Origin of the sequence: Bacillus sp. AR13-1 (genome assembly GCF_008042285.1) — a bacterium.
GTDB classification, from domain to species: domain Bacteria; phylum Bacillota; class Bacilli; order Bacillales; family Bacillaceae_G; genus Bacillus_A; species Bacillus_A mycoides.
The window spans coordinates 1-56,576 of sequence record NZ_QNUA01000058.1; the positions used below are offsets into that span (position 1 = coordinate 1).

At 34.2% G+C, this 56,576-nt stretch carries 70 protein-coding genes, 2 pseudogenes and 1 other annotated feature (1 of these 73 running past the window's edge); of the genes and pseudogenes, 16 read left to right on the top strand and 56 right to left on the bottom strand.

What is annotated here, in order from left to right:
- Positions 1–22 precede the first annotated feature (22 nt).
- Positions 23–937, bottom strand: a complete 915-nt coding sequence (locus tag DN408_RS29615) for an acetamidase/formamidase family protein (RefSeq protein ID WP_147740502.1) — start codon at positions 935–937, stop codon at positions 23–25.
- A 159-nt stretch (positions 938–1,096) separates the two neighbouring features.
- Between DN408_RS29615 and DN408_RS29625 the strand changes: the two genes are divergently transcribed.
- On the top strand, positions 1,097–1,525 hold the full coding sequence (locus DN408_RS29625) for a cell wall hydrolase (protein WP_078203319.1): 429 nt from the start codon (positions 1,097–1,099) through the stop codon (positions 1,523–1,525).
- Positions 1,526–1,585: 60 nt separating this feature from the next.
- Here the strand turns inward: DN408_RS29625 and lysS are convergent, their stop codons facing one another.
- Both lysS and DN408_RS29635 read right to left on the bottom strand, forming a co-directional pair.
- The gene (gene lysS / locus DN408_RS29630; RefSeq protein WP_078203320.1) at positions 1,586–3,139 is read right to left on the bottom strand and encodes a lysine--tRNA ligase; all 1,554 of its coding nucleotides are present in this window, start codon (positions 3,137–3,139) and stop codon (positions 1,586–1,588) included.
- Between the two features lie 83 nt (positions 3,140–3,222).
- Positions 3,223–3,479, bottom strand: a binding site (T-box leader).
- A gap of 71 nt (positions 3,480–3,550) precedes the next feature.
- Positions 3,551–3,721 (bottom strand): DUF2197 domain-containing protein, encoded by a 171-nt coding sequence (locus DN408_RS29635; RefSeq protein ID WP_078203372.1) that lies wholly within the window; start codon positions 3,719–3,721, stop codon positions 3,551–3,553.
- 141 nt (positions 3,722–3,862) lie between these two features.
- Here DN408_RS29635 and DN408_RS29640 point away from each other — a divergent pair, with 141 nt between their 5' ends.
- Both DN408_RS29640 and DN408_RS29645 read left to right on the top strand, forming a co-directional pair.
- On the top strand, positions 3,863–4,765 hold the full coding sequence (locus tag DN408_RS29640; protein WP_016127087.1) for an SMP-30/gluconolactonase/LRE family protein: 903 nt from the start codon (positions 3,863–3,865) through the stop codon (positions 4,763–4,765).
- Positions 4,762–5,466, top strand: coding sequence for a class I SAM-dependent methyltransferase (locus DN408_RS29645; protein ID WP_147740503.1), 705 nt, complete (start codon positions 4,762–4,764; stop codon positions 5,464–5,466). Before DN408_RS29640 ends, DN408_RS29645 begins: the two co-directional genes overlap by 4 nt.
- Positions 5,467–5,527: 61 nt before the next feature.
- Here the strand turns inward: DN408_RS29645 and DN408_RS29650 are convergent, their stop codons facing one another.
- Positions 5,528–6,454 carry an NADP-dependent oxidoreductase gene (locus tag DN408_RS29650; RefSeq protein ID WP_147740504.1) on the bottom strand — a complete coding sequence of 309 codons (927 nt, stop codon included), beginning with the start codon at positions 6,452–6,454 and terminating at the stop codon, positions 5,528–5,530.
- Between the two features lie 236 nt (positions 6,455–6,690).
- On the opposite strand from DN408_RS29650, the gene mle reads away from it, so the two are divergent.
- A complete protein-coding gene (gene mle, locus DN408_RS29655; RefSeq protein ID WP_003189913.1) occupies positions 6,691–7,548 on the top strand; it encodes a BCA family alpha/beta fold macrolide esterase in 858 nt (285 codons plus the stop codon).
- Between the two features lie 279 nt (positions 7,549–7,827).
- On the opposite strand, the gene DN408_RS29660 is transcribed toward mle, so the two are convergent.
- Positions 7,828–8,163, bottom strand: a complete 336-nt coding sequence (locus tag DN408_RS29660; protein WP_002085171.1) for a hypothetical protein — start codon at positions 8,161–8,163, stop codon at positions 7,828–7,830.
- An 11-nt stretch (positions 8,164–8,174) separates the two neighbouring features.
- Positions 8,175–9,344: a ParM/StbA family protein gene (locus tag DN408_RS29665; RefSeq protein WP_002013097.1), complete on the bottom strand. Its 1,170-nt coding sequence runs from the start codon at positions 9,342–9,344 to the stop codon at positions 8,175–8,177.
- 209 nt (positions 9,345–9,553) lie between these two features.
- Between DN408_RS29665 and DN408_RS29670 the strand changes: the two genes are divergently transcribed.
- On the top strand, positions 9,554–9,958 hold the full coding sequence (locus tag DN408_RS29670; RefSeq protein WP_147740505.1) for a hypothetical protein: 405 nt from the start codon (positions 9,554–9,556) through the stop codon (positions 9,956–9,958).
- 41 nt (positions 9,959–9,999) lie between these two features.
- On the opposite strand, the gene DN408_RS29675 is transcribed toward DN408_RS29670, so the two are convergent.
- The 6 genes from DN408_RS29675 to sleB form a co-directional block, all read right to left on the bottom strand.
- The gene (locus tag DN408_RS29675; RefSeq protein ID WP_002013095.1) at positions 10,000–10,536 is read right to left on the bottom strand and encodes a DUF1697 domain-containing protein; all 537 of its coding nucleotides are present in this window, start codon (positions 10,534–10,536) and stop codon (positions 10,000–10,002) included.
- 164 nt (positions 10,537–10,700) lie between these two features.
- Positions 10,701–11,198, bottom strand: a complete 498-nt coding sequence (locus DN408_RS29680; RefSeq protein ID WP_033729306.1) for a GNAT family N-acetyltransferase — start codon at positions 11,196–11,198, stop codon at positions 10,701–10,703.
- 27 nt (positions 11,199–11,225) lie between these two features.
- Positions 11,226–11,582: a hypothetical protein gene (locus tag DN408_RS29685; RefSeq protein WP_002127693.1), complete on the bottom strand. Its 357-nt coding sequence runs from the start codon at positions 11,580–11,582 to the stop codon at positions 11,226–11,228.
- 104 nt (positions 11,583–11,686) lie between these two features.
- On the bottom strand, positions 11,687–12,283 hold the full coding sequence (locus DN408_RS29690) for a YhcN/YlaJ family sporulation lipoprotein (protein WP_002085166.1): 597 nt from the start codon (positions 12,281–12,283) through the stop codon (positions 11,687–11,689).
- A 26-nt stretch (positions 12,284–12,309) separates the two neighbouring features.
- Positions 12,310–13,650 (bottom strand): germination protein YpeB, encoded by a 1,341-nt coding sequence (gene ypeB / locus DN408_RS29695; RefSeq protein WP_003189902.1) that lies wholly within the window; start codon positions 13,648–13,650, stop codon positions 12,310–12,312.
- Between the two features lie 15 nt (positions 13,651–13,665).
- The gene (gene sleB / locus DN408_RS29700; RefSeq protein WP_002032721.1) at positions 13,666–14,445 is read right to left on the bottom strand and encodes a spore cortex-lytic enzyme; all 780 of its coding nucleotides are present in this window, start codon (positions 14,443–14,445) and stop codon (positions 13,666–13,668) included.
- A gap of 145 nt (positions 14,446–14,590) precedes the next feature.
- Between sleB and DN408_RS29710 the strand changes: the two genes are divergently transcribed.
- Positions 14,591–14,923, top strand: coding sequence for a DUF3889 domain-containing protein (locus DN408_RS29710; RefSeq protein ID WP_002032720.1), 333 nt, complete (start codon positions 14,591–14,593; stop codon positions 14,921–14,923).
- Between the two features lie 56 nt (positions 14,924–14,979).
- Here the strand turns inward: DN408_RS29710 and DN408_RS29715 are convergent, their stop codons facing one another.
- The 5 genes from DN408_RS29715 to kynU form a co-directional block, all read right to left on the bottom strand.
- The gene (locus DN408_RS29715; RefSeq protein ID WP_002127696.1) at positions 14,980–15,615 is read right to left on the bottom strand and encodes a Pr6Pr family membrane protein; all 636 of its coding nucleotides are present in this window, start codon (positions 15,613–15,615) and stop codon (positions 14,980–14,982) included.
- 20 nt (positions 15,616–15,635) lie between these two features.
- Positions 15,636–16,553, bottom strand: a complete 918-nt coding sequence (locus DN408_RS29720) for a serine hydrolase domain-containing protein (protein WP_033734070.1) — start codon at positions 16,551–16,553, stop codon at positions 15,636–15,638.
- Between the two features lie 125 nt (positions 16,554–16,678).
- Positions 16,679–17,518: a tryptophan 2,3-dioxygenase gene (kynA, locus tag DN408_RS29725; RefSeq protein ID WP_002127699.1), complete on the bottom strand. Its 840-nt coding sequence runs from the start codon at positions 17,516–17,518 to the stop codon at positions 16,679–16,681.
- 33 nt (positions 17,519–17,551) lie between these two features.
- Complete coding sequence (gene kynB / locus DN408_RS29730) at positions 17,552–18,181, bottom strand: arylformamidase (RefSeq protein ID WP_002065849.1); 630 nt, start codon at positions 18,179–18,181, stop codon at positions 17,552–17,554.
- A 2-nt stretch (positions 18,182–18,183) separates the two neighbouring features.
- A complete protein-coding gene (gene kynU, locus DN408_RS29735; protein WP_003189895.1) occupies positions 18,184–19,470 on the bottom strand; it encodes a kynureninase in 1,287 nt (428 codons plus the stop codon).
- 159 nt (positions 19,471–19,629) lie between these two features.
- On the opposite strand from kynU, the gene DN408_RS29740 reads away from it, so the two are divergent.
- Positions 19,630–20,241: a TetR/AcrR family transcriptional regulator gene (locus tag DN408_RS29740; RefSeq protein ID WP_016127093.1), complete on the top strand. Its 612-nt coding sequence runs from the start codon at positions 19,630–19,632 to the stop codon at positions 20,239–20,241.
- 47 nt (positions 20,242–20,288) lie between these two features.
- On the opposite strand, the gene DN408_RS29745 is transcribed toward DN408_RS29740, so the two are convergent.
- The 6 genes from DN408_RS29745 to DN408_RS29770 all read right to left on the bottom strand — a co-directional run bounded on the left by DN408_RS29745 (position 20,289) and on the right by DN408_RS29770 (position 24,766).
- Positions 20,289–20,528, bottom strand: a complete 240-nt coding sequence (locus tag DN408_RS29745) for a DUF3953 domain-containing protein (RefSeq protein ID WP_002165667.1) — start codon at positions 20,526–20,528, stop codon at positions 20,289–20,291.
- A gap of 21 nt (positions 20,529–20,549) precedes the next feature.
- Positions 20,550–20,795: a DUF3977 family protein gene (locus DN408_RS29750; RefSeq protein WP_000873838.1), complete on the bottom strand. Its 246-nt coding sequence runs from the start codon at positions 20,793–20,795 to the stop codon at positions 20,550–20,552.
- 115 nt (positions 20,796–20,910) lie between these two features.
- Positions 20,911–22,761, bottom strand: coding sequence for a sigma-54-dependent Fis family transcriptional regulator (locus tag DN408_RS29755; RefSeq protein ID WP_147740506.1), 1,851 nt, complete (start codon positions 22,759–22,761; stop codon positions 20,911–20,913).
- Positions 22,762–23,075: 314 nt separating this feature from the next.
- Complete coding sequence (locus DN408_RS29760) at positions 23,076–23,414, bottom strand: NIPSNAP family protein (RefSeq protein ID WP_002127705.1); 339 nt, start codon at positions 23,412–23,414, stop codon at positions 23,076–23,078.
- Positions 23,387–23,983 (bottom strand): GNAT family N-acetyltransferase, encoded by a 597-nt coding sequence (locus tag DN408_RS29765; protein ID WP_002013071.1) that lies wholly within the window; start codon positions 23,981–23,983, stop codon positions 23,387–23,389. The genes DN408_RS29760 and DN408_RS29765 overlap by 28 nt, the downstream gene beginning before the upstream one ends.
- Before the next feature lie 12 nt (positions 23,984–23,995).
- On the bottom strand, positions 23,996–24,766 hold the full coding sequence (locus DN408_RS29770; protein WP_078422468.1) for a DeoR/GlpR family DNA-binding transcription regulator: 771 nt from the start codon (positions 24,764–24,766) through the stop codon (positions 23,996–23,998).
- A gap of 251 nt (positions 24,767–25,017) precedes the next feature.
- On the opposite strand from DN408_RS29770, the gene DN408_RS29775 reads away from it, so the two are divergent.
- A complete protein-coding gene (locus tag DN408_RS29775; protein ID WP_000835754.1) occupies positions 25,018–25,515 on the top strand; it encodes a hypothetical protein in 498 nt (165 codons plus the stop codon).
- Positions 25,516–25,574: 59 nt separating this feature from the next.
- Here the strand turns inward: DN408_RS29775 and DN408_RS29780 are convergent, their stop codons facing one another.
- The 4 genes and pseudogenes from DN408_RS29780 to DN408_RS29795 all read right to left on the bottom strand — a co-directional run bounded on the left by DN408_RS29780 (position 25,575) and on the right by DN408_RS29795 (position 28,329).
- A complete protein-coding gene (locus DN408_RS29780) occupies positions 25,575–26,180 on the bottom strand; it encodes a class I SAM-dependent methyltransferase (protein WP_175491556.1) in 606 nt (201 codons plus the stop codon).
- A gap of 23 nt (positions 26,181–26,203) precedes the next feature.
- Complete coding sequence (locus DN408_RS29785) at positions 26,204–27,109, bottom strand: NAD(P)/FAD-dependent oxidoreductase (protein WP_003189881.1); 906 nt, start codon at positions 27,107–27,109, stop codon at positions 26,204–26,206.
- 98 nt (positions 27,110–27,207) lie between these two features.
- Positions 27,208–27,609 (bottom strand): Rrf2 family transcriptional regulator, encoded by a 402-nt coding sequence (locus DN408_RS29790; protein ID WP_002127709.1) that lies wholly within the window; start codon positions 27,607–27,609, stop codon positions 27,208–27,210.
- A gap of 86 nt (positions 27,610–27,695) precedes the next feature.
- Positions 27,696–28,329 (bottom strand): annotated as a pseudogene (locus DN408_RS29795) (DUF4085 family protein).
- A 220-nt stretch (positions 28,330–28,549) separates the two neighbouring features.
- Between DN408_RS29795 and DN408_RS29800 the strand changes: the two are divergent.
- The gene (locus DN408_RS29800) at positions 28,550–29,143 is read left to right on the top strand and encodes a hypothetical protein (protein WP_002013060.1); all 594 of its coding nucleotides are present in this window, start codon (positions 28,550–28,552) and stop codon (positions 29,141–29,143) included.
- A gap of 168 nt (positions 29,144–29,311) precedes the next feature.
- Here DN408_RS29800 and lpdA read toward each other — a convergent pair whose 3' ends face one another.
- The 7 genes from lpdA to DN408_RS29835 all read right to left on the bottom strand — a co-directional run bounded on the left by lpdA (position 29,312) and on the right by DN408_RS29835 (position 36,954).
- The gene (gene lpdA, locus DN408_RS29805) at positions 29,312–30,691 is read right to left on the bottom strand and encodes a dihydrolipoyl dehydrogenase (protein ID WP_098632533.1); all 1,380 of its coding nucleotides are present in this window, start codon (positions 30,689–30,691) and stop codon (positions 29,312–29,314) included.
- A 15-nt stretch (positions 30,692–30,706) separates the two neighbouring features.
- Positions 30,707–31,906 carry a dihydrolipoamide acetyltransferase family protein gene (locus tag DN408_RS29810; RefSeq protein WP_098632531.1) on the bottom strand — a complete coding sequence of 400 codons (1,200 nt, stop codon included), beginning with the start codon at positions 31,904–31,906 and terminating at the stop codon, positions 30,707–30,709.
- Between the two features lie 27 nt (positions 31,907–31,933).
- The gene (gene acoB / locus DN408_RS29815) at positions 31,934–32,968 is read right to left on the bottom strand and encodes an acetoin:2,6-dichlorophenolindophenol oxidoreductase subunit beta (protein ID WP_002127716.1); all 1,035 of its coding nucleotides are present in this window, start codon (positions 32,966–32,968) and stop codon (positions 31,934–31,936) included.
- A 17-nt stretch (positions 32,969–32,985) separates the two neighbouring features.
- Positions 32,986–33,984: an acetoin:2,6-dichlorophenolindophenol oxidoreductase subunit alpha gene (acoA, locus tag DN408_RS29820; RefSeq protein WP_002127717.1), complete on the bottom strand. Its 999-nt coding sequence runs from the start codon at positions 33,982–33,984 to the stop codon at positions 32,986–32,988.
- A 169-nt stretch (positions 33,985–34,153) separates the two neighbouring features.
- Positions 34,154–34,633, bottom strand: a complete 480-nt coding sequence (locus DN408_RS29825) for a DinB family protein (protein ID WP_002085139.1) — start codon at positions 34,631–34,633, stop codon at positions 34,154–34,156.
- A 41-nt stretch (positions 34,634–34,674) separates the two neighbouring features.
- Positions 34,675–35,871, bottom strand: a complete 1,197-nt coding sequence (locus tag DN408_RS29830; protein WP_002013052.1) for an MFS transporter — start codon at positions 35,869–35,871, stop codon at positions 34,675–34,677.
- 123 nt (positions 35,872–35,994) lie between these two features.
- Positions 35,995–36,954 (bottom strand): helix-turn-helix domain-containing protein, encoded by a 960-nt coding sequence (locus DN408_RS29835; RefSeq protein ID WP_003189870.1) that lies wholly within the window; start codon positions 36,952–36,954, stop codon positions 35,995–35,997.
- A 136-nt stretch (positions 36,955–37,090) separates the two neighbouring features.
- Here DN408_RS29835 and DN408_RS29840 point away from each other — a divergent pair, with 136 nt between their 5' ends.
- Positions 37,091–37,936 carry an oxidoreductase gene (locus DN408_RS29840; RefSeq protein WP_016127101.1) on the top strand — a complete coding sequence of 282 codons (846 nt, stop codon included), beginning with the start codon at positions 37,091–37,093 and terminating at the stop codon, positions 37,934–37,936.
- Between the two features lie 40 nt (positions 37,937–37,976).
- On the top strand, positions 37,977–38,486 hold the full coding sequence (locus DN408_RS29845; protein WP_002200267.1) for a GrpB family protein: 510 nt from the start codon (positions 37,977–37,979) through the stop codon (positions 38,484–38,486).
- A gap of 100 nt (positions 38,487–38,586) precedes the next feature.
- Here the strand turns inward: DN408_RS29845 and DN408_RS29850 are convergent, their stop codons facing one another.
- The 4 genes from DN408_RS29850 to DN408_RS29865 form a co-directional block, all read right to left on the bottom strand.
- On the bottom strand, positions 38,587–38,895 hold the full coding sequence (locus tag DN408_RS29850; RefSeq protein WP_078178692.1) for a DUF4181 domain-containing protein: 309 nt from the start codon (positions 38,893–38,895) through the stop codon (positions 38,587–38,589).
- A 63-nt stretch (positions 38,896–38,958) separates the two neighbouring features.
- Positions 38,959–39,795 carry a PP2C family serine/threonine-protein phosphatase gene (locus DN408_RS29855; protein ID WP_170935230.1) on the bottom strand — a complete coding sequence of 279 codons (837 nt, stop codon included), beginning with the start codon at positions 39,793–39,795 and terminating at the stop codon, positions 38,959–38,961.
- On the bottom strand, positions 39,779–40,270 hold the full coding sequence (locus DN408_RS29860; protein WP_078178696.1) for an HIT family protein: 492 nt from the start codon (positions 40,268–40,270) through the stop codon (positions 39,779–39,781). Before DN408_RS29860 ends, DN408_RS29855 begins: the two co-directional genes overlap by 17 nt.
- A gap of 104 nt (positions 40,271–40,374) precedes the next feature.
- Entirely contained in the window at positions 40,375–40,548 is a 174-nt protein-coding gene (locus DN408_RS29865) for a glycine zipper domain-containing protein (RefSeq protein WP_078178697.1), read from the bottom strand.
- A gap of 215 nt (positions 40,549–40,763) precedes the next feature.
- On the opposite strand from DN408_RS29865, the gene DN408_RS29870 reads away from it, so the two are divergent.
- Positions 40,764–41,000: a hypothetical protein gene (locus tag DN408_RS29870; protein WP_002085127.1), complete on the top strand. Its 237-nt coding sequence runs from the start codon at positions 40,764–40,766 to the stop codon at positions 40,998–41,000.
- A gap of 47 nt (positions 41,001–41,047) precedes the next feature.
- On the opposite strand, the gene DN408_RS29875 is transcribed toward DN408_RS29870, so the two are convergent.
- Positions 41,048–41,884 (bottom strand): ABC transporter permease, encoded by an 837-nt coding sequence (locus DN408_RS29875; RefSeq protein WP_002127727.1) that lies wholly within the window; start codon positions 41,882–41,884, stop codon positions 41,048–41,050.
- On the bottom strand, positions 41,877–43,082 hold the full coding sequence (locus DN408_RS29880) for a quaternary amine ABC transporter ATP-binding protein (protein WP_000370622.1): 1,206 nt from the start codon (positions 43,080–43,082) through the stop codon (positions 41,877–41,879). The genes DN408_RS29875 and DN408_RS29880 overlap by 8 nt, the downstream gene beginning before the upstream one ends.
- A gap of 173 nt (positions 43,083–43,255) precedes the next feature.
- On the opposite strand from DN408_RS29880, the gene DN408_RS29885 reads away from it, so the two are divergent.
- Positions 43,256–44,113 carry a glycine betaine ABC transporter substrate-binding protein gene (locus DN408_RS29885; RefSeq protein ID WP_078178693.1) on the top strand — a complete coding sequence of 286 codons (858 nt, stop codon included), beginning with the start codon at positions 43,256–43,258 and terminating at the stop codon, positions 44,111–44,113.
- Positions 44,114–44,166: 53 nt separating this feature from the next.
- On the opposite strand, the gene clpP is transcribed toward DN408_RS29885, so the two are convergent.
- Positions 44,167–44,748 carry an ATP-dependent Clp endopeptidase proteolytic subunit ClpP gene (gene clpP / locus DN408_RS29890; RefSeq protein ID WP_078178694.1) on the bottom strand — a complete coding sequence of 194 codons (582 nt, stop codon included), beginning with the start codon at positions 44,746–44,748 and terminating at the stop codon, positions 44,167–44,169.
- A 20-nt stretch (positions 44,749–44,768) separates the two neighbouring features.
- Entirely contained in the window at positions 44,769–45,455 is a 687-nt protein-coding gene (locus DN408_RS29895; protein ID WP_033734059.1) for an RNA polymerase subunit sigma-70, read from the bottom strand.
- A 143-nt stretch (positions 45,456–45,598) separates the two neighbouring features.
- Between DN408_RS29895 and DN408_RS29900 the strand changes: the two genes are divergently transcribed.
- The 3 genes from DN408_RS29900 (at position 45,599) to DN408_RS29910 (ending at position 47,126) form a co-directional block, all read left to right on the top strand.
- Positions 45,599–45,919, top strand: coding sequence for a 2Fe-2S iron-sulfur cluster-binding protein (locus DN408_RS29900; protein WP_001125405.1), 321 nt, complete (start codon positions 45,599–45,601; stop codon positions 45,917–45,919).
- A 4-nt stretch (positions 45,920–45,923) separates the two neighbouring features.
- Positions 45,924–46,586 (top strand): ribose 5-phosphate isomerase A, encoded by a 663-nt coding sequence (rpiA, locus tag DN408_RS29905; protein WP_033734057.1) that lies wholly within the window; start codon positions 45,924–45,926, stop codon positions 46,584–46,586.
- 105 nt (positions 46,587–46,691) lie between these two features.
- The gene (locus DN408_RS29910) at positions 46,692–47,126 is read left to right on the top strand and encodes a GNAT family N-acetyltransferase (protein ID WP_002189834.1); all 435 of its coding nucleotides are present in this window, start codon (positions 46,692–46,694) and stop codon (positions 47,124–47,126) included.
- A 212-nt stretch (positions 47,127–47,338) separates the two neighbouring features.
- On the opposite strand, the gene DN408_RS29915 is transcribed toward DN408_RS29910, so the two are convergent.
- The 14 genes and pseudogenes from DN408_RS29915 to DN408_RS29980 form a co-directional block, all read right to left on the bottom strand.
- The gene (locus DN408_RS29915) at positions 47,339–48,706 is read right to left on the bottom strand and encodes a lytic polysaccharide monooxygenase (protein ID WP_059038136.1); all 1,368 of its coding nucleotides are present in this window, start codon (positions 48,704–48,706) and stop codon (positions 47,339–47,341) included.
- A 438-nt stretch (positions 48,707–49,144) separates the two neighbouring features.
- The gene (locus DN408_RS29920; protein WP_002127734.1) at positions 49,145–49,705 is read right to left on the bottom strand and encodes a hypothetical protein; all 561 of its coding nucleotides are present in this window, start codon (positions 49,703–49,705) and stop codon (positions 49,145–49,147) included.
- A 76-nt stretch (positions 49,706–49,781) separates the two neighbouring features.
- A complete protein-coding gene (locus DN408_RS29925; protein WP_003189835.1) occupies positions 49,782–50,978 on the bottom strand; it encodes a macrolide family glycosyltransferase in 1,197 nt (398 codons plus the stop codon).
- A gap of 92 nt (positions 50,979–51,070) precedes the next feature.
- Positions 51,071–51,748: a formylglycine-generating enzyme family protein gene (locus tag DN408_RS29930; RefSeq protein ID WP_033734055.1), complete on the bottom strand. Its 678-nt coding sequence runs from the start codon at positions 51,746–51,748 to the stop codon at positions 51,071–51,073.
- A gap of 32 nt (positions 51,749–51,780) precedes the next feature.
- A complete protein-coding gene (locus DN408_RS29935; protein WP_033734054.1) occupies positions 51,781–52,299 on the bottom strand; it encodes a DNA topology modulation protein in 519 nt (172 codons plus the stop codon).
- Positions 52,296–53,225 (bottom strand): phosphotransferase enzyme family protein, encoded by a 930-nt coding sequence (locus DN408_RS29940; RefSeq protein WP_003189829.1) that lies wholly within the window; start codon positions 53,223–53,225, stop codon positions 52,296–52,298. The genes DN408_RS29935 and DN408_RS29940 overlap by 4 nt, the downstream gene beginning before the upstream one ends.
- Positions 53,226–53,251: 26 nt before the next feature.
- Positions 53,252–53,638, bottom strand: coding sequence for a ribosomal maturation YjgA family protein (locus tag DN408_RS29945; protein WP_003189827.1), 387 nt, complete (start codon positions 53,636–53,638; stop codon positions 53,252–53,254).
- An 81-nt stretch (positions 53,639–53,719) separates the two neighbouring features.
- The gene (locus tag DN408_RS29950; protein WP_033734052.1) at positions 53,720–54,430 is read right to left on the bottom strand and encodes a class I SAM-dependent methyltransferase; all 711 of its coding nucleotides are present in this window, start codon (positions 54,428–54,430) and stop codon (positions 53,720–53,722) included.
- Positions 54,431–54,451: 21 nt separating this feature from the next.
- Positions 54,452–54,805: an MmcQ/YjbR family DNA-binding protein gene (locus tag DN408_RS29955; RefSeq protein ID WP_003189824.1), complete on the bottom strand. Its 354-nt coding sequence runs from the start codon at positions 54,803–54,805 to the stop codon at positions 54,452–54,454.
- A gap of 14 nt (positions 54,806–54,819) precedes the next feature.
- Positions 54,820–55,224, bottom strand: coding sequence for a GNAT family N-acetyltransferase (locus DN408_RS29960; protein ID WP_003189822.1), 405 nt, complete (start codon positions 55,222–55,224; stop codon positions 54,820–54,822).
- 35 nt (positions 55,225–55,259) lie between these two features.
- Positions 55,260–55,676, bottom strand: coding sequence for a GNAT family N-acetyltransferase (locus DN408_RS29965; protein ID WP_033734050.1), 417 nt, complete (start codon positions 55,674–55,676; stop codon positions 55,260–55,262).
- Between the two features lie 34 nt (positions 55,677–55,710).
- Positions 55,711–56,082, bottom strand: a complete 372-nt coding sequence (locus DN408_RS29970) for a hypothetical protein (protein WP_033734048.1) — start codon at positions 56,080–56,082, stop codon at positions 55,711–55,713.
- Positions 56,079–56,279: pseudogene (locus DN408_RS29975) on the bottom strand (serine hydrolase); the annotation flags it as partial. The pseudogene DN408_RS29975 and the gene DN408_RS29970, both read right to left, overlap by 4 nt.
- Before the next feature lie 179 nt (positions 56,280–56,458).
- Positions 56,459–56,576, bottom strand: the 3' end of a protein-coding gene (locus DN408_RS29980; RefSeq protein ID WP_002147366.1) for a GNAT family N-acetyltransferase. 395 nt of this gene lie beyond the right edge of the window; only the last 118 of its 513 coding nucleotides appear in the window; its start codon lies beyond the right edge, outside the window — the gene reads right to left on this strand; the stop codon is at positions 56,459–56,461.

Consider the following 56,576-nt stretch of genomic DNA (forward strand, 5'->3'; position numbering starts at 1 on the left):
AAGTATCCTTTTTCTATTTTTCTTATTTAATATGAAATGCATTTAGAGAAAATCCTAACTTCTCCACATATTCCCTTCCTAGTTCCATCCGCGCCGTTTTTAGTGGATCCACAACTTGGCAAATTTTTAAATTACCTGCTGCTGATAATAAAAGAGTTGCATCAGCTTTAGACATTTCTAATTCTTCATGTAAAAATGTCACCATATTATGTACAGCACGATTCGCTGCATTATCTAACAATTTCTCTGAAGCAATTGTCATTATTTTTTCTTTTTGGATCGCCATTGGTAGTGGCCATTTCTTTTCTTTTATAACTTGAACAGTTACAGTTACCTCACCAGCAACCTCTACTCCACTAACACCAATTTCACCATCACCCATCGCAGCGTGTAAATCACCTAATGCTAAAAGAGCACCAGGAACATTTACAGGTAATAATAACGTTGTTCCTTCTTTTATCTCTTTACAATCCATATTCCCGCCGTGATCATGCGATGTACCACATGAAATACTCTCTTCTTTCGGTGCAGTACCAATCACACCAATCATTGGATTAATCGGAATTTGCAGTTCTTTTGAAAATGAAACATGGCCATTATGTATTGGGACAATTTTTACTATATTCTCATTTAACTTATCACCCATTACACCAAGGTTCGCACCTGTCGTTAAAACGCCTTGCCCTGCAATTTTAATTTTTTCAATCATTACGACTAAGATCTCGCCAGGTTCTGCGCCTTTAATATATACAGGTCCAGTCGCTGGATTAATTCGATTCCAATCTAACTCTTGAAACACAACATCTTCAGAATCAATTTGATTTTCAAAGCAATCATATGTTTCAAATACAAGACGGCTCCCAATTTCTACTTCAATACATGGATTATTTTCTGGTGACATTGCGTAAATGATATGTTCTTTATGAATACGGTGCATAGTACCTCTCCTTTTTCGTTTTTATCTTCTATATAATAGTTAGCTTTTATCTGTATAAGCTCCTTTTTAAAATTAGTAGTTATTTTCAAGAAAAATGCACTTAGCTCATTTTGAAACATACACTCTTTACTATAACAGGTAAAGAAAGGTGGTATCACTATGCCCCTTATTCCATACAACGAAAGTGACGTTGATTTACTAGCACGTTTAATCCGTGCTGAAGCTGAGGGCGAAGGACGACAAGGTGAACAACTTGTAGGCTGCGTTGTCGTAAATCGTGTGTTTTGTGATTGTTTAGATTTTAAAGAGCTTCGATCTGTGCGTGATGCAGTATATCAAAGCCCTGGCGGATTCGAAGCAGTTCAATACGGTTACTTTTATCAACGTGCCCGTGAATCAGAAAAAGAAATCGCAAGAAAAGTTTTACAAGGTGAATGGCGCTGGCCAGCACGATGGGCTCTTTGGTATTTTCGTCCAGTTGGAGCTTGTCCACCCGAATGGTATAATCAGCCGTTTGCAGGGCAATTTAAAAGTCACTGTTTTTATGAACCTAGTGGTGATGAATGTCCGAAAATGTATTCACGATAACTAAACTTAAACAACGCAAGTACTTATTTTTTTGAGTACTTGCGTTGTTTTTACTGTAGTTTAGAAATCTAATAATGTGATGAATCTTCTGGTGCCTATCACATGTATTAATAACGGTATACGTGGACCACTTGATTGATTCATAACAAGCCTATAAATAATGGTAAATAATTGTTTTTGATTTTCTTTCATTATTTTTTTATTTTCATGATGACAAATCGTATACAATTGCTCCATTAGTTTAGAATGATCGTTATTAGAACGAAGTATTTTACAAACTTCTACTAGCCATTTTTTCTGCCTTTCATCCAATGTGTTATAAAACTCCGTATTTTTCTCTTTATTTACCGCAATTAATTTTTTAGATTGAAAGTTTCTTATCCAATACTCAGCACGATTACTTATCGCTATCATTTCAGGTAATGCATAGCTCCTATCTATTTTCTCTAATATATCTTGTAAAATAGATGAATCAAAATTTAATAACGGTAAAGTTCCTGCTACTTGATTAAACTTTGGATATTCTTTAAATAGGCTATCTAGTCTAGAAAGTTTAATTGCATCAAATAAATCTTCATTTTTGAGTGTTTTATTTTCATAACTATCCTTCAATCTCTCATACTCTGTATAATTGCGAATTACATCTTCATCAAGCCCAATGTGAAAAGCTGCATCAGGCTTATATTTTGCAAACATAAAAAGAATTACTTCTGGTACATACACTTTTAATAAGTCGCTAGGTGTAATACTATTCCCTGAAGAACTGGACATTTTTTCATGATGCCCTTTAATTCCAATGAAATCATAAGCAACGTATTGAGGGGCTTCACAATTAAATATTTTCCTTGCAATTTCTTTTGATACATTATAACTACCAGTTTCCGATGAATGATCTCTTCCGCCCGGTTCGAAAATAACATCCTCTATCATCCATCTCATCGGCCAATCGATTTTCCAATTCAGTTTCATTTGACTTGTATTTAATACGGATAATTTATTTTGATTTCCACATTCACAGTCATACCGAACTGTTTTTAATACTCCATTAAATTGTGTAATAGTTGTTGTATCTTTCCCGCAGCTCTCACAATATAACGTAACGGGATAAAAGTTTTCTCTATCTTCTTCTCTGTGTATTCCTGTTTTAAAACCCATTAAAATATCATATATTTCTTTTCTTTTATACAAAGACTCTAATATATTTTCGTTATACCTTCCGCTTCTATATTCAATATGTTGATAAATAAATTCTACTTCAATTCCAAATGCTTGAAGCGATTCCTCAAACTCTTTTTCAAAATGCTCTGCGTACGAGTTATGACACCCATACGGATCTGGAATATTACAGTATGGCATACCAATATATTTTGCAAAAGAAGGATCAATATTTTTAGGGACTTTTCTAAGCCTGTCATAATCATCCCATGAAAAGATAAAACGAGTCTTTTTCCCTAAATCTTGCAGAGCCCTTACAACGAAATAAGTCGTTACTATTTCACGGAAGTTCCCAATATGAACAGAACCAGATGGACTAATTCCAGCTGCACAAACAAAAGTTTCTTTGTTTGGATGTTTTCTAATTAATTCATGTGCTACTTCATACGCCCAATGCATATGCCACTCACCTCAATTGTATTTTTGTTTTCACATTTTCAGTTTTATACAACAAAAAAACCCCCACCCCCAAGATTATTCATCTTGAGGACGAGAGTTATTAGCTTCGCGGTACCACCTCAGTTTGTTAATACGTCACCATATTAACCTCTTCAGGTACGGCAAAACATGCTTATACCCTATCTCTATAACGGGAGAACCCGTCGCACCATCCCTAAATGAATTAGTTCCTTGCGCAGCTCTAAGTCTTTTTTCATTAAGATGTATACCGCTCTTTCTCAGCTACCAGAGCTCTCTGTACGTATTCTTTCTTAACTACTCTTCTCTTCAATGCCATTTTGAATATTAGTTTTTACATATGATAATTTATAACGTATATATTGTCAAATTTTTCTGAACAAAAATATAAAACTACCTAAAAAAACATTTTATCGCTTCTAATTGAATTCTGTGGCTACACTCATCACAACAATATGTCCCTTTCGGTTTCTCTTTAAATCGCTTATATTTTTCACTTCCTTCGTATACTCGGAATATATTTTTACACGAAAAGCAAACAATCTCATAAAACAGCATATGCATTTTCCTCACAGTGTTTATACATTTTTTTAATAACTTGAAAAGGTCTGTTTTCGACATTGCAAATCTTAATAATCTCTCACAAAAGGTTTACCTCTATTCTTATCGAATTATATAAATATCTTATAAAGCGAGGTGAACATCTTGTTCAGTAATATAGAATTAGTTTTAGATGCTAAAGCAAGTTTAGCTGAAGGACCATGTTGGAATGAAAAAAAGCAGCTTTTATACTGGGTTGATATTATGGAGAAAAAACTATGCATTTATACCCCCGCTAATAATTCAAACCGAGTGATTGCCCTCAATCAGCAAATCGGCTGTGTCGTTCCATATCTAGATGATGTAGTACTTTTAGCTCTAGAAAAAGGGTTTTATTCTTTTAATCTAAATACAGAAGAGCTTACACATATTTATGATCCTGAACCACATTTAATAGAAAATCGTTTTAATGACGGGAAATGCGATCCGGCTGGCCGCTTTTGGGCAGGCACTACTGACTTATATGGTATAAGTGGCGCCGGTTCCTTGTATTCTTTAAATAATAATCTCCAAGTAGAGAAAAAGGTATCACATGTAAATACATCAAACGGCATAGCATGGTCTCCTGACGATACATACCTTTATTTTATTGATACACCTACAAAAAAAGTAGTCCGTTTTCATTATGATATACATACTGGTGTAATTAGCAATCCAACAGATGTTATCATCTTCCCTGAAAATGAAGGTCTACCCGATGGTATGACAATTGATGTAGAAGGTTGTTTATGGATTGCACATTGGGGAGGCTCGAAGATTACTAGATGGAATCCCTTGACTGGAGAACAGATTTTAAGTATTCCGATTCCTGCTTTATATGTAACGTCGTGTACATTTGGAGGACCTAATTTGACCGATTTATATATCACAACAGCCAGAACAAGAATGACTGATGCGGAATTAAAACAGTACCCACATGCTGGTGGTATATTTCGAATTCAAATGAATGTTAAAGGTTGTCCAACCTATTCATTTCGCCATGAAACTATTGGAGCTGAAATACTATGAACAGAATCGATTACATAAGACGAGAAGAGAAAAAGTATCACGATCTTTGCTATGAACAATACAAATTATTCGAAGCAGGATCTTGGCTGTATAAACCTGTTAAAACAGTTATGGGCATGCTGAATTATTTTGAAGGACAGAAAGACCTACAAATACTTGACCTTGGCTCTGGTGTCGGTAGAAACAGTATTCCGATTGCACAAAAAATCATGAATAGTGGCGGCACTGTTACTTGTGTTGATCTACTTGATTCGGCTTTAATGAAGTTACAAGTTTATAGCAAAGAATATGGTGTATTTGAATACATAAAAACGGAACAAGCAGCAATTGAAAACTACTATATTGCTCCTAATACTTATGACTACATCGTTGCAGTATCAAGTTTAGAACATGTCAGATCAATAGACGATTTTAAAAAAGTGCTTCACTCTATGAAAAATGGGACAAAGAGTGATGGTATCAATTGTTTAATAGTTAACTCTAACATTCAAGAAATTGACTTGGAAACGAATCAAGAATTAGATGCTTTAATTGAAATTAACCTTTCTACGGAAGAAATGATACGTACACTAAAAGGCGTTTATACCGAATGGCAAAAAGTAAAAGTTGAAATAAAAAATTTAGCGTATGATATTGTACGAAACGGTACACACATTCAATTAAATACGAATGCAATTACTTTTGTCATGCAAAAATTATAGTTTATATGAGTGGTGACAATTTTTATTTTTTATAGTCACCACTCGTGTATTTATGTAAACATCATTCCATCGTAATTACAATTTTTCCTCTAGTATGCTGACTTTCACTCAAAATATGAGATTCTCTAATTCCTTCTTCATTAAACGGAACAACCTTACTAATGATAGGTTTAATTTTTCCATGCTCAATCAAAACAGATAATTCGTCCAATTGCTTTCCACTTGGTTTTAACCATAAAAATCCTGATTTTATACCCTTTACTTCATGAAGTGGTTCATGAACGATAGAAACTAGAACACCACCAGATTTAATAATTTGAAAACTTTTTTCTTGTACTTCTCCGCCGATTGTATCTAACACAATATCATAATCTGATAGTAGCTCTTCAAATTTATCTTTTTTATAATCAATAACAAGGTCAGCACCTAAAGACTTTAAAAACTCTTCATTTTTACTACTTGCAGTTGTTGCGACAAAAGCCCCAAATGATTTTGCGATTTGAATTGCAAAACTCCCTACTCCGCCCGCTCCAGCATGAATTAATACTCGGTCATTTTCTTTTATTTGTGCATAATCGACAAGACTTTGCCAAGCTGTAAGTCCTGCAAGAGGTATAGATGCTGCTTCTTCAAAATTAAGATTATTAGGCATTTGCGCTACTAAATTTGATTTCACTGTAATGTATTCAGAATAAGAACCTTTCCCTGTATTTTCAGGTTTCGTAAACACTTTATCTCCTATTTTAAAATGATTCACATCTTCTCCAACTTCTTCAACTATTCCAGCAACATCTAATCCTAATGTAATTGGAAATGAAAATCGCAACTTTTCTTGTAAGTCTCCCTTTCTTATTTTCCAATCAACAGGATTGACAGATGTTGCGTGTATACGTATTAATACTTCATTACATTTAACAACTGGTTTAGGAACTTGTCTTTCTTGTAATGCTTCAACACTACCATATTGATTAATAACAATTGCTTTCATTTCCTCTCCTCCTTGTTGTTTATTGTAATAACAAACAATTATTTTTCAAAATTTTCCGCCTTGGATGACAATAAATATGTTAGGAGGTGATATTTATGCTACTCTACTAATTAAGCATCATGAGTGCAAAAAACATTTATTTCACTTAAATACAATCTAATTTACGCCTAAGAAACACCCAAAGTTATATTTCTCTTTATTTATTAATGACCTTTAAATGAAACGGAGAGTGTGCTATGAGTGAACAAGTTTTCAAAGTAAACGGTATTGATATATGTACAGAAAGCTTTGGAAATCCTAATAACCCAGCAATATTATTAATTATGGGAGCTACGTGTTCAATGGTTTATTGGGATGAAGAATTTTGTGAAAGGTTAGCTAGCACAGGAAGGTTTGTCATTCGCTATGATAACCGTGATGTTGGGCGTTCTGTTACATATGAGCCTGGGACTTCCAATTACACTGTAGCAGATATGGCTGAAGATGCAATCAGAGTACTCGATGCGTATCATATTGACAAGGCACACCTTTTTGGCATGTCATTAGGAGGTATGATTGCTCAAATTGCTGCAGTAAAACACCCAGAAAGAATTTTGACCTTAACATTACTAGCAACAAGCGTTATTGGATCTGATAACAATACTCGTGATTTGCCTCCAATGGATGAAAGAATTTTGACACATCATGCTAATGGTGCAAATTTAGATTGGACAAATAAAGATGTTATAGCGAAATATTTAATTACAGGATCACGTCTACTCTGTGGATCAAAGCGTATATTTGATGAAGCAAGAACTTTAAAACAAGTAAAGCAAGAAATAGAACGTGCTAACAATCTATTAAGTATGTTTAATCACGCCCTCCTTACAGGTGATGATTCTTATGAAGGTATACTAAAGTCGTTACTAGTACCTACTTTAGTAATTCATGGTACGGACGATACAGCTCTTCCACTTGAACATGGACTCGCACTTATTGATGAAATTCCGAACTCAAAGCTATTATCCCTTGAAGGTACAGGGCACGAGATTCATCCCGATGACTGGGATAAAATTATTAAAGCAGTTTCAGAACATATATCCTGTATAAGATAAGAACAACTATTAGAAGGGGCACAAATTGTTTTGCCCCTTCTATTTATCCCGCTATTTGTGGGCAGTAAAACTCCCACCTCAAAATTCAGCTGAAGCAAAGAAATTAGGTGGGAGATAAACTGCCCGTAAACGCCCGATTGGTTCAACTAATAATCAGTGGGGGATGAACAAAACCCCCACTGATTATAGTTTCACTTTATAAAGATTACGATACAATATCAAAAACCCATCACTGCATTCGTATGTATAGTGATGGGCTCTACCTATATTTTTCTATGCTTAAAAAAATGGACAATCTAACTGGTCAACAGATTCCCACGATTTTTTTTTTACATTTTCGGTGGATTTACTATTTTCTAGTGGTACGTGTTTAAATGGATTCATTTCAACTTTTAATAGAGATGATGGTTCTATATATAAAGAAAAAACATGGCTACTTGGCAAGGTTTTTGATACATCAATATCTCCTACTTGTTTAAATAATTGCTGGGCCGCAAAGAAAAAGAAATTAGTTGGATTAGATTGTTTATTAAGCCAAGCAATCATTTCAGGCGATACTGATTTATTAATGTTAATTTTCACTCGATCACCACGTTTATATCGCCTAGATCGCATACTTCCACCAACTAACTTATCGTTAAGTTTGTAAACCCTAACTCTTTTTGCTTATGCTCTCTATATTTTGGCGAGCATGTATATACTAATAACCCACGAGCATTGGTGAATAACGGGTTATCTACAAAGATCACATTTTTCAAGCGTCCTTTTTGTTTCAAAATCATTTTTAAGCTATTTTTAATAATAACTGCGCCCCCACCATAAATAAATACATATGGATCGTCTTTCATATCATCAATTTTGTTAATAATATCCGTTGCGACACGTGCTGCTAAACCTAAAAATGCTGGCTGCGATTCCTCAACTAACAATGCATTTCTTGGGTGCTTTTCATTTAAATAAATTTGGTTAAATTCTGTAATGCTATCAATTGTTTTCGTAGGATATTTCCGATTCCATCTCGTAATAATTTGTAGTAACGTTTCTTTTACACCGTACGATAATCCTTTACTTAATTGCGGACGGAAATTTACCCCTAATGAAACAACTTCTTCCGTTGTCCCCGCGCCAATATCAAAAGACAATAAAGTTTTATCTACAAAATCAATTTCTGAAACTTGATTTTGTTCACATTCTATTTTATGTTTCACAACATTTCCTTCCTCATCATATACAATCCCCCACGTCCCAGAAGCGCCTTCAGGTAGACATTTACAAAACTCAATAGAAACATTAATCGTAACATCGCGTCCATTTGGATAATGGAATATGACCTTGTGATTACCCATATACCGTTTCGCATTTTCAGCAGCAATTTCCTGTGTAATAAGTTGCATTGGAAGAGCAACAGATAAATCATAACGAATATTAATATGACTTGAAGTAGGGCTTTGACGCATAGCACTTATCGCTAAACCTGAAAGGATTGTAATGACCATTAACTCATCAGTAGATTTATTTGATTTTTTCTCCACTTCAGTACCTTTTAATTGATCTTGAATCACTTTTTCTCCAACGATGTATCGTACATTATTTAACATTAGCGATGGAGAACTAATGGTCACATCAATGTGATTCTCTAATTCTGACGATGAAACTTCACCCTCATCTAACAACCCCGTAGACTCACCTATATATAAGGAATAAATACTCGGAATAAAAATAGGTTCCTGCCCTTTCACCATTAACTTCAAACCATTATTTCCTGCATCTGCACCAGCTTTTAAAAGAATAGACATAACTACCCCCTAAATTAATCTGACATCCCTTCCAAATATATGCGAGCCCATTCTTTTACATTCAAATGTAATGTAATTTTTTCTTCATCCTTTAAACAAAATATCATAAACATTCACTTCATATGTAAAAAATGTTTGACATAAAACTTTTCCAATTTTATACTATGGATGTAAAGAGTTTTTTACAAAAGTGGAGGTGCAATTATATATTGAATACTAAAAAAATTATTTTTGTAATCATAACTTTATCTTTAATCGCTATACTTGTACATGGCACATACAAATACATAACTGAAGGTTCAATTTTTGGTGGGACTATTTTCGCTTCTTCTTTAATACTTAGTAATTTAATTAATCATATTACATGGGGAGATCCAAACGGAGTATCGAAAGAAAGTCAAGATGAGATGGGACAACAAATTACATATAAAAGCTTTAAAATCGCGTATTTTGTGCTTGTAGGTGTTATGTTCCTTATATTACTCTGCTCGGAAGGATTTTCTATGGGTTCCAATTTGGATGGTGTAAAAAACCTTCCACTCTTTATTGCACTCTGTTCTTCCTTTCTTATTTTCCCTATTGTTGAACTCATTGTCGCCAAACAATATAAATAAAAAAAGTGGTTTTCTAAATGCAGAAAACCACTTTTTTATGTTTAAATACCTTCTGCTATTGCTTTCAGCTTATTCACAGTCCGCCAGTTCCTTACTGTAGCTGGCGTATGTAATTTTTGAAACTGGTTCATTAGTTTAGAATTACGAATGCTTTTTTTGAAAAATAAATACACTACTCTTCCTTCGATATGGCAATCTTCTATGTCACTTTTGTACATAAGTAACCGCTTACTGTCTTCTTCAGAAAGTGGATTAGCTAAAAAGGCCACATGTACACTTTCTCCTTCTAATAACGAATGGGTCTCGTAAGGACACTTTTTAATAATATTAATAAATTCATCATTTGCTCGTAACATGACTGGAACATTGAAATCAAAAACGTTCTTAATTTCACATTCAATTCGTTCCTTTAAAAAACTTATCTCTTCTTCTGACTCAAACACTACATTTCCACTTTGAATATATGTTTTCACTCTTTTTAACCCTATTGATTCAAACATTATTTTCAAATCTGCCATTTTGATTACTTTATGTCCACCTACATTAATTCCCCGTAGTAGTGCAATATAAATTGTCATATGATTACCCCTCACGTATTTAAATGCTTAACAATCGAATTGTTTTGCACCTTCATGCTTCTCGAATACTTACTTTAATACATCTAACATATCATGTACGGAAAATATCTCAAATTAAAAAACTTACTACATGATTTTTTTCAAGAGTAAGCTTTGTTATCTCATTATCTCGTTATAGGTAAATGTAATATGAATTGTTGTCCAATTGGTCCCATTCTTCTAAACCCTTTATCTTGAAATCCAACTTTCTCATATAACTTTTGTGCCGGAATGTTTTTTTCATTTACAGCAAGAATCACTTCATTTTTTACTGGATAATAATATTTTACAAATTCTTGTAATAACGCCAATGATTTTTTAGCATATCCCTTATTTTGTTTATTGTGATTAATGGAAAAAGAAGTTAAAAGTATGGCATCCTTATTTTCTGTAAACTCCTGTACCCTATCACCTGTTTGTAATATAAATACACCGACAGGTACTCCGTTATAGTCTAAAATAACAACTACATTTTTCGTTCGATCATTTTTCGCTTTCTCCAGTAATTCACCTGGATTCGCCGTAAATTGAACTTGTTCACTTGGTAAAGTAAATGATTGTATTATCTCTTTATATTGCTCCTTATACGGCACTAATTGTATTTCTCCTGTATGTATGTTCATGCTTAACTCTCCCATTCCTTCAAGTTATTAACTTAAACCTTGCTGTGTTTTAGAATGCACTTTTCCATCCAAAAATGTTATTTTAGCAAATGATTTTGGATCGTTTCCTTTCCAAGCAAAAATTTGCTTAATTCGTGTAGAATGTTCTTCCCCTTCTTCTATGAGTAAATCCCCTTCAAAACCGATTAAATCTTTCACTTCTAAATAAGTCATTCCTTCATTAATATTTGAGAAATGATTTATATTAATGGTCTCTTGCTTTTTATTTTCCGTTATAGTAGAAGACATAGCTGTTTTCTTCTTCACTTCTTTCTTCTGGTCACACGCTGTCATACTAAAACCTATGCATAAACTACCTAATATGAGTGCGCTTTTTTTCATCATAACGGCTGTCCCTCCCCTCATTATTAAACCATATATTCCCTTAAAAATAAACTGAATATTTAATCTTGAAGAAAAACCCCGTACAATTTAGTACGGGGTTTTCACTATTTTTTCAAATGGTTATTTGACTGATCTTCTTGTTCTTTTCGTAGTTCTTGTTCTTCATCTTTTGGTAATTGTTTATCATTATCTTTAATCGGATTCGTTTCTCTATTTTCAATCATATCATTTGGAACTTGCGGCATTACTCGGCCAACAATTGCTGCTAATTCATCAAGTATGCCTTCACCAGTTTTACCTTTTTTAATTTGCTTGCCTATTTGTTTTAGTCTTTCATACGTATCAACATCTGCTACAACGACTGCATTTGCACCGTTTGGGTCATTCTTCAAACTCTCTGCAACAGAATACTTAATTGACTCAACGCGAGTTCGATCAAGTTTCGCTTTCACATCAATACCTACAACAGCATACTTCCCAACTACTACTGCTGTCGCATCGTTTACACCAGGTATACTTGCAGCTAAAGATGCCAGATGATCAGCTGCTTTTTCATTTGGCTTATTTGATTTATTTGTATACGTAACATTTTTCATCGAGACATTTTTTTGTTCTGGCTTTTCATTAGGATTGTCTTTTTTTCCAATGCTACATCCAGTAATAACGAAACAAAGCATTAACATATATATAATGATTTTCATTATTTTCACCACTTTATCATTGATGTTTAATCATAAATTTTCTCAACAGCTTGCATCTTCTTCACTTTTTCTTCTGCACCGCTATTTGCGTTAATGAAAATTTGGTACGTATCTTTCCCTAAAGTACCAATATATTCATAACAAAGTACTTCATTATGCAAGTCATTTACTACTACAGCTTTACGTTCTTCCATAACTTTTACATCGGGGTTAATTTTCTTTCTCGCCTCAGCAGCGGTTAGCTTCGCACTCGGAATCGTTCGTTTTTGATGTGATGCTAAATATTCCTTTGCGGAAAAACCAACAATCGACCCATCATCTAAGGCAATTTTCATTTGGATTGCTTCTGGATAAATACGCACTCCATTTTCATTTACAACGTACGTAAACACACCGATATTATCATATTGAGAACTATCAAACAGCTCCATATTTGTAAACTTGTGATCCTTTAAAAATGTTAATCCTTTACTTCCTGCATCATTTAAACTGATTTTTTGCTCTTTAATTTCTCGGTTGTTCATTACCCAAATTGGATATCCACCTTTTCCGGTAATATCCATATAATACTCATTGTTCGTTGCTGGATCTTGAATTTTCACACTGTAGAATGATTCTTTTGCACCTTTTCCACTTTTCTCAACTTCTACTTTTTCATTCCCTTTTAAGTTTAAAAATGATTTCGCGATTTTTTCCGCTTCCGCTTTCGAAATCGCCTTTCCTTTTGCTTCAAATCCGCCTTTTTTATTCTTTTGTGCACTTGTAAAAGTCGGTCCAAAGTTTGTGGACGAGTATGATGTTACATTCTTTTCTACCGTCTTTAATCCATCGATAATTGTGTTTTCTGCTGGATCTTGGTTTGACGCAAGAGCCATTTCTACATCCATCCAGCGAAGATTATTTTTCAATACAAGATGCTGCACTTTTCTCAGTTCATCTTGTATATTTGCTGCATTTGAATATAAACCTTGTAACGTTTTATATTCTTGATCATTTAACGGTTCTTTTTCTAAATCACGAACCGCTGCACGATAACTAAAATCACCGATATTCGCAAGGAACTCTTCCGTTTTATTAAATGGCATTAATGTTAAAGGTAATTGTCCTACATCAGAACGAGCCTCTGATGTTAAACGCCATACATCTACTAAAGCTGGCGATAATGAGGAACGTGAATTCATCGCCAGTGTTGTTCCAATTTTATCGTGTAATAAATCAACTTCATATGCTAAATCATGAAACGCACGCTGATAACTATTTTCCGCTCGAATTAATACTGCATTTTTCTCTTGATGCTCTTTATAGCCCCAATACCCTGTTCCGACTACACCTACTGTTAACAATACGATGATAATACCTCGTAACATGTTTCCACCTCCGCTCTATTTACAGAAAATATGCTTACCAATTTTTTTAATTTGTGGACGAGTCCAAATCCATTTACTTGTCGCAGTATCTGGGTTGAAATAATATAATGCATTCCCAGTTGGGTCCCATCCGTTGATCGCATCTAATACGGCTTTTTTCGCATTTTCATTTGGCGTTAAATATATTTGTCCATCTGCTACTGCTGTAAATGCTCTCGGCTCAAAGATTACTCCTGAAACAGTATTTGGAAATGATGCACTTGTGACACGGTTTAAAATAACCGCAGCTACTGCAACTTGTCCTAAATACGGCTCACCACGGGATTCTCCGTATACAGCGTTTGCCATTAACTGAATGTCATTTTGAGAATAACCGTTTGGAACATTTGTCCCTGTACTTTTTGGCGGCTTATTTTCCTGTTTACCTCCACCACTGTTCCCTTTATTAGTTGTAGTATCTTTATTAGCGGTCGACTTATCATACTTCGTTGCCTTTACAAGCATTTGCTTCGTTTTAGCACCCGCTAAACCATCAACTGGCAATCCGAATTTTTGCTGAAAGTTTCGAAGTGCCCAATATGTACCCCATCCGAAAACACCATCAACTTTCCCCGTATAAAATCCGTTATATTTCAAACGAGTTTGCAGTTCAATGACATCTTCTCCAGATGCCCCTCTTTGAATCACTTGATTAGAAAAGGCTTCCACATTTTTGGTCTGTATACTACTTACCATTAAAGATAGCCCGATAAAGACAAGCAAAATCGCTATTTTAAAAACAGCTTTTTGACGCATGTATTTCCCTCCTTAATTACGGAAATGATTTCATGGTTATGTTTTGTAAAACCCTCGCTTTTATGTAAAGAAGACAAAAAAATCCAAACTTATATGCTTGAAGAAATATGTAAACAATATACAAAAAGAATAAAAGGAGCTTATTATGAAGCGATTCTTCGTACGTACAGCATTTATATTTTTTTTAATAACAACATGTTCAAATATATATACCGACCCATCTATTGTTCACGCACAGCCGCCATATGCAAAATGGGGTAAACTAGCCGTTGAAAAAACGAAAGAACAATATCCGAAAGCTGAGATTATCGATTACCTTCATATAGGTAGACAACCAAAAACTGTTCAAATAACAGTTGAAAAGTTTAAATTATGGCTACGTGAGGGTGGAAAAGAGTATGGTGTTTTTGTGGATGTAGAGTTTGATACGAAAACAGAGGAATTTTTAAAGATGTCCTTTCAGAAGACAAGTCGGTAAAACAAAAAAACCTCCGTCTTTACATACAGACAGAGGTTTCTTTATGTACTTCTTCCTTAATAAGGAGGATTATTTTTTATATGCAAAGATCGATTACCTAACATTTTTACTAATCCGCAAATAGCTCCAATAACAACAGATATCCCTATACTATATAAAAATACTCTCCCATATCCACCTATTCTCGGATCTAAAAACGGATATGGGTACCAATTCACGAATGGCCCGCGTATTAAGCTATAGACAACATATAAAAGCGGGAAAACAAGCCAACTCGCAGCCTGTTTCCATGTAATGGTCTTCGTAGGTGGATTTATAACCCAATCTAAAATCATCGCTAATGGCATGATGTAATGAAGTACAGTATTTACCCATGGTATCGCTGTTTGAAGTGACTCTTCTAATCCCCTTAATAACAAAAAATAAATAAGTCCTGTTGTCAGTATGTATACTGTAGCTGCACCGCGAAGAACTCCAAATTGCTCGGAACGTCCAAATAGGGCTGTCCCCAAACTACTAAATAGTAGAATTACCGCAACTAAAATATTACTTTCAATTGTGAAGAAACTAAAAAAGTTAACTGGATTGAACGGTTTCACTTGTGCCCTTGTAACAAATTGAGTAATAAGTGCACTAAACGCTAGAAGACTTAATAACAGTCTATAAATCGCTATCATTTTTGCACTTCTCATAAAACACCTCATTTCTCTACTTATTTATGATTGGAATTCTCTTTTATATGCTCTATAAATAACTTTAATGGTACGAGGCCACGTTTTGGCATGTGGCTACTAATTACAGCTACGAGCTCTAACTGCGGAATGATAATAATGTATTGCCCTCCGTATCCCATAGCAAAATACATACAATACGGTATGTGAAATCTTTCATTATTTAATACCCACCAGTGATATCCATATGCTCCGACATGTTCATACGTTTCAAATAGAGCCTCACCTGATTCTTCTAACCATTTCGATGATACAATATCATTTCCCTTCCAATATCCATTGTTCAAACATACTTTTCCTAACTTTAATAAATCTATAGATTTCATTTTCATACCGAATCCGCCAACATATATACCTTGCGGGTCTTGTTGCCACTCATACTCCGTAATGTTTAACGGCTCAAATAAATACTTTTTCGCGAACTGCTCCGTCGACATTCCAGTTGCTTCTTGAATGATGTAACTAAGTAAATGAGAAGAACCTGAATTATAATTCATTTTCGTACCTATTTCTTCAATGAACGGCTTTTCTAAAATGTATTGCACCCAATTGTCTGATTCCACAAAATCATTCGGGAAAACAACCCCATTTCCGAACTCTTTCCAATTTTCTCCTGTTGTCATCGTTAATAAATGATACAGCGTTAATTCCTTCTTTTCCTCCGGCACATTGGGAATCCATGTTGTGATTGGTGTATGTATATTATTTATAAATCCTTTATCAATTGCGATACCAATTAATATAGATACGATACTTTTTGTAATCGAATTAATTTTAAATAAGTCATTTGCACAGTCTATCGTTTTATAGTACTCAGTCGTTAATTCCCCCTTTTGATAAACAAGAAATGTATTAACCTTTTTCTTTTCAAATTTATTTTGTAATTGCTCGAAATTCAAGAAATCTTCCTCCATCTAAATGGTTATGTAATATTTGTTATTCATTTCGTTCTCTCTATTAAATCATATTTGTTATTAAAACAAAAAATAAACTTGCCAGCATTTAATAGCTGACAAGTTTATTTTTATAATTTCGTTCGAACGTTCCAAAGCTCTGGGAAGAAGCATTGATCAAGCACTCGCTTTAAATAAGATACGCCAGAAGAGCCACCTGTTCCCATTTTATGACCAATAATTCGTTCTACCGTTTTCATATGACGGAAACGCCATTGTTGTAGCCAGTCTTCAATATCGATTAATTTCTCTGCAAGCTGATATAAATCCCAATATTTCTGCACGTCCGCATATACTTCTATCCAAGCCGCTTCTACAGTTGCATCCTCTTCGTAAGGCTGCGTAATATCACGATTTAACACATCTTTATGAATTGGGAATCCTTCTTTAACAAGCGCTTGTATCGCCACATCATACAAACTTGGTGTATGAAGTGCTTTATGAAGACGAGCATGTAATTCTGGGTCCTTTTCATAAATCTTTAATGCATGTGGTGTTTTATAACCAAGTGCATATTCAATCATTCGATATTGATACGATTGAAAACCTGAAGCCTGACCAAGTGAATCACGAAACTCAATATATTCTGATGGTGTTAATGTCGCAAGAATATCCCAAGATTGAATAATTTGCGACTGAATTTTTGATACACGTGCTAACATTTTAAAAGCTGGTGGTAATTTATCTTGTTTAATAGATTCAATTGCAGCATTCAATTCATGTAAAATTAGTTTCATCCAAAGCTCACTCGCTTGGTGGATAACGATAAATAACATTTCATCATGATGATCTGATAATCTTTGTTGACTAGATAATAAGCTATCTAGCTGTAAATACTCTCCATACGTCATATTCTCCTTAAAATCCGTATGAATCCCTTTTTCCATAATTACCTTTTCATTTTCTTTCATATTAGCCAAACGCCCCTTTGTGTTCATTTCTACTTATATTGGTCTAATAACAGCTCGAACTGGACTCCCATCCGCATCTGTTAATGCAAGTGGTAATGCAATAAGTTCGTAATCGCCGTCTACTACGTGATCGAGTACGACATTTTCTAAAATGTGAATTCCATGTTTAAATAATTGATGATGTGCTGCTAGTTCTTTATCATCTAAAGGATCAACAGATGGTACGTCCACTCCGATTAAACGAATTCCCTTTTCAGAAAGAAAGGCTGCAATATCTGCGCGTAAATGCGGGATTACATCTGGGAATTCATTTGCTTTACCATGTGAAGATGTACGTAATAACAATCGTTCTACACCTTCTAAATGAAAGTTTTCTAATTCCTTTTTCCCGATGCTTTCAAGATTAGAAACGTCAATGATTCGCGCTGGGCCAACATAAACTTGAATATCTAAATCCAACACCTTCTTACCGTCATTATCAAAATGAAAAGGTGCATCAATATGAGTACCTGTATGGATACTCATCGTTAACTTTCCGACATTTACTGAACCACTGTTTTCTTTTGACCATGAAACTTCATACGAGAACGGTGTATCCCCTGGCCATGTCGCGATATCATTATTTAGCGGTTGTGAAATATCAATCCACTGCGATGTTTTCATGCTTACGCCACAACCTCTCGCTTATTTTCAAAGTTTTTATATTCTTCATTTTTCATAATTTTCTTTAAAATTTGTACAGAGTTCCATACTTCCTTATACGTATTGTATAAAGCAACAGGCGCAAGTCTAACTCCATTTGGAGCTCTAAAGTCTGGAATAACCCCATTTGCTTTTAACGCTTTACAAATACGCGCCGCCTCAGCATGTTCTAAATAAATATGCCCGCCTCGTTTTTCATCCTCTAATGGATTTCCAATTGTAAATTCAAAGCCTTTTAATTCATGTTCAATTAAATCAAGCATATATCTCGTAATATGTAATGATTTTTCACGTAACTTTTCAATACCAGCTTCTTTAAAAATTTCAAGAGAACCGATTAATGGTGCAGTACTTAATACGTGAGGTGTCCCTATTTGATAAGCTCCAGCATGGTCAGCCGCAGTTAATGAATGCTCCATATCAAATTGCTTATCTTTTCTAGAACTAAACCAACCAGATAATCCTGGGAGTCTATTAAAGTGTTTATTATTTACATAAAGGCCTGCAACACCACCAGGACCTGCATTTAAATATTTATAATTACACCATACAGCGAAATCTACATCCCACTCTTTAAAATGATGCGGAATGGAGCCGATTGAATGACATAAATCAAAACCGATATGAATACCACGTTTATGAGCTTCAGCTGTTAATCGCTTCATATCAAGAATTTGTCCACTTCTATATAGTACAGAAGGCAATAATATTAAAGCGATATCATCGGTCATCGCATGAATAATATCATCTTCAGAAAGTGTTCTTCCATCTCGGCTTTTCACTCGTACTAAATGTTCATCTGGATCTAAGCCTTTTAAACGAATTTGACTCTGAAGTGCATAAATATCTGACGGAAAAGTTAATTCATCCGCAAGAATTTTTGTTCGTATTCCTTTCGGCTCATAAAACGTCGCAATAACTTGATGTATATTCGCAGTCGTGGAACCGGTTACAATCGTTTCTTCCGGTAAAGATCCAATAAGAGGTGCTGTCAATTCACCCAATTTCTCCGAAAGGAAAAACCATGGATGCTCACCTTCAGTCCATCCATCAATCCCAAACTCTTTCCATGAATCTAGCAAGGTAAGTAACGATTTCTCTGCTCTTTTTGAAAGCAACCCTAAAGAGTTACCATCTAAATATATTGTTCCTTCTTTTTTATAAAATTCAGATTGAAAATCTTTCAGTTCATCATGTTTATCACATTCAAGCGCATACTCATAAGTTGGTTGAAATGGTTCTTTATACATGGTGTCACCTTCTTTTAATTTTCTTTTTATTCTAACTAATTGAAATATATCACTTAAATTGATATAACGTCAATGATATTATGTCAGTTGACTTTATATACGAACTTCTTTTACAATACAATTATATTTTCAGATATTTCAGTATAAAGAGGTGATTCCTTGAAAAATTCTACTCTTTCAACAAGAAAACACCGCTCCTTAGAAACAAAAAAGAAACTATTACATTCCGGTTATACTATGTTTATAAAAAACGGATTTCAAAAAACTACAATCACGCAAATTATTAAACATGCAGAAACTGGTTATGGAACAGCATATGTATATTTTAAAAACAAAGATGCTCTCCTCGTCGTTTTGATGGAAGATGTTATGAATCGCTTTTATGATATTGCTGATCGCTCTTTTTCCCCTCAAACAAAGGCCGAAGCACTAGATATGATTCAGAATCAAGTGCGCGCTTTTTTACAGTTAGCACAAGAAGAAAGAGCTATATTACAAGTTGTTGAAGAAGCAATAAGAACCTCAAAAGAAATACGTCAAAAATGGGATGAGATTCGCGAACGCTTTGTAACACGGATTATACAAGACATCACCCATTCCCAGGAAAATGAATTAGTACGAACTGAGTTAAATAAAGAGATTGTCGCATGCGGCTGGTTCTCTATGAATGAAACGTTTCTTTGGACAATCGTGCAAAATGATAAAGAACTAGAATTAGAAGAAATTGTACATACTTTAACGGTAATGTATACGACGGGGTTATATAAATAGCACATTATAACCTCAAAAAACCGTTACTCAATATGCTTAGTAACGGTTTATTTAAAATATTTTATTAACGATACAATAATACAAAAAAGTGATGTAAGTAATAGCAAAAGCCCCATATTCTTATTCTCTTTTTCATCCTTCTTAACGTTGTGTATCCCCATACCGGCAAGCATAAAACCTAAAAGTAATTGTAAAATGAGCATACTTTGCTTCGAATCATCATTCCAACTGTAAATAGAATAGCCCATTATAATAAAAGCGAGTATGAATGTGATAATTCTAATCATAAAAACACCCCCTATTTGATTCTATTGTTTTAACCTACTCACCATTCCAACAATAAACTTATACTCAGCTCTACTTTTTCTTACTTTCTTAAAGCCCTCTTTCGTATCAAAAATAAAACACGTTTTCCGAAACCAAATCCGTACATATAAAGACTCAAAATAAATTGGTTTAATAATTCCTCGTTCCTCGAATTCAGTTCCATCTTTATTTTCGGTTTCCGTTCGAATGAACCACCTATTCCCGATTCCAATTTCAATATACTTCACATGCTAACCCCCTTCAGGAAATCTTCTTTCTAATTATTCTATTATTTCCCTGGCAAGCGCACATTCCGACAGAACGTGAGCCCATAAAGAAAAAGTAGATTACAAAAATCTACTTTTATAGCCTAAATTTTTGCATACGTTTATAAAATGTACTGCGTGGCACATCTAATAGTTTTGCAGCTAATGAAACATTTCCGTTCGTCTTTTCTAGCGCTTCAATCATGCTATCACGCTGTATTTTTTCACGGAAATTTAATGTATGCTCCGTTTTATTTTCTGCTTGCATTTCAAGTTGATGTTGATTTCCAATCATTGTTTGTAATAAAAAAGAGATTTGTTTTTCGCATATTTCCCGTCCTTGCGACAAAATGTATATGCGTTCTAATACATTTAATAATTCTCGAATATTTCCGGGCCATGTATGCTGTGAAAATTGATTACAAATACTCTTTGGAAATACAACATTCCAATCCTTTCGTTCACAAAAATGTTGTATGAAGTACGGAATATCCTCTTTTCTTTCTATTAAGGACGGAACATATAGCGGATAAACATGTAAACGATAATATAAATCTTGACGGAATTTCCCTTCTTCTACTAATCGTAGTAAATCTTTATGTGTCGCAGTAATAATACGAATATTTACTGGTACCTCTTTTGAACTACCAATTGAGGTTACTGTTCGTTCTTGCAAAACACGCAATAATGCCACTTGCATCTCTGGCGGTACTTCACCAATTTCATCTAAAAATATTGTTCCTCCATCTGCTTGTCCGAATTTCCCTTTATATCCTTGGCGCCGCGCACCTGTAAACGCACCTTCAGCATAACCGAATAATTCACTTTCCATTAATTCTTTCGGTAATGAACCGCAGTTAACAGCTATAAAAGGACCATTTTTTCTTGGACTATTTTCATGAATCGCTCTCGCTACATATTCTTTCCCTACACCTGTTTCTCCACAAACATATACACTAGCGTCAGTTGGTGAAACAAGCTTAATTTCTTCTAAAGTATGTTGAAATACGCTACTTGTCCCAATAACTCCAGGGAAAGTAATTCCGTTTATAAACGGGTAAGTAGAAAATAAATTTTCTTGTTTATTTTCCTTTAAGTAAATACATTTCCCAATCATTCTATCATTACTATATACCGGTACCTCTAATTTAGGTTTCAATCCATTGTGCATTAAATCTTCAAGTTTCATTCGTGACCAATTACATACTCGTTCACGAACCCTCTTGCTCGCAGAAACGATAACATCACGATGGTTACAAATAACAACTTGTTCATCACTGTCAATTACATCTAAAAAACGATGGATTAAATGCAGTTCATTTTGATGTACTCGAATACTACATTCACGTTCAATCGCATGCGCGATCGAAGTTACCATTCCGAGCATATATGGATGTGAAAACTCAATTGGACAGGAGAAATCTAGAACACCAATTAATTTCCCATCATCATTATGAATCGGAGAGGCCGCACAGCTCCAGCTATGAGATGCGACAGAATAATGCTCTGTACCACTTATCATAATAGCCTCTTCAATCTGTAACGCTGTTCCTATCGCATTTGTACCAACAGCTGCTTCCGTCCATTTCACACCTTCAATAAAATTAATATGTTTCGCTCGTTTCAACGTTTGCTGATTTCCACTTAATGATAGAACATAACCATCTGGATCAATTAATAATGCCATCATTTGCAGTTCATCAATGGTTTTTCTCATATTTTGTATTTGAGGTATTGCTATATCAAGGAAGATTTCACTCTTTTTCTTTTGATCCTGAAAAATATCAGAAGACCAAATTTTCTGACCTTTATTCATATGAGGATTCACATTTACTTGTTTACATCGATGCCATGACTCTGAAATTCTTTCGTTTATACGGTTCGAATCAAGGACTCCTTCATCAACAAACTTTTTCCATGTATGTAAGTAAAACGGTGAAGCTAACATTGTATCATCTCCCCTATTAATTGTTTTGGAGATTTATAAAACATACTTTTATTATAAAACTGAATAAAAGCGTTTTCAATACAACTAGAAAGATGACACAAATATGTTAATAATTTGAATATCTTAATGACCTTCTTTATTCTTTTTTAGTAGAACTATATTTTGTATAATGGACGCAAAGAAAATACTTAACCAAAACCACTTTTGTGGATTGCCGTTTATAAAGAAAACTATCACCGCTATTGCAAATAAAATGGTGGATGCTAAACTAAAATATAATTTTGTTTTAATTCCCATTATTCCTCACCTCTCTATCACTTTACAGTACATACTAACTCTTCATTTTTTAACTCTAATATGTACTCCTGTAAAACATATTCTTTCCCGCCATGTTTTTCATACCAATCATGTATTCTTTTAACATGTATCTTGTCGCTTCTAATTTTTGATTCAATTTCTTTATACTGTTCATAACTATCATATTCCCATATTGCAAATACTTCAGTCGTACCATCATTATTATCTTTCATCCAGCGTCCTATTAAACGAGAACCATATTTTATTTGATTAGGTAAATTAGTATCATTGAAATGATCATTAAATATTTCTATGAATTCATTTTTTACTACATAGTATTTCCTTCTGTAAAACATACTTCTTCACCTCTTTTATGAAAAGTATCAGTAAACCTTCCCATTACTACCGTATTATAATACTTACCATCCGACAGTTTTTTATCATTTTTTAGAATACCTTCTACCTCCAAACCTAATTTTTTATAAAGTTGGATGGCTTTTTCATTTTTCTCTAACACTTGCAATGATATCTTTTTCACTTCATTTTCATCAGCCCACTGAATAGATTGTTGCAATAGACTCTTACCCATTCCATATCCCCAAAACTCTCTTAAAATACAAACACCAAATTCTACTTTATGGGCTAATCTCTTCAACTTTGATCCTTCGCATCTTGAAAATCCAACGATTTGATTGTGCACTTCTGCAACTAAAAAGAGATTCTTCATCTCTTCACTATCTGTTTTTATTATTTTTTGAAACCCTATCTTATCTATAAATCCCTCTCCAGCTTCTCTATCCATATTCTCAGTTTCTCCATCGATCTGAACTCTAATTTCCGATAACTGCTCAGCATCCGTTTGAACTGCAGAACGAACTGTATAAGTTAATCCATTCGTATGAAACTCTTGTCCTTTTATAATCATTTCAAACTCCTTTTAAATGAGGTCTATTGACGCTATTACAATTTCTTTACCTTGTTTCTCAAATTGTTGAATCGTTTCTTTACTAGCCCCTTCATCTGTTATTATAAGGTCAATTTCTATCAGTGACTCTCCTTTTATAAAGCAGTCTATTCCAAGTTTAGTATGAGGAGCTAAACAAATATTTCTTCTAGCAATTTTACTTACTGTTTTTCCAAAATAAGCAACTTCCGGTGTCGCAGTACTTATACCATTCAATGAAATACCGCCACCTGTAGAGAAATAAAGATCAATAGAGAATCTACTTATCAATTCAGAGGCAAGTGTATCTGTCATATTTCCTGATGGTTTCACTTTTCCACCAATTAAGTACGTATCAATGTTCTTATATTCCTGTAACTTACTAGCAATTTCTAAAGCATTCGTAATAACTGTAAATGATGTTTCAGGTAAATACTTTAACATGGCATAATGAATGGAAGCCCCTCCAATAAAAACGGAACCTCCTTCTTGTATGTAGGATACAGCAACTTTCGCAATCGCATCTTCATCTATTGAACTATCACGATAACGTTTCGATGGTTCGGCAGCTAAGTTTCTCACTCGCGTAAGTTCAACTGCACCTCCGTGCGTTCTTTTTAATAAACCATCCTTCTCCATAATAGACAAATCTCTTCTTATAGAATCAATAGACATATCAAAACTTTCCGCAAGATCCTTTGCGATTACTCTTCCATCTCTCTTAAGTAACTCTAAAATTTTCTCTCTACGCTCTTCAGTGAACATGTTATCACCACCATTATTGAAGATTCAGAAATTTAATCTTTATTTTAATTATATGCATGCTTTTTCTGTATTACAATATTTTCAATTCTTATTTATTCAGCTTTATACAGTTTTTCTCCCTATTTCTATCCGATTAACTTGAAAACGAAATAAATGTATATTTGCATATTCCACAAACATACTTCCATTTACCTTCCTATTGATGTAAAATTATTCCTATGTTTTACTTTTTAATACAGAAAGGGATTACTATGAAATCTATAATTAAAGTAACTTGTACAGCATTAATATTTACAGGAATCATGGCAGGATGTAACGGTAATTCTACACCCAAAAAAGAAAAAAGCACTTTTGAAAAAAACGCAATGCATTATGGGGAAATTGTTAAAAATGAATACTATAGAGCAACAGTTGAAAATGCAAAATTTGAAAAAATAGACAAAGAGTGGCGCCTAACAACTCGTGTTATGATTAATAATGTTCGAGACGATGGACAAACTATTGATCTTTCGGAAATAAAATATTTCATACAAGATGAAAAAACTGGTCAGAAATATGAAGGTGAAGCTCATCCGATAGGTGACGAGCACTATAAAAATGTTCCACACGAATTCTCTTTAACTACTGACGTTGTATTTGAAATGAAAACTTCTCCTAAAGACTTAAATAACATGTATTTGTATATTGATAGTAAAGTTGCTCCATTAACAAATACATATTGGAAGCTTGATAATCTAGTATCTAAATAAAAAGACCAGTCTTAAATGACTGGTCTTTTTACATTCAAGTATTCAACTTCCAATAACATTTATATTGATTTTCTAATAACAACTTGAATAACATGAGCTAAGCCAGTATGTCCTTTCCCTTCAATTCGCTCTTGTTCTCCATTAAAGAAATGAATAACCTCATGCCCTTCACACCAAGTAAGAATATCAATTGGATCATACAGCATATCAATATCTTTTGGCCCACCAGTACCATAATTTAATTGTTTTTTCGAATAAACTTCAAACATTATTAATCCACCAGGCCTAATCGTATAAATCATTTTATTCAATACCATTTTTTGATTGTCAGCATGAAAATGTCCAAATACCATAATTGCCGCATCGAATTCATTATCTGGCAAACTATCAGTTAATAAATCTACCTTTTTTGTATGCACGTTTACGTCATACTTCTCGGCTAACTTTTTTGTTTTTTCTAATCCACTCTCAGAGTAGTCAATAGCAGTCACTTCGTGGCCTTTTCTTGCTAGAAAAACAGCATTTCTACCTTCTCCCTCTGCGAAAGCTATTACTTTATTATAATTTGCTAAACGAAATGCTTGTTCTTGAATAAACGTATTAGGTTCTTCCCCATAATAATATTCATCCGACTTAAATCGATCATCCCACATGTTATTCATCATCTTCTCCTCCTTCTAAATGCTAGTTAGAACCGCTCATCTGTAATATCACTATTAATAGCAATCGCCGCTTTATTTCCCTGTGATGCAGCAATAATTAACGACGATGGACCTTGAGTCGTTGTTTCTCCTGCTACGTAAATATTTTTTTCTGAAGTACGACCAAAATCATCTATTACAAAAGTTTCATTACTTTGCAGTTCACAACCAAGTTGTTCTAAAAATTGATTTGGTCTAAAAAAAGTAGGTACTATAAATCCACCGGCTCTTTCAATGTGCAAACCTGAATGAAACTCTACTCGCTTTAAATAACCCTCTTCACCTTGTAGTGAACGAATAGGCTCTGTAATAACTCTTATATTTTTATTACACAGTTCATCCATGAAAGGCTTACTTAACTCATTACCATTTGTTGCGATTACTAAATCCGTAGACCAGTTATAAACTAATTTTGTCATATGCAACGTATAATCTTCGTTTTCAGAAATAATAATAAGAGGTTGGTCTTTTAATTCCCATCCATCACAATACGGACAACTAAATAAACTTTTTCCATAGAATTCCCGTACTTTAGGGATGGATGGAAATTCTTCCTGTATACCTGTTGCTAATAAAACTCTTTCCGCCAAATATTTTTTATGATCTAATGTCATAATCTCAAATAAACCAGTCGATTGCTTCGTTATCGTTAAAACTGTTTTTTCATAATAATGAATCGATGGATACTTCTTCAAATCATTTAACCCTAATTCCTTAAACTCTTCTGGTTTAATCCCGTCATGTGTAATAAATCCATGAGACTTTTGCGTTACACGATTCCTATTCGTTTTATTATCAAATAACGCTATTTGTTTACGAGCTCTCCCTAAAACTAAACCTGCATTAAGCCCTGCTGGACCTGCACCTATTACTGCACAGTCAATACATTTCATAAATAAACATCCTCCATGAATAAGCTTAACTCATTTAACTATAATTATAGATATTAAAGAGTCTTTTTATCCTTAATTAATTTAAAAATAAAAGCGGATTAAAAATCCACATTTATTTTTTTCGCAAGATCTACGATTTTTTGATTTCGTAACTCTTCTTCCATTTTTTCCTCTGCCGCAAGCATTACTTCATTAATTAAACATCCAGGTTCCTGATGTAAACAGCATTCAAACAATGATGTTTTTCCTTCAATAGCATGTATAATATCTAAAAAAGAGATATCTTCCCAATTACTGCTAAGTGAATAACCACCTTTAGGTCCTGATGATGAATGAATCATGCCTTCCTTCGTCAATTTAGTTAGTATTTTAGACAAGTATGTTGGTGAAACTTTCTGCATTTCCGCTAACTGATGAACACTAACTAACTTATTTGGCGTAGCCTCTGCCAGAAAAAGCATTGTGTGAAGAGCGTAATTTGTAGCTTTAGAATATTTCATAATACGGCTCCTATTGCAGACTTCATGTATCTACAATATCTTCATTTTTTCATCATGTCAAACATTTGTAATTTAAAGGCATGATATTATTTCTTTTCAAGTAATAAATTCGTTGCACAAATCGTCACTTCTCTAAATGGACAGTCAAATAAAACACCCAGTTCGAAACCGTCTTCAGTAAGCTCTATTTCATGGTATAGCCACCAAGCACCTTCAAAATTTTCAGGTATAGAACATTTGGTCACTCCTGTAAAAGAAACTTGAAGTTTATTGAAATCCCTAAAAGTACCAGTGCAATCTAATACGATAGACAAAGTATATTCTGACTTACACTTTACTACTTTAATCACACTATCATGCAGTGAGAATTCATGTAATTGAACAACGTTTGACGGAAGTTTTTTCTTAATGGAATTAAAATATTCTAAGTATGATTGATCTAATTGTGTCATTCTTTTTTTCATAATCTGCTGTCCACTCTAACAAAAGTTTCCTTAATTCATTAGGGGGATATTTTGAATCAATAGTGTTGTTATAAAAGTATGAATGTAGCGTTTCAGGAAGATAATTTAATAAATCTTCTTTCCTTTCTTCTACTTCATCTTTCAAACTTTGTAAATAATCGGGATCTATTTCTTTACATTTTTCTATTGATTCTATGAAATGTACAAATCCTGAAAGTTGCATTTCTTTATACCAATCTCTTGTAAAATATTTCAATGATATCTCTCCTAAAACATTTTAACATCCAACAAAAGCAATATATCTATTTATTATATCATTCCAATAGCTATTTTTTCTAAAGAATAAATGCAAAACTGTAAATATTCCGCCTATTTTTTCTAAAACTTCAGAATATTTACAAAAATGTGAAATTGGAATACATTTTACATGTACAAGTTTTACCTGTACAAAAATCTAAACAAAAAGGGATGGTTATATGTTGAAGAAATTAGTAGCAGGGACATTAGTAGCAGGTTTTGCATTAACTGGAGGATTAGGAGTAGTAAGTGCTGCAGAAAAAGATAATACAATTAAATCATTTGACTATTTAAAAGTTGATGAAAAGAATGTTAATTCATTTACAAAATTAAGCGATCAATCAAAAAAAGACATCCAAATTACTATGGTACTACCTAAGCAAAATGAAAATGGAGATTGGTTAGCTTATGGCTTTACTAGCAGAGAAACATTGAATGCTTTTATTGAAAAGGATAAAAAGGTACTTAAAAATCAAATTAACCCTTTAGGTAGTGGTGCTGGTAGTACCGATTTTTATGAGCATCAAAATAAAGGTGGACAGTATATTTATTGGAGCAGTGGCTTTAAAAACCTACCTTCTAGCTGGAACGACAGAATTTCTTCTGTAAGTACAGCTTCACCTTCTGCAAGTTATTCAACAACGCTATGGGAACATTCTTCAACTCAAGGATATGGAAAAGGTGTCTCCTTTAGACACTCTGATTGGTATGGTCAAACTGCTAATTTAGCAGCGGATTGGAACGACATAACTTCAGCAATTGAAATCAAATAGTAACAGCGCATTTCAATTAAATAAGCGAAGAAATTTCAAAATCACTATACTCTCATCGATTAAAAAAACATGAGAGTATAGTGATTTTTCTAGTATCTTTTTATACATATTGCTACTTAAATATTATTTACTAAAAAGACCAGTCCTATTAGACTGGACTTTTTACCTTCAAGCATGTACAGCATGTCCTACTGCCTGCAATAATGCCTCATGAATCACTTCAGATAAAGTTGGATGTGCTGCAATATAATCTCTCATTATATCAGCGGTTACTTCTGTATGAATCATCACCGTTCCTTGTCCGATTAGTTCGGTTGCACGAGGACCGATAATAGAAATCCCTACAATTTCTTGATATTTAGGTTCCACAATAACTTTTACTTTCCCCGTTTGTTCTCCAATAATAAGCGCTTTTCCGTTCGCTGTAAATACGAATTCTCCGATGAGGATGTCACCGTATTGCTCTCTTGCTCCTTTTTCTGTTAAACCGACACTAGCAATTTCTGGAGCTGTATAAATACAGCGAGGTACAGCATGATAGTTTACTTTCACATCTTCTCCGCTCGCGTGTAATGCCGCTGTCGTTCCTTCATGGAAGGCAACGTGAGCAAGCTGTATTCCACCAATCACATCACCCGCTGCGTAAATATGTGATCTATTTGTTTGCATATGTTCATTCACAGAAATTCCTTTATTTGAAAATTGAATGCCTGCTTTTTCTAAAGCTAATTCTTGTACACGTGGTTTTCGACCTACAGAAACGAGAATGGATTCCGGGTTGGCTTCTTGGATACTTCCTTCATATTCAAATGAAGCCTGCTTCTTATAATTATTTAATCCTTTTAAAGCCGCTCCTGTAAATATTTTTACGCCATCATTTTCTAGTTTCTCCCTTAAAATTTGTGCGATATCTTCATCTTCACCAGGTAATAATTGCGATGCCATTTCAACAATCGTAACTTTTGTTCCAAGACGACTATAAATGCTTGCAAACTCGCAACCTATTACACCACCACCAACGATTAATAATGATTTTGGTATATTTTCTAGGGACATTGCATGACTACTATTTAAAATCCACTTCCCATCAAATGGAGCAAAAGGTAATTCAGTTGGTTCTGATCCTGCCGCTATAATAAACTGGTCTCCAACTACTACATCTTCTTTATCACCATGTGTAACTCGCACACGGTGATCCGTTTCAAATTTCGCTTTACCTTGTATAACTTTTATTTTATTTTTCTTCATTAAATATTGTATACCTTGTACGAGTTGCGTAACAATTTGTGATTTTCTCGTCTGTATTTGTTTCCAATCAATTGATATATTCTGCTTATCTACTAATACTCCAAAACGATTCGCATGATTAACAATATCGTATACTTCCGCACTTTCTAACAATGATTTCGTAGGCATACAACCGACATTTAAACAAGTCCCGCCAAGATCAGCTTCATCAATAAGAGTGACATCTTTTCCATTTTGAGCCGCGGTAATTGCCGCTACATAACCAGCAGGTCCGCCCCCAATAACAACTAAATTACTCATTTTCTCACCTTCTCTTTATAAAAGAATTGTTACAGGCTCTTCTAAATACTCTTTAATTGTGCGTAAAAATGCAGCTGCTGGTGCACCGTCTAGTACACGATGATCGAATGTTAAACTTAAAGGTAACATACTTCCTTTTCTTAATTTTTTCCCTTTATATACAGGAACATGTTCAATTGTACCTACACCTAAAATACCAGTTTCAGGTGTATTTAATACTGGCGTAAAATATTCAATACCGAAGCTACCTAAATTACTAATTGTAAATGTTGTCCCTTGCATATCATCACTACTTAAACTGCCTGCTCGTGCCTTTTGTGCCACATTTTTAATCTCTTTAGATAACTCTACTAAAGATAGATTATTAGCAAAGCGAATAGCTGGAACGACTAACCCTTTTTCTAACGCGACCGCCATACCTAAATGAACATGTTCAAATTGATGAATGGCATCATTTATATACGCGCTGTTCATTTCTTTATGCTCCCGAAGTGCTAATACAACAGCGCGTGCGACGAAATCTGTAATTGTTAATTTATTTTCATAGCGTTTTTGCACAACTTCAGCCATATTTTTATGTAAAGCAACTAAATCTGTAACATCTACTTTCATCGTTAATGTTAATTGCGCACTATTTTGTAAGCTTGCATGCATACGGTTCGCAATTGCTTTTCGCATACCAGTAATAGGAATGACTTTACTTTCTTCTTGTTCAAGTACTTCTGGAATTGCTACTCTTTCTTCAAGCGCCTTTAATACATCTACCTTTGTAATTCTTCCGCCAGGTCCTGTACCAATTAATGATCTAATATCGAGATTTTCAGTTTTTGCAATTTTCTTTGCTACTGGAGATATTTTAACTCTTTGCTTCGTCACATCTATCGCATATGGTTCTGGATGTTGTACCTTTTTAGGTTCTGGATTAGATGCTTTTTCTTCTACAACATGTATGTTTTCATGAACTTCTACTTTTTCGTCCGGTTTACCGATGTAGCAAATTACAGTACCCGGCGGCACTCCCTCATCTTCACTTACAGCTATATCAAGAACAGTTCCATCAGCTGGTGCTTCTATTTCAGTTTCGATTTTTTCCGAGTTAATACTAGCAATTAGTTCACCTTTTTCTACATTATCACCTGCTTTAATATTCCAGCTCGTAATAATACCTTCTTTCATCGCCATACCTAACTTCGGCATTACAACTTCTACAGCCATGTTTCTCTCTCCCTTCTCATCGTTTCATTACACATGTAATAAAGATTGGTCTCCGATCATTTCTGATACAGTTTCAATTACTTTCTCCGGCGTTGGTAAATATAACTTTTCAAGTGGTGGCGAAAACGGAACTGGTGTATGTGGTGCTGTAATTCGTTTAATAGGTGCATCTAACAAATCGAATCCTTTATCCGCTACAATTGCCGCAATATCTGTTGCGATACTACATCTTGGATTTGCTTCGTCAATAACAATCAGGCGATTCGTTTTTTCAACAGATGCTAAAATCGTATCTTCATCCAGCGGTGATAAAGAACGTGGATCGATTACTTCTACTTCGAGTCCTTTTTCCGATAATTGCTTTGCAGCTGCAAGTGCTGTATGAACTTGTTTTCCAATTGCAACGATTGTTACATCAGAACCTTCACGTTTAATATCTGCTTTTCCTAAAGGAATTGTATAGTGCCCTTCTGGTACTTCGCCTTTCATATTGTAAAGTGTTTTATCTTCAAAGAAGATTACTGGATCGTCATCTTCAATTGCCGCTAATAATAAGCCTTTTGCATCATAAGGAGTGGAAGGAACGACAACTTTTATACCTGGAATGCTCGTAAATAACGCATATAAACTTTGTGAATGCTGTGCCGCTGCGCTAAATCCAGCACCGTGCATCGTACGTACTGTAACTGGCACTTTCGCTTTTCCACCGAACATATAGCGGAACTTTGCACCTTGGTTTAATACTTGATCAAGACAACTACCGATAAAATCATTAAACATTAATTCAGCTATCGGACGTAAACCTGTTGCAGCAGCTGCCATCGCCGCTCCCATATAACCCGCTTCTGAAATTGGAGTATCTAAAATACGATTTCGACCAAATTCTTGTACAAGTCCTTTCGTAACACCGAGTACACCGCCCCATGCTTCATCATCTTGCAAGTGATCCACTTGTGCACCGCCTGCAACATCTTCTCCGATTAAAATTACGTTTTCATCACGACGCATTGATATTTTCATCGCTTCATTAATTGCAGTTGACATACTTACTGTTCTAGTCATTATTTTTCACCCTCCTCTTATTTGTAAGAAACGTATACATCTTTTAATAATTCTTCATCCTCTGGATATGGACTGTTTTCACTAAATTCAATTGATTTTTGTACTGCTTCATCTACTGCCTTTTCCATATCCACAAGTTCGGATTCCGTTAATAAAGCTTCATGAATTAAATGCTTGCGGAAATGCACAATCGCATCTTTTTCATTTAAATGTTCTTCTTTTTCTTCCGCTGTTTTATACGTTTGTGCTTCTCCTTCAAAATGACCGTAATTACGATATGTCATGCATTCAATTAAAGTTGGGCCACCGCCATTACGTGCACGCTCAACAGCCTCTTCCGCCGCTTTATATACTGCTAATAGATCTTTTCCATCTACTTGAACACCCGGAATGTTATATGCTTTTGCACGATCAGCAATAGAGTTACAACTAGAAGCATATTCAAATGTTGTTGCTTCACCGTAACCGTTATTTTCTGCGATAAAAATAACTGGTAACTTCCAAATCGCTGCTAAATTAACCCCTTCATGGAATGTTCCTTCATTATTTGCTCCGTCTCCGAAGAAGCAAACACTTACATCTTTCGTTCCTTTATATTTAGCTGTTAATGCTGAACCGCAAGCAAGTGGAAAACCTCCGCCTACAATCCCATTTGCACCAAGCATTCCTTTATCTAAATCGGCAATATGCATTGAACCACCTTTACCTTTACATAACCCTGTCGCTTTCCCAAAAAGTTCGGCCATCATGCCATTTAAATCACAACCTTTTGCGATACAATGGCCGTGACCTCTATGCGTACTTGTAATACTGTCACTATCTGTTAAGTGGGCACATACACCAACTGCTACTGCTTCTTCACCAGCGTATAAATGAACGAAACCTGGCAGAACGCCTTGCGCGAATAATTCATGCACCTTGTCTTCAAACTTACGAATCTCTAACATTTTTTCATACATCCAACGAGCTTGTTCTTTCGTAATTTCATTCCCTTTACTTTCAGTTGTTTTTAACATGTCCAGCCCTCCTATTTTCTTGTTCATCTTTTATATTGCAAGTACTGTGCCAAATTCTAATCCCTGATTTAATAGGTTTTCTCTTTTCTTTCATAATAAAAAAGTGGACAAAATGAGACATCTGTCTCGTTTTGTCCACTTTTGTTCACCTAATTTGAGAATTATTATCTTATTCATTATCAAAACTCTTCTGTAATTTCCGAATGTAAATAATTTGACCAATGTGATACGCGTTATGAGTCGTTACATTAGCTAATACTTCCCACCACTTCGCAGATACAGGAAATCCAATTACATCACTTTCAACCTTGTCTTCATTTATGAGACTTTGCCATTGTAACAGTTTCTCTAATAGTTTTTCTCTTAACTCTTCAAATGTTTGATTATCTGATAGCATAAAACTTTTGTTATTATCACCAATAGCGGGCACAGCATTAACATTTGATTCTTTGTACCTAGTTTGCCACGTCGTATTCCAATACAGTAAATGTTGTACAATTTCAGCTATACTATTACACTCTTCATTCGGTTTCCAGAAAGCTTCTCTCTCAGATAAATCCTTAACTGCATCTGAAAATGGAATATACCAACTGGGATCATTCGCATTTGCTAATAACTGATCTGCTAATACGTCTTTAACATGGAACACTTTGCTTCCCCCCATTAAAAAGATTCATTTCAAGACAATACTCACTTCTCTATATACGCTGAGTTTGCCAGATCCCCTCTTTTTAGCCTTAATCCCAAACATATGCACATAAAGAAACCAAAAGCACCTAATCCATAAGCTGTTGTATATCCACTTTCCCCGATAATCCATCCTGCAAGTCCTGGTCCAATCATTTGACCAACTGCATAGAAAACGGATATAAAACTAATTGCCATTGAGACATATTTCGGAGATACTTGCTTTGAAGCAGCAACTTGAATTAATAAAAGGATACCTCCGAGGCTGGAACCCCAAATAATTGCCGACATGATAAAGCCAATGGTATGTCCAAATATAATTGGAATCATATCACCTATTACAGCTAATAAAAGTGCAATACATAACGTCTTCTTTATACCAACCCGATCCGAAATCAATCCCCAGACAGGAGCTCCTACGATTGAAAACATTCCTGCAATCGCATAAACAGTTCCCGAAATTGATGCCGCAATACCATTATTAATCATAAAACTAGTTTGATATAAATTTGGAATTAAATAAACAACGCCCACAATAAAATACATCCATGCAATGATGTATAGCTCTTTCGTTTTCCATAAAAACGACTTATTATTCCTTTCCCCCTCATCTTCAGTAACTTCTGGATTTTTCAAAACAATTGAGGCAACGAATACAACAATACATGTAATAACTCCAAACAAAAGCCATGAACCACGCCAACTATACTCTGGAAATGCACGTACTATATAAGGAACAATTATTCCACTAAATAGCATGCCTATGCCAGCACCGCTTAATAATAGCCCCATTGCAGTTCCTCTTTTTTCTGGAAACCATCCTACTGTTATTGACATGAGTGGTGTATATACAAGGGCACTACCAGCTCCAGCACATAACATACAAATAGAGGCTATCCAAAATGAGGAGACAAATGCTAATCCTATTAAACTTATAACGACGAGCCAACTCCCTATTAATAAAACTGATTTTGCTCCAAAACGGATAGTAAGTATTCCAGATGTTCCGACTGTTAATAAATACCCTAAAAAGAGTATGGTTCCTAACATACCTGCTTGAGCTGTAGATAAATGGAGTCCTTCTTGCATAAACGGCAATATAATTCCATATGCCATACGTGCAAAACCCGTCGTTGTTATAATAAGAAACATTCCTGTTAATACAAATATCCAAAAATGACTTTCATTCCGTTCTTTCATTTAAATTCCTCCATAAAAAGTTATTTCCAATTGGATGTTGTTTGTAATTATAATGACCATTACAAAAAGCAACTACCAAATGACGGAGGAATTTACGGTATAGCGGATTATTCCTGTTTTACGTTAATAAATACGTAAAAATTCTGATGGATTCATTCCATACTTTTTACGAAATAACTCTGAAAAATGACTGACATTATTGTATCCAACTGCAAATGCCGTTTCGGTCACATTACTATTTCCCGAACGCAGTAAATCTATCGCATGCTCCATACGCTTTTCTCGTAAATATGCAAATGTGGACATCCCAAATAATTCTTTAAACCCAATTTTTAATTTATAATCATTTAACTCTACTATTTTAGCTAATTCTAATAATGATGGGGGTGATTCCATTCGTTGAAGTAAAATTTCTTCAGCCTGTTTTATTTTATTCAAATCCTGTTTTGATAATTGACTCCTTTTATTTGCGTCACAATCATTAAGCAACACTCTCCCCAAATGTATAGAAAGCAATTCGAGCGCTTTACTTTCTAATTCTAGTTGACTAATACGATCCTTTTGGGGATGCTCTATCATTCTCTTAATAAGATTAGATGTTATAGAATCAATTGGATTTTGAAACTTTTTAAAAGATTGATTTCCTAATATAGAATGAAAATCAAGACTTTTTTCAATAGCATTATTCATCATGAAATGATTAAACAATTGTACAGGAATCCCAATCGCTAATGAATATAGAGGCGTTTCTTTTTCATATTCAAATACTACATCAAAATCATTCATAAAATATAAATAGCTATTTCCAGTCATTAATTCATACGAAGAATGACCAACTTGCACTCCTCCGAACCCTTGTAAACAAAAATTAAGCTCCACCATTGCTGCATCAGATGCAAACTGGATGCGATGGTTATTATGAAATTGATAATTTGATAACACAATTTCCATACCTGAAAATGAAGTACATCTTCGTATTTCACCCATACCTATTGTTTTTGGAACATTCATATGTCTTTCCTCTACAACTTGTAAACCATAAAAATATTTATGAAAAATATCATGAAAACCGTTAGTCTCCATGAAACCCACACTCCTTTTATGTAAAAACCAAAATTTAATTGATAATTATTTTCAATTATATCAAATATCTTTATACAATAAATAGATTTTCTCTTTATAACTCGTTATGATAAAAGAAAAAGAAAGCGAGCGAACAATGAATAAAAAAATCGCGATTATTACAGGAGCATCAAGTGGATTCGGACTTTTAACGACACTTGAACTTGCAAAAAAAGACTATTTTGTCATTGCTACAATGCGCAATCTTGAGAAACAAATAGACTTAATATCTCAAGCTACTAAACTCGACTTACAACAAAATATAAAAGTTAAACAATTAGATGTAACAGATCAAGGTTCTATACATAACTTCCAATTATTTTTAAACGAAATAAACAGAATAGACATTCTCATAAATAATGCAGGATATGCAAATGGGGGCTTTATCGAAGAAATCCCAGTGGAGGACTACCGTAAACAATTTGAAACAAATCTTTTTGGAGCTATATCCATCACGCAACTTGTCTTACCATATATGAGAAAGCAGAAAAGCGGAAAAATCATTAATATAAGCAGTATTAGCGGGAAAGTAGGATTCCCTGGTCTATCTCCTTACGTTTCTTCAAAATATGCATTAGAAGGCTGGAGTGAATCCCTTCGCTTAGAAGTAAAGCCTTTCGGAATAGACGTTGCCTTACTTGAACCTGGTTCTTATAACACGAACATATGGGAAGTTGGTAAACAATTAGCTGAAAACCAATCTGATACAACCTCTCCTTACAAAGAATATATGGATAAAATACAAAAGCACATAAACAATGGCAACGATACACTTGGTAATCCGATGGATGTTGCAAATAAAATCGTAGAAATTGCTGAAGCAAGGCGTACTACATTACGATACCCAATTGGGAAAGGTGTAAAATTTATGATCTTTGCGAAGAAGGTTCTTCCTTGGAGATTGTGGGAGTTTCTTGTATTGAGGAGTTTTAAGAAGATGTAAGTAACTTTATTGAAAAAATATGTAAGGGGGTGCTAATTAAATGCTAGGTTTACCCTATGGTAAAGTGTTTTTAGTTCCGTGGTCCGAAGAGTGGGAATTTGAGTTTTCAAAAGAAAAACAATTAATTGAGGAACACATTGGAAAATATATTTTAGCGATACACCATATTGGAAGTACTTCCATCCCGCATTTAAGCGCAAAACCTATTATTGATATTGCGATGGAATTAAGAGATTCCAAAAGTGGTCTAAAATGTATTACGAACCTAGAACAATTAAATTATAAATATAGAAAAGATGTATTACCCGAAAGGTATTATTTCAATAAAGGTGAGCCAAGAACTCATCAAATTCATATGTATGAACAAGGGAATCCATATTTAATAGAACAATTAAAATTCAGAGATTACTTAATAGACAATAAAACTTCTCGTATGCAGTATGAACAGTTAAAGATTCAACTTTCAACAGCTAACCCTAATGATAAGCATAAATATGCAGAGGATAAAACAAATTTCATTAAATCCATATTGGCTAAAATAAATGATTAAATTGCGAAGACCGAACTTCGTACACATAATAAGAAACCATTCATGTATAGATGAATGGTTTCTTATTAATTAGTTATCTCATTATTTGTACCATCAATAATCATTTTAGTATGAACCCTGTTATTATTAATGCTACAACTCCTAATAATGAAATCAAAAACTCCCGCGATTCCTTATCATATTTCCACTCCATATATGATTGAAATCCATATAACGTAATAAAAAATAAAAGAGGTACATAGCCCATATATATACGATTTGGAAGAAAAGTGCTTATAGCAATAACAACTATATAAGAGGAAATAATAATTCTATTTCCCCACTTATGTGTATCATTCACATATTGGTTATTCCATCCTTTTTGTTTCGGTATATTTAACTGTTTTCTCGCTATTCTTTCAAAAACCAATAAAGATAGCACCCATAAAATTAATAAGGATATTTTTGTACCGGACAGAAAACCCTCTCCTTTTTATTTTTTTACTTTAATTTTCTCCGGCTGATCACTCGGATACGTAGCATTTGTTTTGTTTTCTAGGTCCCAACTAATAATGGTCGCACTATCTCGTCCTAATTGATGATGAACGTGTTCTAAAACATTGTGAACATGTTCTTTAAGCTCTACATTATTTCCATTCATATCATTATAAAGATTTAATGGAGTTTCATAACGGCGTTCCCCGCATTCTAATACCCCATCTGTCACCATTACAATTCGATTCTTTCCAGTACGTAATTCACGAATTCCTGATGAATAGCAAGGAACGGGTAAATCAAATGTGTTTACATTTCCAATCCATTCGTAAAAGTGGCGTTGATTCAATGTATATTGTCCTAATTTATGTAATTCATCATGAAATACATAAACTAAGCAATCACCTATGGAAAGCCACCATATGTAATTTTCTTTTCTTACGCATATTAAGCAAGCCGTTTCACCTTTTACCCTTTCGCACTTTTCTTTAAATGAGCGGGATTGAAATATCGTAAGTATATAATTTTCAACAGATCGAAATACGGTTTCAATTGATTCTTTCATAATCACTTCTATATTTTCATATTCTTTTTGGATTGTATTTACTACTAATTCAACACTTTCTGCACTATTATGCCCGTCTAATATAACGGCGAATTCCCAATCACCATTCGACAAAACTAATGCACCGTCTTCATTCTTTTTTGCTCCGGCACTTATATTCCCGCCGTATCTACCAAGTACGATATCACCATATTGCTTTACTGAAACTTCGTCTAAACACATTTCCCTACTTCCAACCCATGAATATTGTGTATTATTTGTTGTATGCATACTCATTTACCATATACTTTCGTATTCTTTCGCATAGTTTTTTAATTTTCTCTGAATCTCCATGTGGTGCACCAGTCCAATTTGCTACTTCAGTCGGTGACCAAAACTCTTTTGGTGTATTTGGATAACGTGGAATAATGTGCATATGCAAATGTGGTACACCATTACCTGAAACGAAACTGTAAATATGTTCTGCACCTTTGCTTTCTTTAAGCGCTTTACTTACTCTACTTGTTATCAGTCCGAATGCCTTTGCCTCATCTTCAGTTAATTCAGCGAGACCAGGTACATGTCTCTTTATATCAATCATTACATAACCAAGATATGTTTCTTCTGCATCCCAATGGACATGTCCAACGTAAATGAGTTCATCTTCGTAAATAGCTCCACCTGAAACTGTAATGTTCCCTTTATGTTTTTCACAAATGAAGCAGTTTTGTTCTGCTTGATTGTTTATTGGCATATCCATCACCATCCTTTGCATATATAATATCATAAAAAAAGGGAAAATAGGTTTTATATTCCGAAAATTCAATCTCTTGAAACAAGAATTTTCACATTAAAATAATTTATAACTCATTATTTCTTCAAAAGCGTAATCCCCATTCCAACTGCAATCCCAATCGCTATTCCGCTTGCTATATTATCAGTAAATACACCAGGAATTACACCGATTACAACACCTATAGCGACACCAATTGTCATAGCATCATTTCTTTTTTTATTATTAGCCAAAATAGCATCTCCTCTCATAATTTCTCCCCATATAATATCCATTTACATGAACGTTGCTGTCTCCTAATATATTTGCTATTCCGCTTGGAAATTTCCAGAAAATGTACTTTATTACTTTTCCATTCCCCCTACATAATCCTCTTCGTTTGAAAGAATTTTTAAGTCACCATTACATGTACATAGGCATTTACTATAAGAAAGATCAGTAATTTATTGAAGGAGGAACGATTCAAATGTATCCTCATTGGAATCCAAATATAAATCAACAATATGCTTACTCCCCCCATCCAGTAAGGAATACACTGCATTATGATTCGCAATACATGATGCAGCGCATCGCAAGCCTTGAAAGCCAATTAGCTAAATTAATCTCATTAATCGAAGAAAATAATCAATTAATAAAATCAATGGAACAACAGCAAAACCAAGTTTGTGCACCAGCTGGAGGCTCTGTTATTGTTCGGATGTAATTCGAATTCAAAAAACACACTTTGTAGTATAAAGTGTGTTTTTTGAATTATTTTCTTTTTGTATAAAACCCTTGCGTAATTCGGTCTAATATAATCGCAATCACGACGATAGCTAGTCCAGCTTCAAATCCCATTCCGATATTTACTTGTGTTACAGAGCGATATACATCGACGCCAAGTCCTGGCGCTCCTACAAGTGAAGCTGTTACAACCATTGATAACGAAAGCATAATACTTTGATTCACGCCAGCCATGATCGTTCCGGTTGCGAGCGGTAATTGTACTTTAAATAATTTTTGTGATGCGGTAGAACCAAATGCATTCGCAGCTTCAATTAAATCTTCTGGAACTTGTCTAATTCCTAAGTCTGTAAATCTGATTGTCGGTGGCATAGCAAAAATAACGGAAGCAATAATGCCTGGTACGACGCCTACTCCAAAAAATGTTATCGCGGGAATGAGATAGACGAATGCCGGCATTGTTTGCATAAAATCTAATGTCGGCTTTAAAAATTTTGAGAAACGTTCATTTTGAGATGCTAAAATGCCAATGGGAATTCCGATAATAATTGAAATAATAACTGACGTAAGTACGAGCGCTAATGTTTGCATCGTTTGTGCCCAGTAGTTAATATTTAAAATAAATAATAATCCGATGAGCGTAAAAATGACTAAAGATAATTTCCTCGTTGTGTACCAAATGAGGAAACATAAGATGATAATCATCACTATGGCTGGTATTATTGTTAAAAAATTAGTGAGTAAATCAACAAATCCACCGATAATATAGGAGAATCCTCGGAATAAGCCTTCAAAGTGCTCATATAAACTTGCAACAAATGAATCGACCCATTCGCCTAATGGAATGCGCGGAATATTATTCATCGTCTTTCACCTCTTCCTCAATGTTACCTGCAAGAGCTTGAATGACACTTTCACGTTTAATAATTCCTCTCAACCTTTTCTTTTCATCAATTACGGGTAATGGATATTTCATCTCCGCCATTTTTGCATACGTTTCTTCCAGTAATGTATCTAAATACACGTGCGGGATATCGTTAAGTAATAAATCAGCAATTGGCCATTGTTTTTGTACCGCTTTACTTGCATCATCCGCAGTTAATATACCTAGAAATTCATACTTTTTGTTTACAACATATACCGTAGAAACACCTGCATTCCTCATAATTTGAAGTGCTACACGTGGTCCACGATCAATTAATAAAGTCTCCGGTCGTTTCAATATAGATTCCGCCGTAATTACTTTTCCTAAATTCACGTCCGCCACGAATTTCTCTACAAATTCATTTGCAGGGCTCATCATAATTTCTTCCGGTGTTCCAATTTGGACAATTTCTCCATCTTTCATTAATGCGATACGATCACCAATTCGAAGAGCTTCATCTAAATCATGTGTAATAAAAATAATTGTTTTTTCCATTTTATCTTGTAACTCTAACAATTCATCTTGCATTTCTTTTCGAATTAGTGGATCTAATGCACTAAATGACTCGTCCATTAGTAATACATCTGGATTATTCGTTAGTGCCCTTGCAATTCCAACACGCTGCTGCATACCACCACTAAGTTGACTAGGGTAATTATCTTTATGATGATCGAGTCCTACTAACTGTAGCGATTCTAACGCCTTATTTTCTCGTTCCTCTACTGGAACTCCTTGAATTTCTAACCCGTACGCAACGTTTTGTATTACCGTACGATGTGGAAATAAAGCAAACTTCTGAAAAACCATACTCATTTTCGTCCTTCTTACTCTTCGCAATTCTTCTTTTCCCATCGTTGCGATGTCTTCACCATCTATGTATATATGCCCCGCTGTCGGTTTAATTAATTGATTTAGCATTCGAACCAATGTAGATTTCCCACTACCAGACAAACCCATAATAACGAAAATTTCTCCAGTGTATACTTCAAACGTTGCCTTTTTCACACCAACGTTCATTCCTGTCTCCTTTAAAATTTCCGATTTGCTTTTTCCTTCTTTTAATAAGGTAAGCGCCCGTTGCGGATGTTTCCCAAAGACTTTTGTTACATTTTCAACACGTACCTTTGTATTATCCATGTCACTACTCCTTTTCTACCCATCTATTTACATAGTGTTGCGATTTTACAGAGAAATATTACATAAAAATGACATATATAAGATTTCTTTAAAAATTCTTGTTTCCGTTCATAATAAGAAGGTTCACTTATAGATTAATTTATAAAAAGCAAAAGCTTCACAGGAGGTTTTGAATGCGAAAAAAAATATGGATTATAAGTCTGTTACTATTTATTAGTATGATTTTCACTTCTTGTAATGCAACAAATGCAAATTCGAAAGGAAAAATTAAACTTGGTGTAACAAGTTGGAAAGAAAATATCGCAACCGCAAATATGTGGAAAGTTTTATTAGAAGAAAACGGCTATAAAGTTGAACTCATGTATTTAGAAAAAGCTGCGATATGGACTGGCGTCGCACGTGGTGATGTTGATGCGAATCTAGAAGTATGGCTTCCTGTTACGGATAAACCATTAAATGCCCGTTACAAAGATGACTTCGTCTTAAAATCAAAATGGTATGAAGGTACTGGGCTTGGTTTAGTCGTCCCTTCTTATGTGAAAAACGTTAACAGTATTGAAGATTTAAATGCACATAAAGATGAGCTAGATAATAAAATTGTTGGGATTGAACCTGGTAGTAGCCTAATGAATTTAACGAATAAAGCAATGAAGGAATATGATATAAAACTAAAACTTGTCCAATCTTCAGAAGCTGCGATGATGAGCGAACTAAAGAAGGCATATACGAAAAAGAAACCAATCGCTGTTACGCTTTGGAATCCTCATTGGGGCTTTTCAGAATTTGACTTAAAATATTTAAAAGACCCTAAGAAAGTATATGGTGAAAAAGATGACATTTATTACTCCGTTCGTAAAGGTTTCGAAAAAGATCATCCGGATATTGTGAAATACTTTGATCAATGGAAAATGAACGATGAACAACTTGGTACGTTAATGGTCATGTTAAATAAAACGAAAGATCCAGAAGAAGCTGCTCGAAAATGGATAAAAAAGAATCAAGCTTTAGTTGATGAATGGATAAAAGAATAAAGAATGACAAAAACAGGCTAGAGAATTTAGTATATTCTCTAGCCTGTTTTACGTTATTTTTTCTCAATAACTGCATCAACAATTCCATAATCCTTCGCTTCTACTGCCGTCATAAAATAATCTCTTTCTGTATCATGAGCTACCTTTTCTACTGGTTGCCCTGTTCGATTAGATATAATTTTGTTAATATCATGTTTTAACTTTAATATTCTTTTTGCTGTAATTTCAATCTCCGTTGCTTGCCCTTTTACACCGCCGAGCGGTTGATGAATCATGATTTCACTGTTAGGGAGCGCAAATCTTTTTCCTTTTGCGCCAGCTAATAGTAAAAGCGCACCAAATGATGCCGCAAAGCCCATACAAAGTGTTTGCACATCTGGTTTAATAAGGTTCATCGTATCTAATATTGCAAATCCCGCTGTCGTTGAACCACCCGGACTATTGATATACAGGAATATATCTTTTTCTGCATCTTCCGCTTCTAAAAACAATAATTGTGCTACTACACTGCTTGCAACTTGATCGTTAATTTCTGAACCAATCATAATAATTCGGTCTTTTAATAATCTTGAATATATATCATAGGAGCGTTCTCCTAATTTCGTTTGTTCTATTACGTAAGGAATTACACTCATTATAAATCCCTCCATCTGTTTTATGCCGCATTAAGCATACAACTGTAAGAAGAAGATTGTTTCATACTGAAGAATAACACTGGTTGTATTGATGGTAACTTAGTGAAATCTATTGTTGGGAGAAGTTTCGTCAACAATTCAGGTCTTTCTTCTTGAATAGAAGTTACAACGATTTCAACATCATCCGTGTACTCCACTATTTCAATGCCTTCTTCATTTACAGTTTTCAGCCTATTTCTACTCCTAAATAAAGATGCTTTCACTGCCCCTTCTGATACAGAGCATATTTTTGCTATATCCGCGATACTATATTGAAAAACATCCTTCAATAATAAAATTACGGATTGTTGCACATTTAACGAAGACAATACTTTCCCTACCATTTCATGCAAATCTGCAATTTTTCCATGTGGTTCTTCAAATGTATTTTGCTGTTCTAACTTTTCTTGAACGGATTTTGATTTCATTTGATCTAACCATTGATTTCGAGCAATTTTATACAGAAGCGTTATACAAATTTCCTTCTCACTATACTTTTGAAGAACTTTGCAAATTGCTTCTTGGGCAAGGTCTTCCCCATCCCATTTGTTTTTCGTCAAAAACGTACAGTATCTTTTTACCTCTGCATAATGTGTAATTAAAAAATTTATATTTGAATGATTCATATCGATATGATCCTTTAAAACCTGAGTTACTTTTGTGCACAAAATAACCACTCCTTTTCAGCGCTTACTTAATAAACGATTGAACAAATAAAAAAGTTACGGGGCTTATAATTAATTTTATGTTTATGTTCATGAATACGGGTCATAAATATGTTATATAGCATTTTACATGAGGAGGAATCAATTTGCCAAAATTAACAGTTGAAGGTACCGGAACTTTCGATATTAAAGAAGGAACGAAATTAGTATTAGCACTTGAAGATAACGGTGTACACATTCTTCATCGTTGCGGTGGCAAAGCAAGATGTACAACTTGTAGAGTTGAAGTCATTGCAGGTGATTTTTGTGAGGCGACAAATGATGAAAAACAAGCTATTACGGAAAAAGGAATTGAAGACCACTTACGATTATCGTGCCAAATGCGTGTACATAAAGATATTACCGTTCGCCCTATACTTACAGTTGAAAATTCCGGTTTAGATGCTGGACCACGCCCAGCGGAGTAAAATGATGAATTTAAAACAGCTTGCAGGCGAATATGCTGCTGGCTTTGTAAGAGATGGTATGACGATTGGACTTGGTACGGGTTCAACCGTATATTGGACGATACAAAAGTTAGGTCACCGTGTACAAGAAGGGTTATCTATTCAAGCTGCACCGACATCAAAAGAAACTGAAGTATTAGCAAAACAATTATCTATTCCGCTAATCTCTTTAAATGAAATTGATATACTTGATCTCACAATTGATGGAGCAGATGAAATCAATAATGATTTACAATTAATAAAAGGTGGCGGTGGTGCATTACTTCGCGAAAAGATTGTTGCCACCTCCTCTAAAGAACTTATTATTATTGCAGATGAATCCAAACTCGTTTCACATTTAGGTACCTTTCCACTTCCTATTGAAATTATCCCCTTCTCTTGGAAGCAAACTGAAAAAAGAATTCAATCTTTAGGATGCGAAACGTGTTTACGTATGAAAGATGGCGGACCATTTATAACTGATAACGGCAATTTAATTATTGATTGTATTTTTCCAAACAAAATATTGAATCCAAATGATACACATACCGAGTTAAAGATGATTACCGGTGTAGTTGAAACAGGATTATTTATCAATATGACGAGCAAAACGATCATCGGAACAAAAAACGGTATAAAAGAATATTAAGCATTTTAAAGGCTGACTTTTGCAAGTCAGTTTTTTCTTTTATAGCATTACAGTATGATATACTATGAAAACACATTCATATCACACTAGAAAGGGCTGAACAATTTGCAATCCAAACTCATAACAGAACTTACAGATTTAGAAACTGCCTTTCACATTCGAAAAGAAGTCTTTGTAAAAGAACAAGGTGTCCCTCTTGAAGATGAATTCGATACATATGACCAAATTGGCGAGGCATGCAAACATATATTAGTTTATTATAATGAACTTCCTGTAGGAACTGGCCGTATACGATTCGTTGACGGAATGGGTAAACTAGAAAGAATTTGTATTTTAAAAGACTATCGCAAATACGGATTAGGCAAAGTAATCATTCAAAAGTTAGAAGAGATTGCTCGTAACAAAGAAGCAAACAAAGTTAAACTACACGGTCAAACACAAGCTGAAGGGTTTTATGAAAAATTAGGCTATCAAACTTCTTCCGACGTATTTATGGAAGATGGAATTCCACATATTCTTATGACGAAAGTGTTATCATAATAGAAAGGTTACTATATGATTCTACATTATGTATTCGTATAGTAACCTTTCTGTAGCTTATTCGTTTGAAAGTCTCTTTGATGAATATTCTAGATTAATACAAAAAGACGACGCTGAATACGTCGTCTTTTTTATAAGCAGAAAAGTTAACTCTCAAACTTCCTTTTTTTGCATCAAAGCCCATCATCTTTCATTTCATTTTGAGGTAAAGCTTACACTGTTTTCCATAAGGATAAAGCAAAAATCCAGTTTGGATCCCCATGTCCTTCATAATTCTGGACTGCTTCATACACTTTTCCCTCGTGTAAAACTCTATCTTCCTTTTTATATGCTTTCTTTGCATCCCACGCTTCATATGAAGCGCTTTCAGTTTTTGTAGTAATTGTGAACGTATCACTTTGTACGGATTCATTTCCAACTACATCCACTGCTTTCACTGCATATTTATAAGTAGTATTAGCGAGTAAATTTTTATCCATATAAGAAGTCGTATTGGATGTTGCAATTTTTTTCATTGTTCCTTCTATTTCTCTATAAATATCGTAATAGTCTACTCCAACGTTATCATCAGATGGGCTCCACATTAGATCCACACTTGACGCTGTTGTTCCCATGCTATGTAATCCTTTTGGTTGTGTTGGTGCTTCTGTATCAGGAGCTTCAACTGTTGTTTTCACTGTAAGCGCTGTACTTTCTTTCGATACATTGCCAGCTGCGTCAATTGCTTTTACAGTATAAGTATATTCTGTGCTTGGTTGTAATTTCTTATCAATAAAATAAGTGCCTGGTACTGTGTCAATCATCTCTCCGTTACGGAAGATTTGGTACCCTTTTACTCCTACATTATCCGTAGAAACGTTCCATGTTAGTTCTATACTATTCGCTGTTACTTTTTGCGCCTGAATTCCATTTGGAATACTTGGCGCTTCTGTGTCTGGTTTCACATTATTGATGAGATTCACATCAATTACATTATAGAACGCATTTGCTGTATCAGCTACATCCCATACAGCGAAAATCACATGATATCCACTACGGTCAGTAGGTACATTGATTTTATGAGTTAAATTATTTGAAGCTGCAGAACCATCATGTTGTACAGTGCCAATTGGCTCAAAGTCTGCTCTTGTTAGTGCTTTATTTGGATTCCATCCTTTTTTTGTAATATAGTAGTGCCATTTGCTTGTTAAGTGAGGTGCTGTATACTTCCAAGTAAATGTATTTTCCCCACCAGTGATTGTATTTTTAAACCAACGATTTGCTGTTTGTTGATCTAAAATACCGCCAAATTTTCCACCTGCAGAAGCGATTTGCCCATCAACTGGGCCACCTTGTGGGAATCCTTTTGGAGCTTCTAAACTTTGTGGTTCATACATAACACTTCCGCAGTTTACATTTAGAGCACCATAAGTTGGACTACATAAAGCGGAACGGCTACCAGGCTTTTCAACAAAGCCGTGCGCGTATGCATTTTGAGGAATAAGTGTCGTGCTGATAATTCCAGCTGTTAATGCAACAGCTCCTATACTTTTTTTGTTCATTTTCAAGTTTTGTAGTTGTTTTAAAAATCGATTATTCATGTTCCTGTCCCCTTCTTGTTATACTTCGTAGTGTAATGTGGGCTTTGATGTAAAAGAATAACAAGAGTCAATCTTATTTCGTGTATGCGTAAATATGCATACACCGTCGTAAAGAAACATTTCATTTCTTGTGAAATATTTCACTTATGGAATATATCATGACATAGAAATCACCTAAATGTGTGCAGAAGTTGTGCAGAAACAGTGAAATTACTACTAACACGTAAAACTACATCCTAAATTTATAAAGTAAAAGTGAGCAATAGAAATTGTAGTACTTGTAATGAAAAATTTTAGGTATATATATGGATGAATTGCACCAAGTCGTCTTGAAACCCTTCATCGTTAACTTAAAACGCATGGCAATGTGAGATCACATTATTTTAAAACAACGTGCCATCTCCATTTTCCATATATCTTTCTATCAATACTTTGAAATTACTTATCACTTGTAAACATTTCCGAATCCGTCAATATAGTTTCATAAAACTTATCATATTCTTCACTGTATTGAAGTTTTAACTTTTCTATTAAACTTGTATCTGGTGAAACAATGTCAATAACGTCTGTACTTATATACAATAAATAAGTATCGTTATAAAAAGAAATATACGCTTGCTGACCACCATTAACGACATACTTGCAATACTTATATACTTCATCTTCATGTACACCTTTAATCGTAGTAAATATGATTGTACTTTCAAGATCATCAACGTCTACTTTCGTTTCTGTCCAATTCTTAATCTTCATGAACCTCCCAATTTTTGTTTTCTCATTTATTCTCTTACTTTTACCATATGTTATGTAACCGGAAATAAATGAAACATCAATCGTATCAGGACTTTTAAAAAGTTCAGTCAAAATCCCTCTTAATCCTCTCAAATTACTCTCAAATAATTCTATATCGAATCTAATTCTATTTTTCGCCTCCACTTGAAAAAATGGTGTAGCTGTCATATCAGCAAAATTTACATCTAGTATTTTCATTCTTTCCATTTCATCAATTCCTCGCTTCATATAACATAAAAGTGTCTATATCATTTAATATAGACACCCTTTCACATGTATAGTTTTAATAACAGCCTGTAAATTTAAAAATTTCATCAACAGCTTGCTTATACCCACCTGATTTTCGGAAAGACTCCTTCATATTCAAAACAGTTTCTTTGAATGAAGAGTTATTTAATACTAGATCTACACTCTCACGTAGTTGACTCTCCGTTAATCCTTGCATTTGTAATGTAACCCCTGCTCCGAGATTCTCAACTTGCCTTGCGATTACTGGCTGATCTGCACTTTGCGGAATTACAACGAGTGGAACACCGTTATATATCCCTTCATGCGTACTGTTCATACCGCCGTGTGTAATAAATAGTTTCGTATATTTGAGAAGTTCAGTTTGTGGTACATAGTTTTTCACAATGAAGTTTTTAGGGATATTACCTAAATCACTTATTTCCGTTTTGTTGCCAATAGACATAACAAGTGTATGCTTACTATTCTCGAACGCCTTCATACAAAGTTTATAAAAATCAAGCGCTTCATTAAAAACAGTACCTAATGAAATGTAAATCAGGCTTTTTTCTTCAATTGAAGTGTAATCAAAACCTTCATTTTTCAATTGTGTAGAGATAGATGGACCCACAAATTTGAATGTTTCATTAAATGTATCCCCAAAAGGTTGGAACTCCTTAATTGTATACACAATAGTAAGTGAAGCTGGATTACAGAAAACTTCATACGGTGAGTTTATATTAACACCATATTTTTCTGTAATTCCATTAGTTAAGTTTTCAAAATCATTATGTATTCTATCCTGAACTTCCAGTGGGATATTTTTAGAAAGATGGTCTAACATTTGTTTAAATGATTTTTCATCTTGTGCAAAAGATGTGCATGAATTTATGGCTGGAAGATTAAGAATTTGGGCAATTAAGCGACCACAGCCAAACATCGAATCATGAATAATATAATCAAAATGTTCACCTTCAATTTGTTCTAGAACACTAGGTATTACAATATCAGCTGTATGTAGAAGGCCGTTTATTCTTTCCTGTAAATAATTTCGACCACCGGAAAGAAATGCTTTTATAAATTTTTCATCATCAATCGTTCGTACAGTAGCACCTGTCTTCTCAATACGCTCCCTGAAAGCCTCTATTGAAAAATAAACTACCTCTTCACCGCGAGAAATCAGTTCTTCTACAACATGTAATGTTGGATTTATATGTCCTTCTGATCCAGCGTTAATGAATAAAACACGTGCCATTCAAAACACTCCTTAAATTTTAAAATTTCTATGTTGTAAAGAGTATGGATACTTTCCATACTCTTTACGGAGTTATATGTATCATTTTCCTGCTAAATTGACCTAGCAAGCCTAAAACCGAGATCATCTATATGAAACGTAGGATGACTACGACGGCGACAAGTGGCACCGCAACCTCTAGCTGCTTCAGCCCAACTACCACCACGAAAAATGCGGTATGACCCGTACACTGTTTCATCATACAAATCATAGCACCATTCCCAAACGTTCCCTAACATATCATAAAGTCCCCATGCATTCGGCTCTTTTTTACCGACGTCATGAATTTGCCCACTTGAATTTTCATTATACCACGCTATTTTCTGAAGTTCCCCATACGTATATCCCGTCGTACCTGCTTTACATGCATATTGCCACTCTGCCTCAGACGGTAATCGATAGCCATTTGAATGCAAGTTACAACTAACCTTTTTCCCATCATCTTGTATAGAATAATACTCTGTAAACCCTGCTATTTTAGACAGTAAATTACAAAAAGCAATTGCATCATGCCATGAAATATTTACAACAGGTTTATTACCATTTTCATTACCATTTAGTGCACGATTCGTAATTGCGTAATATAATTCCGCTGTTACAACATACTTTGCAAGAAGAAATGGTTTTATTTGAACTTGCCATTCTTTTTTTATTCGATCATCTCTTAATTCTACTTTTCCTGTTGGAATTTTCACCATATTAGAGTCAACCGGGCCAATGAATCTATTCAATCCTATCCCCCCATGTTACTTCTTTTTATAATCTAACTATTTATGGTATCGTGCTTCTCTAAAAATAGTCTTACTTCATTTGAAGATTTTAAAATAATAACATCTTTATCCTTACTCAATTGATTTAGCCTCTTTAAAATTGAAGGTCGTTTCGTTTTAGGATATTCCCATATCCATTTGAAAAATTGCAAGTCAAATCTTTCTTCACATCCAGCCCCCATATCCGGTCTTGTTTTATTCCGATATTGCACAATTCTTTTAAAAGCACGATAAACACAAATTGTTCTATGAATATCAAGAAAGATAATTGTATCAGCTGCGTTAATTCTTATGTCCATTGTCCCGCCATAATTCCCATCAATAATCCACTTTTCCCCTTTAACTAATTCATTTTGAACCGTTCTTTGCTCCTCTTTCGGTACACCCTCCCAATTTGGTTTCCAAAATAGTGCATCAAGATGATGCACCTTAATATTTAATTTATTCCCTAACTGTTTTGCTAATGTAGATTTTCCTGAACCACCAGAACCTATTAATATAATTTTTTTCATATGAGTACGCTTCTTTCTATAGATTCTTCAATATCTTCCTTATTAGCAAAAATCCATAAAAACATCTCTTCATTTAACTTTAGTAAATCTTTTAACTGAACAAAATAAGTAATAAATATAATTTGAATTGAAAGCATTACATACCAAATTGATTGTAGTTCTGCTCTCGTTAAAATGTTTTGCTTATAATATCCTTTAAAAATTTCACTTACAATTTGTAACCATTTCCCTCTTAATGTTTCATCACTAAATATCTCACTTAAAATACTTGTACAGCAATAGCATAAATCGAATACTCTAACGTTTTCTTCTAGAAGCTCAAAATCGATAAACCCTTGAAAATCACTTTCTCTAAAGATTACATTTGATAAGTGCATATCGCGATGAATAATTTGTTTCGGTAATGAGTGAACCGTTTCCTTGAAAGCTGTATGTATTTGATCCATTTTTTGAATTACATCCTGATGAACATGCTCATTCTTTACTAAATTCGGTAAAGCCCATTCGTATACCACTTTATATAACTCTCTTTTTATTAACTCGTTAGCACTATTCACTGAATTTAGTTCGTGATGTAAATTAGCCATTTCCTCTCCAATTGTGCTTCCTAGCACTTTTAGCTTTTCTGTATCTTTGATTTCTAGTACACTTCCGGCAACATATTCGTACAAACAATAATTCTTCTCTTTATACAATACGTACCTTTCATCATTTCTCGTTTTTACTAATTTTTGTACTTTAACTCCTTTTTCATCAAGCTGTTCTAATACATTTAGTTCAACTAGAAACTGTTTTATCGATCCCTTTCCCTTTAAAATATACGCCTTATTATTACAATGAATCTTCGTTACGTTTGGTTGAATTTCAGTAGCTGTGACACCTTTATCTTGAAACCAAAACTTTGCAATTTCTAATATATCCTTCATGTACAAATCCCCCTTTTTAAAGTCACTTATTTCTTCCGTAGCATAAACTCACAAAACATTCCAATCCCAACACCAATTGTATAAGCAACTAGATCACTCCATAAAAATCCGTAACCTAATACGAGTCCACCTAAAGTCGTTGCTCGAATGCTATCTATCCATTCCGCATGGTACAATTGACTAATTTCAATCCCGTAGCAAAATATCAAACTAATAAAAGCTAATTTCCTCGTTTCTATTTTAGGAAACAAAAATCCGAATCCAACGAAAATCATTAACGCCCATAAAGCATCACCTAAGTAATCATTTAATAAATCAGGTAACGCAAAAGCAAACTTTCTTGAACTAAGGCCTAAAATAATAACAACTATAGTAAACATTGCATATAGTAATCTATTTCGTTTCGTATTCATTTCAAAATCTCCTAATATATAATGTAAAACTGCAAATAGCTAGTAAAATATAATCATTTTACTAGCTATTTATATACGGTTTCACTTTGTATTCTTCGCTTTTATAATAAGGAAATGCGGGTTAGTGTTTAAATAATAATATGATTTTTCATCTACTTCCTTCATCTTTTCAATCGGTTTCGGCTCGACTAACTCTTCTAATACAAAATTACTCGTTGTTTCATTTATAATATCTTGAAGTGACCTTCTAAAGAAACTTACTTCAATTGTAATATTAGGTTTCCGCCAAGTATCTACTAACAATTGCGTTTTAAAATAATCTTCACACGGAAACTTTGTAAAATCCATAAATGGGTGATGAACGGAATACACAAATAAACCACCTGGTTTAAGGACGCGATGAAACTCTTGAAATACATTACTCCAATTTTGCAAGTAATGAAGAGTAAGCGAACTTACAATCATATCAAAAGAATTATCTTCAAATGGTAATGTTTCTTGAAGGTCATGACAAAGAAATGTTGCTTTATCACCTGTACTTTCCTTTGCGGCTTTTACCATTTCAGAACTTACATCAATTGCTGTAACGTTTGCTCCTCTTCCTACGAATTGAGAAGTATACCATCCAGCTGCACATCCAGCATCTAGTATTCTCTTCCCTTCTAGTTTCTTTGGAATAATCTCCATCATCGCTGGTCTTTCATAATAACTGTTATATGGATTTGCCAAATCTAGATTTTCTTTATATGTACTCGCTAATTTATCATACGTATCTTTGATTGAGTCTTTCATTACATCCACTCCTAATACATATTAATCCAATAACTCTTGCTGCTTTTTCTTTGAAAATGATTGCAGTACTAACTCATACGACCAATCTATCATCTTATTAATTTGTTCTTGTCCTACATCTTTATGTATGTACACTGTATTCCAATGCTTTTTGTTCATATGATATCCAGGAATTATTGTTTCTGGGTAATCTTCTCTTATTCTTAATGCGAGTTCTGGATCACATTTTAATGTAATTGCAGCTTTTTCACCTTCTTCATGGTTCACTATCGCAAATATTTTATTATTGAGCCTCATACATGTTGCACTCCAGCCATCCGGAGAATCTTCTGTCGCTTTTCTTTTCGATAAACAATACTCTCTCGTTGCATTCATTCTTCTGGCACCTCTTATTCTTCCACTATTTGATTACGATGCATCACAATTTGCTTCGTCGCTTTAAATTGCTGTTCACCATAAAACTTTATTAGTTTCTCTCCGCAAAATAGACTAACAATATCAATATGAGATATCTCTTCCAGTAATATTGTAAGCATATTCTCTCCAATACCTTTATTTCTTACACTTTCATGTACGACAACATCTTCTATGTACGCTCGAAAAACACCATCTGAAACGACTCTAGCAAATCCAATTAATTCATTTTCTTCCCATACTCCAATTGCTATACTATTCTTTAACATTTTTTCAATATCAATTTCTTTTCTTTCCGGCCACCAGCCGACTGAATCATAAAGCTTCTTTATTTTCTCTGCACAGATTGGTTGTTCATGTTGTAATTTATACGTGTACATTTTCTTTCTCCTGTCAAACAGTTTACATAACATTATTATAATCTCTTTTCTAAAAAGTGCTGACTATGCCCTTTCGGGTGATCTTCAACGACACCATACTCTCGGTAGCCGTGCTTTTTATAAAATTCTGGTGCTTGGAAACTAAATGAATCTAGTAATATGAGTCTACATCCTTTTTCCTTCGCAATGTCTTCGATTTTATGTATCAGTTGACTTCCATAACCATCATGACGAACCGATTCATCAACCCATAAAAAATCGATATGAAGATGATAAAAATACATCGTTCCTGTAACGCCGCCAAAGATTTTCCCTTCCTCATCTTTCACTACAAAGCTTACTTGTTCCATCGGCTGTTTTACTTCATCTGTTAAGATGGACATATTATATTGAATTACTTTATTTTTAATGTATTCTCCTTCAGTGCGTGTACCGTTCTCTATATGTTTCATATACATTGCTTCCTTTCAACTTAGTAAGTTACATTTAATTTTTATTTCGTCTCTTTAAAATACTAATGAACACAAATCCACCATATGTAACAAAGCATGAAAAACCAATTATCCCAGGTACAGAGACATAGCCTATTCTTACATAACTTATAACTGCAAAACTAGTAATTAATATTAAAATAGATGGCCAAAATATAAGAGCCGTTTTTCTTCGTCTCTGTTTCGATGTACTTTCTTTCTCTTCAGAAACACGTGTGCCAAAAAGCAATACAATACAAATAAGAATCGCTGCAAAGTAAATTGTATCTAATGACAAAGTGTGATCGTATAGTGCAATTCCAACTTCAAGAGCAATAATCGTTACAATTAGAATAATAATTGTTGAAGTCTTTAAGTTTCGTTTCAATCGCTCACTCCTAGCATGCTTTCACTATATTCTTTGTATATGTATTTCAAAGCTGTTGTAATAGTTTCATCAACCTCTATATTATGAACTCGCTCGGGTAAATCTTCTCCTCCAATTACATAAAGAAACGGGAGTTCATTAAACATTCCCATTATACCAATATTTATTGTAGCTGTGGGCAATCCACCTGTCATATATATTCATCTCTATTTCTATATTGTTTTATCACCTCTGAAAATTCGATATAAAATGTAAAAAACCTTTTTTTGTTTAATTATGTTGGTGAATATAAAAAGATAGCATGAGATTTCTTCATACTATCTTTTGAAATATATACAATTTCTTTTTAAATTTATTTGTACCGTAATAAATATCTCTATTCTTCTATAGGATTCTCAGGCCCGTTAAGCTCCAATTGATAAAAGGCTAAATCCAGCCATCTATTAAACTTATAACCAGCTTTTTGTATTGTTCCGGCATGAACAAATCCATAA

Bases quoted from the DNA above. Each gene is read 5' to 3' on its own strand.
- DN408_RS29860 (WP_078178696.1), bottom strand. From the start codon at position 40,270: ATGGTGATGGATATGCCAATAAACAATCAAGCAGAACAAAACTGCTTC.
- DN408_RS29925 (WP_003189835.1), bottom strand. From the start codon at position 50,978: ATGGCACGTGTTTTATTCATTAACGCTGGATCAGAAGGACATATAAAT.
- DN408_RS29685 (WP_002127693.1), bottom strand. From the start codon at position 11,582: ATGATGAAAAAAAGCGCACTCATATTAGGTAGTTTATGCATAGGTTTT.
- DN408_RS29675 (WP_002013095.1), bottom strand. From the start codon at position 10,536: ATGACAATTTATATTGCACTACTACGGGGAATTAATGTAGGTGGACAT.
- lpdA (WP_098632533.1), bottom strand. From the start codon at position 30,691: ATGAGTAATTTAGTTGTTATTGGGGGCGGACCTGCTGGTTATGTAGCG.
- mle (WP_003189913.1), top strand. From the start codon at position 6,691: ATGAGTGAACAAGTTTTCAAAGTAAACGGTATTGATATATGTACAGAA.
- DN408_RS29770 (WP_078422468.1), bottom strand. From the start codon at position 24,766: ATGTTCACTGAAGAGCGTAGAGAGAAAATTTTAGAGTTACTTAAGAGA.
- DN408_RS29880 (WP_000370622.1), bottom strand. From the start codon at position 43,082: ATGGATAATACAAAGGTACGTGTTGAAAATGTAACAAAAGTCTTTGGG.
- DN408_RS29755 (WP_147740506.1), bottom strand. From the start codon at position 22,761: ATGTTAGCTTCACCGTTTTACTTACATACATGGAAAAAGTTTGTTGAT.
- sleB (WP_002032721.1), bottom strand. From the start codon at position 14,445: ATGCGTCAAAAAGCTGTTTTTAAAATAGCGATTTTGCTTGTCTTTATC.
- ypeB (WP_003189902.1), bottom strand. From the start codon at position 13,650: ATGTTACGAGGTATTATCATCGTATTGTTAACAGTAGGTGTAGTCGGA.
- DN408_RS29945 (WP_003189827.1), bottom strand. From the start codon at position 53,638: ATGAATACGAAACGAAATAGATTACTATATGCAATGTTTACTATAGTT.
- DN408_RS29690 (WP_002085166.1), bottom strand. From the start codon at position 12,283: ATGAAAATCATTATATATATGTTAATGCTTTGTTTCGTTATTACTGGA.
- DN408_RS29775 (WP_000835754.1), top strand. From the start codon at position 25,018: ATGAAATCTATAATTAAAGTAACTTGTACAGCATTAATATTTACAGGA.
- DN408_RS29785 (WP_003189881.1), bottom strand. From the start codon at position 27,109: ATGAAATGTATTGACTGTGCAGTAATAGGTGCAGGTCCAGCAGGGCTT.
- rpiA (WP_033734057.1), top strand. From the start codon at position 45,924: ATGAATTTAAAACAGCTTGCAGGCGAATATGCTGCTGGCTTTGTAAGA.
- DN408_RS29940 (WP_003189829.1), bottom strand. From the start codon at position 53,225: ATGAAGGATATATTAGAAATTGCAAAGTTTTGGTTTCAAGATAAAGGT.
- DN408_RS29950 (WP_033734052.1), bottom strand. From the start codon at position 54,430: ATGAAAGACTCAATCAAAGATACGTATGATAAATTAGCGAGTACATAT.
- DN408_RS29915 (WP_059038136.1), bottom strand. From the start codon at position 48,706: ATGAATAATCGATTTTTAAAACAACTACAAAACTTGAAAATGAACAAA.
- DN408_RS29955 (WP_003189824.1), bottom strand. From the start codon at position 54,805: ATGAATGCAACGAGAGAGTATTGTTTATCGAAAAGAAAAGCGACAGAA.
- DN408_RS29870 (WP_002085127.1), top strand. From the start codon at position 40,764: ATGTATCCTCATTGGAATCCAAATATAAATCAACAATATGCTTACTCC.
- DN408_RS29920 (WP_002127734.1), bottom strand. From the start codon at position 49,705: ATGGAAAGAATGAAAATACTAGATGTAAATTTTGCTGATATGACAGCT.
- DN408_RS29780 (WP_175491556.1), bottom strand. From the start codon at position 26,180: ATGATGAATAACATGTGGGATGATCGATTTAAGTCGGATGAATATTAT.
- acoA (WP_002127717.1), bottom strand. From the start codon at position 33,984: ATGTTAAAAACAACTGAAAGTAAAGGGAATGAAATTACGAAAGAACAA.
- kynU (WP_003189895.1), bottom strand. From the start codon at position 19,470: ATGTATAAAGAACCATTTCAACCAACTTATGAGTATGCGCTTGAATGT.
- DN408_RS29615 (WP_147740502.1), bottom strand. From the start codon at position 937: ATGCACCGTATTCATAAAGAACATATCATTTACGCAATGTCACCAGAA.
- DN408_RS29855 (WP_170935230.1), bottom strand. From the start codon at position 39,795: ATGCATACAACAAATAATACACAATATTCATGGGTTGGAAGTAGGGAA.
- DN408_RS29810 (WP_098632531.1), bottom strand. From the start codon at position 31,906: ATGGCTGTAGAAGTTGTAATGCCGAAGTTAGGTATGGCGATGAAAGAA.
- DN408_RS29835 (WP_003189870.1), bottom strand. From the start codon at position 36,954: ATGGAGACTAACGGTTTTCATGATATTTTTCATAAATATTTTTATGGT.
- DN408_RS29680 (WP_033729306.1), bottom strand. From the start codon at position 11,198: ATGAACATACATACAGGAGAAATACAATTAGTGCCGTATAAGGAGCAA.
- DN408_RS29715 (WP_002127696.1), bottom strand. From the start codon at position 15,615: ATGAGAAGTGCAAAAATGATAGCGATTTATAGACTGTTATTAAGTCTT.
- lysS (WP_078203320.1), bottom strand. From the start codon at position 3,139: ATGCATTGGGCGTATGAAGTAGCACATGAATTAATTAGAAAACATCCA.
- DN408_RS29845 (WP_002200267.1), top strand. From the start codon at position 37,977: ATGCTAGGTTTACCCTATGGTAAAGTGTTTTTAGTTCCGTGGTCCGAA.
- DN408_RS29760 (WP_002127705.1), bottom strand. From the start codon at position 23,414: ATGTTTTACAGAAGGAAATACTATGTAGTAAAAAATGAATTCATAGAA.
- DN408_RS29830 (WP_002013052.1), bottom strand. From the start codon at position 35,871: ATGAAAGAACGGAATGAAAGTCATTTTTGGATATTTGTATTAACAGGA.
- DN408_RS29650 (WP_147740504.1), bottom strand. From the start codon at position 6,454: ATGAAAGCAATTGTTATTAATCAATATGGTAGTGTTGAAGCATTACAA.
- DN408_RS29790 (WP_002127709.1), bottom strand. From the start codon at position 27,609: ATGAAATATTCTAAAGCTACAAATTACGCTCTTCACACAATGCTTTTT.
- DN408_RS29960 (WP_003189822.1), bottom strand. From the start codon at position 55,224: ATGTACACGTATAAATTACAACATGAACAACCAATCTGTGCAGAGAAA.
- DN408_RS29885 (WP_078178693.1), top strand. From the start codon at position 43,256: ATGCGAAAAAAAATATGGATTATAAGTCTGTTACTATTTATTAGTATG.
- DN408_RS29625 (WP_078203319.1), top strand. From the start codon at position 1,097: ATGCCCCTTATTCCATACAACGAAAGTGACGTTGATTTACTAGCACGT.
- DN408_RS29635 (WP_078203372.1), bottom strand. From the start codon at position 3,721: ATGCATATGCTGTTTTATGAGATTGTTTGCTTTTCGTGTAAAAATATA.
- kynB (WP_002065849.1), bottom strand. From the start codon at position 18,181: ATGAAAACATCGCAGTGGATTGATATTTCACAACCGCTAAATAATGAT.
- DN408_RS29865 (WP_078178697.1), bottom strand. From the start codon at position 40,548: ATGAGAGGAGATGCTATTTTGGCTAATAATAAAAAAAGAAATGATGCT.
- DN408_RS29875 (WP_002127727.1), bottom strand. From the start codon at position 41,884: ATGAATAATATTCCGCGCATTCCATTAGGCGAATGGGTCGATTCATTT.
- DN408_RS29765 (WP_002013071.1), bottom strand. From the start codon at position 23,983: ATGATTATAAAAGGACAAGAGTTTCATACGAATGGATTAACTTATACA.
- DN408_RS29965 (WP_033734050.1), bottom strand. From the start codon at position 55,676: ATGAAACATATAGAGAACGGTACACGCACTGAAGGAGAATACATTAAA.
- DN408_RS29645 (WP_147740503.1), top strand. From the start codon at position 4,762: ATGAACAGAATCGATTACATAAGACGAGAAGAGAAAAAGTATCACGAT.
- DN408_RS29840 (WP_016127101.1), top strand. From the start codon at position 37,091: ATGAATAAAAAAATCGCGATTATTACAGGAGCATCAAGTGGATTCGGA.
- DN408_RS29745 (WP_002165667.1), bottom strand. From the start codon at position 20,528: ATGATTAGAATTATCACATTCATACTCGCTTTTATTATAATGGGCTAT.
- DN408_RS29710 (WP_002032720.1), top strand. From the start codon at position 14,591: ATGAAGCGATTCTTCGTACGTACAGCATTTATATTTTTTTTAATAACA.
- DN408_RS29665 (WP_002013097.1), bottom strand. From the start codon at position 9,344: ATGTCTATTCTTTTAAAAGCTGGTGCAGATGCAGGAAATAATGGTTTG.
- kynA (WP_002127699.1), bottom strand. From the start codon at position 17,518: ATGAAAGAAAATGAAAAGGTAATTATGGAAAAAGGGATTCATACGGAT.
- acoB (WP_002127716.1), bottom strand. From the start codon at position 32,968: ATGACTAGAACAGTAAGTATGTCAACTGCAATTAATGAAGCGATGAAA.
- clpP (WP_078178694.1), bottom strand. From the start codon at position 44,748: ATGAGTGTAATTCCTTACGTAATAGAACAAACGAAATTAGGAGAACGC.
- DN408_RS29660 (WP_002085171.1), bottom strand. From the start codon at position 8,163: ATGCGATCTAGGCGATATAAACGTGGTGATCGAGTGAAAATTAACATT.
- DN408_RS29935 (WP_033734054.1), bottom strand. From the start codon at position 52,299: ATGAAAAAAATTATATTAATAGGTTCTGGTGGTTCAGGAAAATCTACA.
- DN408_RS29800 (WP_002013060.1), top strand. From the start codon at position 28,550: ATGTTGAAGAAATTAGTAGCAGGGACATTAGTAGCAGGTTTTGCATTA.